General features: G+C 60.4%; 53 protein-coding genes and 1 tRNA gene (2 of these 54 only partly in view). 32 read left to right on the forward strand and 22 right to left on the reverse strand.

Annotated features, from left to right (window positions below):
• On the reverse strand, nt 1-1,210 hold the 5' portion of the coding sequence (locus tag AC245Y_RS21600; protein WP_017995530.1) for an alkaline phosphatase family protein. It extends 350 nt beyond the left edge of the window; only the first 1,210 of its 1,560 coding nucleotides appear in the window; the start codon lies at nt 1,208-1,210; its stop codon lies beyond the left edge, outside the window.
• Nucleotides 1,188-2,171 (reverse strand): UDP-glucose 4-epimerase GalE, encoded by a 984-nt coding sequence (gene galE / locus AC245Y_RS21605; RefSeq protein WP_017995531.1) that lies wholly within the window; start codon nt 2,169-2,171, stop codon nt 1,188-1,190. Before galE ends, AC245Y_RS21600 begins: the two co-directional genes overlap by 23 nt.
• A gap of 268 nt (nt 2,172-2,439) precedes the next feature.
• On the opposite strand from galE, the gene AC245Y_RS21610 reads away from it, so the two are divergent.
• Complete coding sequence (locus AC245Y_RS21610) at nt 2,440-3,084, forward strand: ThuA domain-containing protein (RefSeq protein WP_017995532.1); 645 nt, start codon at nt 2,440-2,442, stop codon at nt 3,082-3,084.
• A gap of 157 nt (nt 3,085-3,241) precedes the next feature.
• Nucleotides 3,242-3,811 carry a GNAT family N-acetyltransferase gene (locus tag AC245Y_RS21615; protein ID WP_017995533.1) on the forward strand — a complete coding sequence of 190 codons (570 nt, stop codon included), beginning with the start codon at nt 3,242-3,244 and terminating at the stop codon, nt 3,809-3,811.
• Between the two features lie 33 nt (nt 3,812-3,844).
• On the opposite strand, the gene AC245Y_RS21620 is transcribed toward AC245Y_RS21615, so the two are convergent.
• Nucleotides 3,845-4,099, reverse strand: coding sequence for a DUF2934 domain-containing protein (locus AC245Y_RS21620; protein WP_026157512.1), 255 nt, complete (start codon nt 4,097-4,099; stop codon nt 3,845-3,847).
• A 201-nt stretch (nt 4,100-4,300) separates the two neighbouring features.
• Between AC245Y_RS21620 and AC245Y_RS21625 the strand changes: the two genes are divergently transcribed.
• The 3 genes from AC245Y_RS21625 (at nt 4,301) to AC245Y_RS21635 (ending at nt 9,090) form a co-directional block, all read left to right on the forward strand.
• Nucleotides 4,301-5,737, forward strand: coding sequence for a DUF6880 family protein (locus AC245Y_RS21625; protein ID WP_017995535.1), 1,437 nt, complete (start codon nt 4,301-4,303; stop codon nt 5,735-5,737).
• Between the two features lie 34 nt (nt 5,738-5,771).
• Nucleotides 5,772-6,377, forward strand: a complete 606-nt coding sequence (locus AC245Y_RS21630) for a DsbA family protein (RefSeq protein WP_017995536.1) — start codon at nt 5,772-5,774, stop codon at nt 6,375-6,377.
• A gap of 256 nt (nt 6,378-6,633) precedes the next feature.
• Entirely contained in the window at nt 6,634-9,090 is a 2,457-nt protein-coding gene (locus AC245Y_RS21635; protein WP_157628346.1) for an SIR2 family protein, read from the forward strand.
• 126 nt (nt 9,091-9,216) lie between these two features.
• Here the strand turns inward: AC245Y_RS21635 and AC245Y_RS21640 are convergent.
• Nucleotides 9,217-9,306, reverse strand: a tRNA-Ser gene (locus AC245Y_RS21640).
• Nucleotides 9,307-9,610: 304 nt separating this feature from the next.
• Between AC245Y_RS21640 and rplU the strand changes: the two genes are divergently transcribed.
• From rplU to AC245Y_RS21660, 4 genes are all read left to right on the forward strand, one after another.
• A complete protein-coding gene (gene rplU / locus AC245Y_RS21645; protein WP_012759478.1) occupies nt 9,611-9,928 on the forward strand; it encodes a 50S ribosomal protein L21 in 318 nt (105 codons plus the stop codon).
• Between the two features lie 33 nt (nt 9,929-9,961).
• Complete coding sequence (gene rpmA / locus AC245Y_RS21650) at nt 9,962-10,231, forward strand: 50S ribosomal protein L27 (protein ID WP_003543909.1); 270 nt, start codon at nt 9,962-9,964, stop codon at nt 10,229-10,231.
• 126 nt (nt 10,232-10,357) lie between these two features.
• Complete coding sequence (locus AC245Y_RS21655) at nt 10,358-11,014, forward strand: GNAT family N-acetyltransferase (protein ID WP_003543911.1); 657 nt, start codon at nt 10,358-10,360, stop codon at nt 11,012-11,014.
• On the forward strand, nt 11,011-11,598 hold the full coding sequence (locus tag AC245Y_RS21660; protein WP_017995538.1) for a GNAT family N-acetyltransferase: 588 nt from the start codon (nt 11,011-11,013) through the stop codon (nt 11,596-11,598). The genes AC245Y_RS21655 and AC245Y_RS21660 overlap by 4 nt, the downstream gene beginning before the upstream one ends.
• A gap of 92 nt (nt 11,599-11,690) precedes the next feature.
• Here AC245Y_RS21660 and AC245Y_RS21665 read toward each other — a convergent pair whose 3' ends face one another.
• On the reverse strand, nt 11,691-12,557 hold the full coding sequence (locus tag AC245Y_RS21665) for an endonuclease/exonuclease/phosphatase family protein (RefSeq protein ID WP_017995539.1): 867 nt from the start codon (nt 12,555-12,557) through the stop codon (nt 11,691-11,693).
• A gap of 83 nt (nt 12,558-12,640) precedes the next feature.
• Between AC245Y_RS21665 and obgE the strand changes: the two genes are divergently transcribed.
• The 7 genes from obgE to modC all read left to right on the forward strand — a co-directional run bounded on the left by obgE (nt 12,641) and on the right by modC (nt 20,178).
• On the forward strand, nt 12,641-13,735 hold the full coding sequence (gene obgE / locus AC245Y_RS21670; protein WP_026157513.1) for a GTPase ObgE: 1,095 nt from the start codon (nt 12,641-12,643) through the stop codon (nt 13,733-13,735).
• Entirely contained in the window at nt 13,722-14,891 is a 1,170-nt protein-coding gene (gene proB / locus AC245Y_RS21675) for a glutamate 5-kinase (protein WP_026157514.1), read from the forward strand. Before obgE ends, proB begins: the two co-directional genes overlap by 14 nt.
• Nucleotides 14,884-16,167 carry a glutamate-5-semialdehyde dehydrogenase gene (locus tag AC245Y_RS21680; RefSeq protein ID WP_017995542.1) on the forward strand — a complete coding sequence of 428 codons (1,284 nt, stop codon included), beginning with the start codon at nt 14,884-14,886 and terminating at the stop codon, nt 16,165-16,167. Before proB ends, AC245Y_RS21680 begins: the two co-directional genes overlap by 8 nt.
• Nucleotides 16,088-16,822: a nicotinate-nucleotide adenylyltransferase gene (locus AC245Y_RS21685; RefSeq protein ID WP_050563532.1), complete on the forward strand. Its 735-nt coding sequence runs from the start codon at nt 16,088-16,090 to the stop codon at nt 16,820-16,822. The genes AC245Y_RS21680 and AC245Y_RS21685 overlap by 80 nt, the downstream gene beginning before the upstream one ends.
• 522 nt (nt 16,823-17,344) lie before the next feature.
• Complete coding sequence (modA, locus tag AC245Y_RS21690) at nt 17,345-18,136, forward strand: molybdate ABC transporter substrate-binding protein (protein WP_017995544.1); 792 nt, start codon at nt 17,345-17,347, stop codon at nt 18,134-18,136.
• 276 nt (nt 18,137-18,412) lie between these two features.
• Complete coding sequence (modB, locus tag AC245Y_RS21695; RefSeq protein ID WP_017995545.1) at nt 18,413-19,114, forward strand: molybdate ABC transporter permease subunit; 702 nt, start codon at nt 18,413-18,415, stop codon at nt 19,112-19,114.
• Nucleotides 19,111-20,178 carry a molybdenum ABC transporter ATP-binding protein gene (gene modC, locus AC245Y_RS21700; protein ID WP_012759487.1) on the forward strand — a complete coding sequence of 356 codons (1,068 nt, stop codon included), beginning with the start codon at nt 19,111-19,113 and terminating at the stop codon, nt 20,176-20,178. The genes modB and modC overlap by 4 nt, the downstream gene beginning before the upstream one ends.
• On the opposite strand, the gene AC245Y_RS21705 is transcribed toward modC, so the two are convergent.
• A complete protein-coding gene (locus tag AC245Y_RS21705; protein ID WP_017995546.1) occupies nt 20,179-20,556 on the reverse strand; it encodes a winged helix-turn-helix domain-containing protein in 378 nt (125 codons plus the stop codon). It lies immediately after the preceding gene.
• Between the two features lie 210 nt (nt 20,557-20,766).
• Between AC245Y_RS21705 and rsfS the strand changes: the two genes are divergently transcribed.
• The 6 genes from rsfS (at nt 20,767) to AC245Y_RS21735 (ending at nt 26,583) form a co-directional block, all read left to right on the forward strand.
• Nucleotides 20,767-21,210, forward strand: a complete 444-nt coding sequence (gene rsfS, locus AC245Y_RS21710) for a ribosome silencing factor (protein WP_003589592.1) — start codon at nt 20,767-20,769, stop codon at nt 21,208-21,210.
• Between the two features lie 118 nt (nt 21,211-21,328).
• Nucleotides 21,329-21,811 carry a 23S rRNA (pseudouridine(1915)-N(3))-methyltransferase RlmH gene (gene rlmH, locus AC245Y_RS21715; RefSeq protein ID WP_017995547.1) on the forward strand — a complete coding sequence of 161 codons (483 nt, stop codon included), beginning with the start codon at nt 21,329-21,331 and terminating at the stop codon, nt 21,809-21,811.
• Between the two features lie 188 nt (nt 21,812-21,999).
• Nucleotides 22,000-23,400: a murein hydrolase activator EnvC family protein gene (locus tag AC245Y_RS21720; protein WP_017995548.1), complete on the forward strand. Its 1,401-nt coding sequence runs from the start codon at nt 22,000-22,002 to the stop codon at nt 23,398-23,400.
• A complete protein-coding gene (locus AC245Y_RS21725; RefSeq protein WP_017995549.1) occupies nt 23,390-24,712 on the forward strand; it encodes a S41 family peptidase in 1,323 nt (440 codons plus the stop codon). The genes AC245Y_RS21720 and AC245Y_RS21725 overlap by 11 nt, the downstream gene beginning before the upstream one ends.
• A 77-nt stretch (nt 24,713-24,789) precedes the next feature.
• Nucleotides 24,790-25,986, forward strand: a complete 1,197-nt coding sequence (locus tag AC245Y_RS21730) for a divergent polysaccharide deacetylase family protein (RefSeq protein ID WP_017995550.1) — start codon at nt 24,790-24,792, stop codon at nt 25,984-25,986.
• A 63-nt stretch (nt 25,987-26,049) separates the two neighbouring features.
• A complete protein-coding gene (locus tag AC245Y_RS21735) occupies nt 26,050-26,583 on the forward strand; it encodes an RNA pyrophosphohydrolase (protein WP_017995551.1) in 534 nt (177 codons plus the stop codon).
• A 166-nt stretch (nt 26,584-26,749) separates the two neighbouring features.
• On the opposite strand, the gene bfr is transcribed toward AC245Y_RS21735, so the two are convergent.
• From bfr to AC245Y_RS21760, 5 genes are all read right to left on the reverse strand, one after another.
• Nucleotides 26,750-27,235, reverse strand: coding sequence for a bacterioferritin (gene bfr / locus AC245Y_RS21740; protein WP_012759495.1), 486 nt, complete (start codon nt 27,233-27,235; stop codon nt 26,750-26,752).
• Entirely contained in the window at nt 27,201-27,632 is a 432-nt protein-coding gene (locus AC245Y_RS21745; protein WP_017995552.1) for a (2Fe-2S)-binding protein, read from the reverse strand. The genes bfr and AC245Y_RS21745 overlap by 35 nt, the downstream gene beginning before the upstream one ends.
• A gap of 90 nt (nt 27,633-27,722) precedes the next feature.
• Nucleotides 27,723-31,187: an error-prone DNA polymerase gene (locus AC245Y_RS21750; RefSeq protein ID WP_017995554.1), complete on the reverse strand. Its 3,465-nt coding sequence runs from the start codon at nt 31,185-31,187 to the stop codon at nt 27,723-27,725.
• Nucleotides 31,184-32,599, reverse strand: a complete 1,416-nt coding sequence (locus AC245Y_RS21755; RefSeq protein ID WP_017995555.1) for a Y-family DNA polymerase — start codon at nt 32,597-32,599, stop codon at nt 31,184-31,186. The genes AC245Y_RS21750 and AC245Y_RS21755 overlap by 4 nt, the downstream gene beginning before the upstream one ends.
• A gap of 40 nt (nt 32,600-32,639) precedes the next feature.
• Complete coding sequence (locus AC245Y_RS21760) at nt 32,640-33,584, reverse strand: ImuA family protein (protein ID WP_017995556.1); 945 nt, start codon at nt 33,582-33,584, stop codon at nt 32,640-32,642.
• Nucleotides 33,585-33,745: 161 nt separating this feature from the next.
• Between AC245Y_RS21760 and AC245Y_RS21765 the strand changes: the two genes are divergently transcribed.
• Nucleotides 33,746-34,183, forward strand: coding sequence for a metallopeptidase family protein (locus AC245Y_RS21765; protein WP_003543974.1), 438 nt, complete (start codon nt 33,746-33,748; stop codon nt 34,181-34,183).
• 104 nt (nt 34,184-34,287) lie between these two features.
• Here AC245Y_RS21765 and AC245Y_RS21770 read toward each other — a convergent pair whose 3' ends face one another.
• A complete protein-coding gene (locus AC245Y_RS21770; RefSeq protein ID WP_012759499.1) occupies nt 34,288-34,494 on the reverse strand; it encodes a DUF1737 domain-containing protein in 207 nt (68 codons plus the stop codon).
• Entirely contained in the window at nt 34,494-35,414 is a 921-nt protein-coding gene (locus AC245Y_RS21775; protein WP_017995557.1) for an HpcH/HpaI aldolase/citrate lyase family protein, read from the reverse strand. Before AC245Y_RS21775 ends, AC245Y_RS21770 begins: the two co-directional genes overlap by 1 nt.
• Before the next feature lie 138 nt (nt 35,415-35,552).
• On the opposite strand from AC245Y_RS21775, the gene AC245Y_RS21780 reads away from it, so the two are divergent.
• The 3 genes from AC245Y_RS21780 (at nt 35,553) to leuD (ending at nt 37,064) form a co-directional block, all read left to right on the forward strand.
• Nucleotides 35,553-35,786 (forward strand): hypothetical protein, encoded by a 234-nt coding sequence (locus AC245Y_RS21780; RefSeq protein ID WP_017995558.1) that lies wholly within the window; start codon nt 35,553-35,555, stop codon nt 35,784-35,786.
• A 112-nt stretch (nt 35,787-35,898) separates the two neighbouring features.
• Nucleotides 35,899-36,321 carry a VOC family protein gene (locus AC245Y_RS21785; RefSeq protein ID WP_017995559.1) on the forward strand — a complete coding sequence of 141 codons (423 nt, stop codon included), beginning with the start codon at nt 35,899-35,901 and terminating at the stop codon, nt 36,319-36,321.
• A 134-nt stretch (nt 36,322-36,455) separates the two neighbouring features.
• Complete coding sequence (leuD, locus tag AC245Y_RS21790; protein ID WP_012759503.1) at nt 36,456-37,064, forward strand: 3-isopropylmalate dehydratase small subunit; 609 nt, start codon at nt 36,456-36,458, stop codon at nt 37,062-37,064.
• 60 nt (nt 37,065-37,124) lie between these two features.
• Here the strand turns inward: leuD and AC245Y_RS21795 are convergent, their stop codons facing one another.
• Nucleotides 37,125-38,057: a pyridoxal-phosphate dependent enzyme gene (locus AC245Y_RS21795; protein ID WP_026157517.1), complete on the reverse strand. Its 933-nt coding sequence runs from the start codon at nt 38,055-38,057 to the stop codon at nt 37,125-37,127.
• A gap of 165 nt (nt 38,058-38,222) precedes the next feature.
• Between AC245Y_RS21795 and leuB the strand changes: the two genes are divergently transcribed.
• Together leuB and lpxE are read left to right on the forward strand one after the other, a co-directional pair.
• Entirely contained in the window at nt 38,223-39,335 is a 1,113-nt protein-coding gene (gene leuB / locus AC245Y_RS21800) for a 3-isopropylmalate dehydrogenase (RefSeq protein WP_017995561.1), read from the forward strand.
• Nucleotides 39,336-39,611: 276 nt separating this feature from the next.
• Nucleotides 39,612-40,346, forward strand: coding sequence for a lipid A 1-phosphatase LpxE (lpxE, locus tag AC245Y_RS21805; RefSeq protein WP_017995562.1), 735 nt, complete (start codon nt 39,612-39,614; stop codon nt 40,344-40,346).
• 118 nt (nt 40,347-40,464) lie between these two features.
• Here lpxE and AC245Y_RS21810 read toward each other — a convergent pair whose 3' ends face one another.
• The 5 genes from AC245Y_RS21810 to AC245Y_RS21830 form a co-directional block, all read right to left on the reverse strand.
• Nucleotides 40,465-42,351: an MFS transporter gene (locus AC245Y_RS21810; RefSeq protein WP_017995563.1), complete on the reverse strand. Its 1,887-nt coding sequence runs from the start codon at nt 42,349-42,351 to the stop codon at nt 40,465-40,467.
• A gap of 246 nt (nt 42,352-42,597) precedes the next feature.
• The gene (locus AC245Y_RS21815) at nt 42,598-43,905 is read right to left on the reverse strand and encodes an ABC transporter permease (protein WP_017995564.1); all 1,308 of its coding nucleotides are present in this window, start codon (nt 43,903-43,905) and stop codon (nt 42,598-42,600) included.
• Nucleotides 43,902-44,594 carry an ABC transporter ATP-binding protein gene (locus AC245Y_RS21820; protein ID WP_012759509.1) on the reverse strand — a complete coding sequence of 231 codons (693 nt, stop codon included), beginning with the start codon at nt 44,592-44,594 and terminating at the stop codon, nt 43,902-43,904. Before AC245Y_RS21820 ends, AC245Y_RS21815 begins: the two co-directional genes overlap by 4 nt.
• Before the next feature lie 6 nt (nt 44,595-44,600).
• A complete protein-coding gene (locus AC245Y_RS21825; RefSeq protein WP_026157518.1) occupies nt 44,601-45,068 on the reverse strand; it encodes a hypothetical protein in 468 nt (155 codons plus the stop codon).
• A 95-nt stretch (nt 45,069-45,163) separates the two neighbouring features.
• Nucleotides 45,164-46,918, reverse strand: coding sequence for an alkaline phosphatase (locus tag AC245Y_RS21830; protein WP_017995566.1), 1,755 nt, complete (start codon nt 46,916-46,918; stop codon nt 45,164-45,166).
• A gap of 68 nt (nt 46,919-46,986) precedes the next feature.
• On the opposite strand from AC245Y_RS21830, the gene AC245Y_RS21835 reads away from it, so the two are divergent.
• From AC245Y_RS21835 to AC245Y_RS21845, 3 genes are all read left to right on the forward strand, one after another.
• Nucleotides 46,987-47,217, forward strand: a complete 231-nt coding sequence (locus AC245Y_RS21835) for a hypothetical protein (protein WP_017995567.1) — start codon at nt 46,987-46,989, stop codon at nt 47,215-47,217.
• 111 nt (nt 47,218-47,328) lie between these two features.
• Nucleotides 47,329-48,363: an aspartate-semialdehyde dehydrogenase gene (locus AC245Y_RS21840; RefSeq protein WP_012759513.1), complete on the forward strand. Its 1,035-nt coding sequence runs from the start codon at nt 47,329-47,331 to the stop codon at nt 48,361-48,363.
• 278 nt (nt 48,364-48,641) lie between these two features.
• The gene (locus tag AC245Y_RS21845) at nt 48,642-49,463 is read left to right on the forward strand and encodes a lytic murein transglycosylase (RefSeq protein WP_026157519.1); all 822 of its coding nucleotides are present in this window, start codon (nt 48,642-48,644) and stop codon (nt 49,461-49,463) included.
• Between the two features lie 45 nt (nt 49,464-49,508).
• On the opposite strand, the gene AC245Y_RS21850 is transcribed toward AC245Y_RS21845, so the two are convergent.
• The 3 genes from AC245Y_RS21850 to pdxY all read right to left on the reverse strand — a co-directional run bounded on the left by AC245Y_RS21850 (nt 49,509) and on the right by pdxY (nt 52,813).
• Entirely contained in the window at nt 49,509-51,128 is a 1,620-nt protein-coding gene (locus AC245Y_RS21850; protein WP_012759515.1) for a GGDEF domain-containing protein, read from the reverse strand.
• Between the two features lie 96 nt (nt 51,129-51,224).
• Entirely contained in the window at nt 51,225-51,866 is a 642-nt protein-coding gene (locus tag AC245Y_RS21855; protein WP_012759516.1) for a carbonic anhydrase, read from the reverse strand.
• A 71-nt stretch (nt 51,867-51,937) separates the two neighbouring features.
• On the reverse strand, nt 51,938-52,813 hold the full coding sequence (pdxY, locus tag AC245Y_RS21860) for a pyridoxal kinase PdxY (RefSeq protein ID WP_012759517.1): 876 nt from the start codon (nt 52,811-52,813) through the stop codon (nt 51,938-51,940).
• A 274-nt stretch (nt 52,814-53,087) separates the two neighbouring features.
• On the opposite strand from pdxY, the gene AC245Y_RS21865 reads away from it, so the two are divergent.
• Nucleotides 53,088-57,240 carry the 5' portion of an NAD-glutamate dehydrogenase gene (locus AC245Y_RS21865; RefSeq protein WP_017995571.1) on the forward strand. The gene runs 623 nt beyond the window's last position, so only the first 4,153 of its 4,776 coding nucleotides appear in the window; its start codon is at nt 53,088-53,090; its stop codon lies off the right edge, out of view.

The raw sequence follows: 57,240 nt of genomic DNA on the forward strand, positions 1-57,240 counted from the left end.
TGACGAACGGCATGAGCGACCGGCCATCGAGCCCGTTCTTCGCGTCGATGCCAAACCTTTGGCAAAGTGTCGGAAAAATATCCGCAGCGCTGGTGAATTTGTCGACGACCCCACCCGCAGCACTGCTTGCGGGATCGCGGATCACCAGAGGAATATGATAGCTGCCGTCGAAGAAACCGCCCTTGCCGAGCATCCAGTGATCGCCCGCCATCTCGGCGTGATCAGAGGTGAAGACAACAATCGTGTCGTCCCAGGCGCCCGCATCCTTGAGGGCCTGCCAGATGCGGCCGAGCTGCGCATCGACCTCTGATATCATGCCATAATAGATCGCCCGGATTGCGGCGAAATCCTCGGCGTTCCAGCCGCTGAGCGGCCCCGTTGCGCCGTGGATAAAGCTGCCCTTGTCAGCGCGCGGCATGGCATAGGCGAGGTAGGGATGGCTGACCTGTTCCGCTTCGCGGTTTGCCGCGCGGGCAAAAGCCGGTCCCTCGCCCGGCTTGAACATTCGGTTGAACGGCTCCGGCACGGAGAACGGCGGATGCGGACGTAAGAAAGAGACATGCGCAAACCACGGCCTGTCCTGTTCGCCCATCCAGCGGATGAACTCGCCGGCCAGAAAAGCCGTCTGGGTCTCGTCGCGCGAATAGGCCGGCGCCGCATCGGAAATGTCTCCGGCTCTAGCACCGACGGGAATATGGATATCGCGGCTGACGGCATCGACATGGCCACGGAACCTCAGCCAGGAGAGCCACTGTCTTTCATGCTCCGGCAGAAGCTGACGGGCGGTAAAACCCGGCAGCACGCCTTCATAACTCGTCAGATGCGGATCGCCAGTATCCATCCCGCGCGGATCGGGCGCCGTATCCGTATAGCCGAACAGCGTCGGGTCGTATCCTGCCCGCCGGGCCGCCAGCGCCAGATTGTCGAAGCGGGCATCGAGCGGCGAACCGTTGCGGCAGACGCGGTGGTTCATCTGATAGAGACCGGTATAGAGTGTGGCACGCGCCGGCGAGCAGGGTGCCGCGCCGGCATAATGCCGCCGGAAGAGCGTGCCTTCGCGCGCCAGCGCATCGACACCCGGCGTCTTTACGCAAGCATGACCGACAGCCGACAGGCAATCGCCGCGCCACTGGTCCGCCGTGATCAGCAGGATGTTCGGCCGGCGCGCTTTCTCAATGCTGGTTGGCTCAATGCTGGTTGGATTTTGCATGCCAGTCCCAGGCGGAGCGGATGATCTCGGACAGATCATACTGCGGAACCCAGCCGAGCACGTCGCGGGCCTTGTCGTTATTGGCGACCAGCGTATGCGAATCGCCTTCGCGACGGCCGATATATTCGACCGGGAAAGGCCGGTTCGACACCTCCTCGATCGCGCCGAGCAATTCCTTCACCGTCGTGCCGGTGCCGGTGCCGAGGTTGAGCGCGACGGAATCGCCGCCCCTCAGCAGATATTCGACGGCGCGCACATGTGCATCGGCAAGATCCAGCACATGGATATAGTCGCGCACACAGGTGCCGTCGCGGGTCTCATAATCGCTGCCGAACACCTTGAAACCCTGGCGGCGGCCGAGTGCCGCGTCGATCGCAAGGGGTATCGCATGCGTTTCCGGCTGATGCCATTCGCCGATCCGGCCCTCGAAATCGGCGCCGGCCGCATTGAAATAGCGCAGCACCACCGAGCGCAGGCTCCTGTACTGATCGTAATCGGCAAGCGCCTGCTCGACGATATATTTCGTCCGCCCGTAAGGATTGATCGGCACCTGCCGGTGCGTCTCGTCGAGCGGCACGCTCTGCGGCAGGCCGTAGGTGGCGCAGGTGGAGGAGAAGACGAAGGCGTTGATGCCGGCCGCCTGTGCAGCTGAAAGCAGCGTCAACGTGCCAATCACATTGTTCTCGTAGAAGGAAACCGGATCCTTGACCGATTCGCCGACCTCGATCAGCGCCGCGAAATGCAGGATCGCCGCCGGCTTGTGTTTGGCCAGCACTTCATCCAGCCGGGCGCGATCGCGAATATCGCCTTCCTCGGCCGGCCCCCATTTGACGAACTCGCGATGGCCGTTCGAAAAATTGTCGAAGACGACAGGCGTATAGCCCTTGTTCGCCAGGTCGAGGCACGTATGCGAGCCGATATAGCCGGCGCCGCCGACGACAAGAACCGTTTCACCTGCCATGCACCACCCTTATTTTTCGTTGAGAGATGGGAGAAACCTAGACGAGATACACGTCAATAAAAAGAAGGAACTGCGATCGGCGTCAACGGACAATACGTCAAATGCCGAAGCCACGCTCGATCAGGTGCGATCCGACACTTGCGCAATTTGTGCCGGATCAGGAAGAAACACAAATTATTCGCGTGATTTGCATGGCGGCCCGATCTAAGGCGCTTGCACCACCATGTGATGATCAACGGTCCGCAGCCATCAGGCAGGGAGAGCGCGAATGAGGAAGGCATTGGTCGTTTGGGGCGGCTGGCAAGGCCATGAGCCGGAGCAATGTGCCGATATCGTCGCCGATCTCTTGCGCGAGGACGATTTTACCGTCGAGGTAACCGGCGATCTCGGCGTGTTCGGATCTCCGACGCTGGCGAAGGCCGATCTGCTGGTGCCGATCATCACCGGCGAAAAGCTTGAGAAGGAGCATGCCGCTGGCCTCGTCGAAGCCGTGCGCGGCGGGCTCGGGCTTGCCGGCCATCACGGCGCGCTCGCCACGTCCTTCAAGGAAAGCGCACCTTTCCGCTATGTCTCCGGCGTCACCTGGGTCGCCCATCCCGGCAACATCATCGACTTCCGCGTCGCTGTCACCCGCCAGGACGATCCCGTCATGGAGGGCATTCCCGATTTCGACTATCGTTCGGAGCAATATTATCTCCATTACGATCCGACCGTCGAAATCCTCGCGACCACCACCTTCACCGGCGCCTACGATCCGGCGGCCCGCAATGTGGTGATGCCCGTCGTCTTCAAGCGCCATTTCGGCGCCGGCCGCATCTTCTATTCCGCCCTCGGCCATGTCGCGGCCGAATTCGACCATCCCTACATGCCCCTCATCCTGCGCCGTGGCCTGAGCTGGGCCGCACGCCAGTAGCGCCAGGACGATGCCCGCGGATGAGGATCGGCGGCGACAGCCGGCGACGTCGGCGGCTGAAGAATGAGCAGCCCAAGCTGGAGGGGCAGCCTCGCCTGATCGTCCGGCATGAGGCCGGCCGCTTGCCGATCGTCGGCCCGCGCCATAACTTGCCCGGATGCCGGATCGCTTCTCTTTCTTCCCCGCCACCGCCGGCCGCCTGGCCGATATAGAAGCGGTCTTCGACGATTGCGCCGACGGCCGGAATTGTCGCTGCGCCTATTGGTATCTTCCGAATGCCGACTACAAGGCAGGATGGGGCGAGGGAAATCGCAACTGGTTCCGAAGCCTACTCACCGAACCGCGCCCGCCCGGCATTCTCGGCTATCATGAGAACGAGCCGGCCGGATGGTGCGGTGTCGCGCCGCGCATCGTTTTCGACCGGCTGCGCCGTTCAAAACCCTTTGCGCCGGTCGATGACAAGCCGGTCTGGTCGATCAATTGCTTCATCGTCCGCAAGCCGTTCCGGCGGCAGGGATTATCGCAACTATTGCTGAAAAATGCGGTCGAATTTGCGACGGCAAACGGCGCCGAATGTCTCGAGGCCTATCCCGTCGACCAGGCAGCCCGTGCTTCGAACCGAGCCGAGCTTTATCCAGGAACGCTATCGATGTTTCTGGATGCCGGTTTCACCGAAGTGGCAAGACGCCTGCCGGCCAGACCTGTGGTCCGTCTGGAATGCCGCTGAATATTTCGGCAACCCAGGGATTGATAATATGGCTTAGCGGGCCGCCTTGATCTGCCGGGCGTTCTCGACGGCGGGAGCCGCCTCGTCATAAATCCGCAGCAGCCGTCCGGCTGCCTTCAGCTTCTCGATGAGGTCGTTTCCATCAGGCGAGGCCTTCGTCAGCTGCAGCTGTTCGAACTCCCTCAGCGCCTGCGCCCAATGGCTTTCCCCACGCCCATCCGGCCTGCCTTCCGATTCCCATAGTGAATAAGCGCGCTGGCTGACCCAGGCGTCTTTATTATGACTCATAATCAACCCCAGCGAGAAATTTGGAAGCAATATTCGACAGACAACAAGGTGCCAAAACCGGCTTTAGGAGTCGTTACGAGGCAGCGTTAGTTTTTAGCTAATCCGAGGTGCCCGAGGGATTATCCCGTGCACACATTCCGGGACCTTGGCCTCGTATCGCCTGCAGGGTAGGGTCAACCGCAGAAACGACAGCGATGACCGATGGCAGCCAAGACGACACTCAATGCGAAGAATCTCGAATCCCTTGGTGCGCAGCGCCTTGCCGAGCTGCTGATCGAGATCAGCATGGGCAGTGCTGCCCACAAGCGGCGGCTTCGAATGGAGCTTGCCGGCAATCACGGCGGCGCCGAGGTGGCGCGTGAGGTGCGAAAGCGACTTGTCAGCATTGCCCGCGCCCGCACCGTCATCAACTGGCGCAAAGTGAAAGCGCTGAAGAGCGATCTGGAAACGCAGCGCAAGACGATCGCAGAGACGGTTGCCGCCGATGATCCCCAGGAAGCTTTCGAACTGATATGGCAGTTCCTCGCATTGGCGAATCCGATCTTTGAAAGATCCAGCGACAGCAGCAGTTCTCTCATCCAAAGTTTTCATCAGGCTTGCGAGGATGCTGCCGCAATCGCCGTGTCCGCCAAGATCGATTCCAATGTCCTGGCCGACAAGGTGTTCAAAGCCGTGCAAGACGATGGTTACGGCCAGTACGACAAGCTGATTGCGGCGATGGCGCCAGCTCTCGGCAAGGATGGTCTCGATTGCTTGAAAACCCTCTTCGTCGAATGGTCCAAGGAGCCGAAAGACAAGCCGGCTAATGACAAGCGCGAGATCATCGGCTGGGGTAGCGCGGGCCCCCTTTACGGAGATGAGATCTACGGCACTCAGCGAGATCTGACCGTGCGCATAGCCTTGCAGGAAATTGCCGACGCCCAGGGCGATGTTGATGCCTACATCGCTCAGCAACCCGAGAAAACGCGCAGGATGCCGATGATTGCGGCCGACATCGCCAATCGCCTGGTCTCGGCCGGCCGGTCGAAGGAGGCAATTGAGGTGCTGAATGAGGTCGATTCGACAGGCCAGGCCGGCATGCCATTCGAATGGCAACTCGCGCGCGTCGAGACGCTCGAGGCCCTGGGGCGGCGAGAGGAGGCCCAAACCTATAGATGGACGTGCTTCGAGCAGTCGCTGCACGATCAGCATCTCCGCGCCTTCCTCAAGCGACTGCCGGACTTCGACGATCTTGAGGCCGAGGAGAAGGCATTCGCTTGTGCCCAGGCTTTCCCGGAGGTCCACCAGGCGCTCACATTTTTCCTGAATTGGCAGGCACCCGCCGAGGCAGCGAAACTCGTGATGAGGCGGAAGGCGGAGCTGGATGGCAATCTCTATGAGCTGATGCCGCCGGCGGCCGAAGCTCTGGCGGAGAAACATCCGCTTGCGGCAACCATCCTCTTGCGCTCCATGATCGATTTCGCGCTCGATAGCGGCCGGTCCAGCCGCTATAAACATGCTGCGAGGCATCTTGCGGACTGCGCATCGCTTGCGCCTCATATCAATGACTTCGGCAACACAAGATCCCATGACATCTATGTCGCGGAACTCAAACGTGGGCACGGCAAGAAGCATGGCTTCTGGAGCCTGGTGACCTAAGTCGCTTCAGATATATCACCTTCGGAGGAATTCCATGACGACCACCGCCTGGCACGCCGATCCACTGACTTGGGGCACTGGACCCCGCATCTTCGAAGCCTTTCTGGAGCCGACTTGCCCCTATTCGGTCAAAACGTTCAACAAGCTCGATGACCTGCTGAGCCAGGCTGGCGAAGACAAGATCACCGTGAAGATCCGCCTGCAGTCGCAACCTTGGCACATGTGTTCGGGCGTCCTCGTCCGCTGCATCATCGCAGCCTCGACGCTGGAAGGTGGCAAGGAAACTGCAAAGAAGGTGATGGCTGCCATCGCCGCCCATCGCGAGGAATTCGAGTTTGAACGCCATGCCGGCGGCGCGAATATGGATGTGACGCCGAACCAGATCATCGAACGCCTGGAAGCCTACAGCGGCGTCAAGCTGAAGGAAGCCTTCGCAATTCCGGATCTCGACCGGGAGATCAAATGGCACTGCAAATATGCCCGGCAGAACGGCATCCATGTCTCGCCGACCTTTATGATCGACGGGCTGGTGCAGCCCGACATGAGCAGCGGCGATGAGGTTGGATCCTGGGTGAAGAAGGCGCTGGGGTGCTCCGCTTTGCCACCTCTGCATGATAGGGAGAGACCGAAGCAACTCTAACAGCACCCTGATCTCAATTGACTTTGGCGAGGGAGCTTGGCCTTTCAACGAAGGCATAACGCGAGTGCCAGTAGCGTTTCGTCACGCGTACAGTTAAGATTTCCGTGACGCTGAGTTACTGCCTTTTGTGTCCGTTCCAAAATTGCTCAATCGACTATCCACAACAACGCGGGACGTGCAAGCCCGTGGACTTTTCCTTTGCTTTAGATCATCAACATGCGAAGGGTTGCATGAGCAACAGATACAAGAGGGCGTAGTGGAAAAATTGCAGCAACTACTGCAAAATGGACGAAACGGTAGTGCTGTTCTGTTCTGCGGTGCCGGCTTCACGGCTGATTGCCTGAACTTCGACCAGGAGCTGCCTCTCGGCGTCACATTTCATTTGCTTGAGATGATAAATTCCGAGCTTAAGAAAAATGGGAAGCAGAGCGGTTACAAAGATATCCGCAACGCCGCGAAACGCGTTAAGACTGACATTGGCAATCACAGGCTGATGGAGCTGCTAAAAGCGCGTTTCCACTTGAGCCGGATATCGTCGTCAATTGAAACTATCGCCGAATACCCATGGTCGTCAGTCTACACCACCAATTACGACAATGGTCTTGAACTCGCATTGCAGGGCATTCGAAAGAAATATACGCCATGCAACAACTTGGATGATCCGAATACACCAGTATCCGGACTGCCGGTGATACACCTTCACGGATTTGCTGAAGTCTGGACTGATGAAACGTTCGAACAAAGTTGCATTTTGGACGCTGATTCTTATCGACATCTAAGCGGGGTCAGGAATTGGCTAGAGCGATTACGCTTCGATATCGAGCGCGCGGAGATTGTAGTTTTCCTTGGCTTCAGCGCAGCAGACTTTCACTTATCGCAAGTTCTTTTCAATGTGACAGGACTTCAGAAAAAAGCATATTTTATCAATCATCCAACAGCTTCTCCTGACCCAGACGAGCGCGCAACTCAGGAGGATTTCGGGGAGGCGCTTTACATCGGTCGAGAAGCGTTCGCTGACCAAATATCGCGAATTCTCCAACTTGAGGCACCTACTGAACCCCGCCTTGCGTCGTTTGAGCGCTTCTTGTTGCCGAACGCTAGCCAATCGGTTCCACCGGTCGCGGACATTGAAGACCTGTTTATATGGGGAAAGATAAACAGCGCTCATGTCAAACGCGATTGGGATCTAGAGAAATCGGACTACCACATTATCCGCAGCGAAGTAGTCAAGGTGGTAGAGCACCTGAATACGCCTGGAAACATTGCTATTTTACATGGGGATATCTGCGATGGAAAAAGCCTTTCCATACTAGGCGCGATGACGCAAATTGCGAGCGGGCGCCCCGTTTTCCAAATGAAACACTTCTACTCGGACCTCCTAAATGAGGTTTCGTCAATTTTGGCGACGTATCCGGATGCAGTTTTAGTAATCGAGAGCTGTTTTACGCTCCGCGAGGACCGTCTCCTAGCCGTCGTCCGCCAGATATCAGCGGGCGCAGGAGGTTTACTGTTATCTACGCGAAGTATCGCGACGGAGGCGGAATCATCGAAATTTCGAGCACTCAAATCAGTTCCTTCAGTGCTGGATATTCGCCTGAGCAAAATCCAAGGACGGGAAGTTGAGGAACTATCGGCGTTAATAGACCAGATCGCTGGCTGGAGAGAGTTCGGGGCGTTAAGCCCTGGTGACAGGCGGCGATTCATTGAGCGCGAGTGCGACGGAATTCTTCCTAGCATTCTGCTGAAATTGCTAAATTCGAAGTATGTGCGAGATAAATATCGTGCAGAATACAATAAAATTTCCGGGATCGATGCTCAAAATAGAAGCATGATAATCGCGGCCTTAATTATAACCGGAATCGGGCTCGATACTCCGGTGTCACTTATTAGCGATATATTTGAAAATGATTTCGTATCGACGATTGATAAGCTTGCGGTCGATAGCAACGGGCTAAGATTGATCAGAGTTGACGGGGACACGGTGAGAACTGTTCCCTCAATTGGTGCAAGAAATATCCTGGCGCACGTAATAGATGACAAAGATATAGTAAATTCCACTATATTTGTACTAGAACAGCTAAATGCAAAATACAGAAAGAGCGAGCTAGAAAACTATATCTTTGTACAACTTATGAGATATTCGATATTAAGCTCGGTGGTGGATGACGATGCCGAAGTAGATCGCTTTTTCGACCATATCTCAAAGGTTTCGTATTTTCGCGAAATGCCGCTTTTCTGGCTGCAATGGCACATGGCGATGGCCGCCCAGTTACGCTGGTTGAAAGCAGAAGAATATCTTGAGATGGGATATACGGCTGCGGACGCCTTCGAAAAGAAGCGAGGCGAAAAATACATTCGAAAACAACTAGAAGACCGGAAAGCGAAATTTCTGACTGCGCGCGCTGCTGCCGGCGGACGCGTGAGCGTCGAGCTTTTCAGAGATATGAAAGAAGCTGTCGAGATAGTCGGCCGCTTAATGCGTGACTCGGAACTAACACACCATCCTTACGAAACGCTTCTCCAAATTGTGAAAGTCGTCGATGCTCGAGGCACCACTATCCCCACCGACCTGATAAGAATTCTAACTGGGCAGCTAAAAGAGATTATTGGCCGGGCAAAAGGCAGGGTCGGCGTCGTCCCAGAAGGCTATCAGCGCATCCACGCGGAGGGATGGATCAGAGAGACTGAGACGCTTGCTGCGGCGTTCATATAGATTTCATCATCTTTGGACGTTGAAGTAGGACGTGCCGACGGTGTGATCCTCAAGCGATCTGGCGGCGTCAGATAGCGATACAACGCTAACCTGCCGTGCCAAAGCCCCAGCCAGCGCAGGTTAAAATGGCGGAGAGGGTGGGATTTGAACCCACGATACCCTTGCAGGTATGCCGCATTTCGAGTGCGGTGCATTCGACCACTCTGCCACCTCTCCGCGGTCTGGTCGGCGCTTGTTCGGCGCGGGCGTTCTCATAACGGGCAAATGACAGGCTGGCAAGCCGAAAAGTCGAAGCATTCCATCCTTTTGCCTTGACACCTTTTTGTCACTCGCGTATCTCGGCTGCGCAATAGGTTTGGAGAAATCCGCGCCTTGGCAATCCCGCGCTTGCGCGGGGCTTCACCGGCAGGAAGAGTTCGAGGATTAGACCTCTGAAATCCCTGCTTAACTTCGACTGATAAAAAGACAGCCACCTGCTCAATTAGCGGGGAGCGCTGGAACGAACATGAAAGGATAAAAAATGTTCGCAGTCATCAAGACCGGCGGTAAACAGTACCGTGTGGCAGCCAACGACGTGCTGACCATCGAAAAGCTGGAAGCCACCGCTGGCGACTCCATTGAATTCACCGAAGTGCTCGTGATCGGCGAAGGCGCCGACGCTGCGATCGGTGCGCCCTTCGTAACCGGCGCCTCTGTCAAGGCAGAAGTCGTCGAACAGAACCGCGGCAGGAAGGTCATCGCCTTCAAGAAGCGCCGCCGTCAGAATTCGAAGCGTTCGCGCGGCCATCGTCAGCATCACACGGTCGTCCGTATCACGGACATCGTGGCTGCCAAGTAAGATCAACGGGACAAGGTTTAAAGGAGAACTCCAATGGCACACAAAAAAGCTGGCGGTTCATCGCGCAACGGTCGCGATTCTCAGTCCAAGCGCCTTGGCGTGAAGAAGTTCGGCGGCGAAGCCGTCATCGCAGGCAACATCATCGTGCGTCAGCGCGGTACTGAGTGGCATCCGGGTTCCAACGTCGGCCTCGGCAAGGATCACACGATTTTTGCGCTTACCGCCGGCAATGTGAACTACCGAACCAAGGCCAACGGTCGCGTCTACGTGTCTGTTATGCCGAAAGCGGAAGCAGCGGAATAAGCCGGTAGCGCTCAAAAACAGCCGGCGTCTCATCGACCCGGCTGGCCGTATCAGGTTCAGTCTAGAAAACAGGGGAGATGGGGCGCCATCTCCCCTTTTTCTTTACCCCTCAAGGAGGACTGAACCATGCAAGGCGAATTGTTAAGGGTAGACCAATCACGGTCTCCCCAGGAAGACCAGCGGTCTTCCACGGAGCGGCTGAGGCCGGAACGGTTAAGGACCGATTGCCCTGTCTTGTTATCGGAAAGGCTCGTCATGCGCGCGCCCCACGAAGAAGACATCGACGCCCTTGCCCATCTCGCCAATAACGCCAAAGTCGCCACCATGGTATCGCGTATGCCGCACCCTTATACCGCCGATGATGCTGCCGACTTCGTGCGTCGCACGAAAAATGGCGAGATTGGCAAGTGCGTCTATGCGATCACCAAAGCCGAAAACGGCGCCTTTATCGGCTGCTGCGGTGTTGAACCGCAAACAGACGGCAAGACCGTCGAGATCGGCTACTGGCTGGGCGAGCCCTATTGGAACAAGGGTTATACGACCGAGGCCTGCCATGCCCTGGTCGATATGGTGTTCAGAACCCGTCAGGACGTCGATCAAATCGACGCCCGTTGCCGGGTCATGAACGTTGCCTCGCGCCGCGTCATCCAGAAGTGCGGCTTCCAGTTCCAGGGATCGGGGCTCGCCGCCTCGCTGGCGCTCGGCAGCAACGTGCCGGTCGAATGGTACAGGCTCGACCGCAAGACCTGGATGTCCCTCCGAAGCTGGGGGAACATCGCATGAGCACGACTGCGATGCAAAGGCCGGAGGTCAAGCCGATGATGCCCGGCCCCGCGCCGGTTATCTCGACCGCCCGGCTGACGCTCCGCCCCCACCGGCTGAGCGATGCGCCTGCGATCGCGGAATCGCTCTCGGATTTCGCGGTCACGCGCATGTTGTCCCGCGTACCCGCGCCGTTCGACCGGCAGGATGCGCTGGACTGGCTGATCCCGGTCACCTCGGGCACCCTGCCCGACTGGCCGCTGGCGATCACCGATAAGGACGACGTCCATATCGGCAACGTCTCGATCGAGCTGCGCCACGGTCGCTGGCACCTCGGCTACTGGCTGAACCGCTATTATTGGCGGCGCGGCTATATGAGTGAGGCGGTGGCGGCGATCATCGAGCGCTTCTCGCGCCGCATGCCGGAGACGCCGGTTCATTCCGGCGTCTTCGCCGACAACCCGGCTTCGCTGCGACTGCAGGAGAAGCTCGGTTTCCACATGACGGGTTGCGGCGAAATCTATTGTTTCGCCCGCAACACGATGGTGTCGCACATCGAAACCGTGCTGCAGCCGGGCATGCTGCAGCCGCGGAAGGTCGCCTGATAGAGCATGATGCCGAAAAGTGTATGCGGTTTTCGGACAACATCATGCTCCAGGTCTAGAAAGCAGACGTCGCCGTAGTGGCGGCGTCTCCATCAAACGCCGATCTCGACCCATAGAGGGAAGTGATCGGAACCGACGGATTGCGTATCGATCCGGGCGGATTTCAACCGGCTCTGCAGGCCGCAACTGACGAAGCAATAATCGAGATGCATGCGTTTGCCGTGATCTTCGGGATCCATCCAGCTGTAGGTCTCCGGAGAGTAAGCCTCCAGCGCCGCAAAAGCGTCGACCGGCGTGCCGATCCTCGCCACGCGGCCGTAATATCCGTGGCCAGCGCCGGCAAGCGCGCAATATTCCGGCGATTCCGGCTCCATGTTGAAATCGCCCATGATGACGTAATCCTCCGGCAGCGGCGGCTCCGGCAGATCAAATTCACCACCCCCGGTCAGCGACCCACCCTCCTGGACGAAGGCATTGATATGCGCGTTCAAAAATTGCAGCTGGCGGATGCGCTCGTCGGCGGAGACATGGTCGAGATGCACGGAGTAGACGCGGATCGCGCCGCCGGGTGCGGCGATCACCGCCTCGGTTGCGCCACGCTGCAGGTTGATCTTGCCGATCGTCCGGCTGCGCGGCAGAAGCAGCGTCCGGGTCGAGACAACAGGCCAGCGCGACAGCACCATGTTGCCGAACTGGAATCGCGTGCCGCGCGCCGGCTGCAGCCCGCCTTCATCAGCTTCGACATGCATGTCGCAAGCCGGCCCATACACCCAGAAATAGTCGGGAAAGAAGGCTGCAACATCGGCTGCCATGTCGGCAAAACCGTTGCGCGAGAAGCCGCGAGTCACCTCCTGCAGCGCGATGACATCGGCTCCCTCGAGACTTCGGGCAATGCGCGCCAGATCGTATCTGCCGTCGAGACCGAAGCCGTACTGTATGTTATAGCTCGCAAAATTCACGATAATCTTTGACCTCCGTCGGAACCGCCTATATCGAATGGGCCAAGACGGCCGTCCAACTGCCACTGAATATTGGAAGTAAAATGAAATTTCTCGACGAAGCAAAGGTCTATATCAAGTCCGGGGACGGCGGCGGCGGCAGCGTTTCCTTCCGACGCGAGAAATTCATCGAGTTCGGCGGCCCTGACGGAGGCGACGGCGGACGCGGCGGTGACGTCTGGGTCGAGACCGTGAACGGCTTGAACACGCTGATCGATTTCCGCTTTCAGCAGCATTTCAAGGCGACGATCGGCACCCATGGCATGGGCAGGAACCGCACCGGCGCCAACGGCAGCGACGTGACGCTGAAAGTTCCGGTCGGCACCCAGATCTTCGAGGAAGACCAGGAAACGCTGATCTGCGACCTGACTGTCGAAGGCCAGCGTTACTGTCTTGCCCATGGCGGCAATGGCGGCTTCGGCAACGCCCATTTCAAAACCTCGACCAACCAGGCGCCGGATTGGGCCAATCCCGGTCTGCCCGGCGAGGAAAAGACCATCTGGCTGCGCCTGAAGCTGATCGCCGATGCCGGCCTCGTCGGCATGCCGAATGCTGGCAAGTCGACCTTCCTGGCATCAGTCACCCGCGCACGGCCGAAGATCGCCAACTATCCCTTCACGACGCTGCATCCCAATCTCGGCGTCGCCACCATCGACGAGCGCGAATTCATCCTTGCCGACATTCCGGGCCTGATTGAAGGCGCCCATGAAGGTGTCGGCATCGGCGACCGTTTCCTCGGCCATGTCGAGCGCACCCGCGTGCTGCTCCACCTCATCTCCGCCCAGGAGGAAAAGGTCGGCAAGGCGTATAAGACGGTCAAGCACGAGCTCGAAGCCTATGGAAACGATCTGACCGACAAGGCTGAAATCGTGGCGCTATCACAGATCGACGTGCTCGATGATGCCGAATTGAAAAAGAAGACCAAGGAATTGGCCAAGGCCTGCGGCAAGACGCCGTTCCAGATTTCGGCCGTCACCGGCAAGGGCATGACCGAGGTGCTGCGTGCGCTGCGCGACATCATCGTCGAAGCCAATACCGAGGAGAAGCCGGCCAAGGTGCCGAAGCTGCGCCATCGCGACATGGTCGTCACCGATGAGGGCGAGGACAAGGGTGGGGACGAGGGCGATGACCAGCCGTAAGCCGCTTGGCCGCTACCGCCGCATTGTCATCAAGATCGGCTCTGCGCTTCTGGTCGACCGCAAGGCCGGGCTGAAGAAAGCCTGGCTCGACGCCATGTGCGCCGATATCGCAGGCCTGAAGGCCAAGGGCATCGACGTGCTCGTCGTCTCCTCGGGCGCAATCGCGCTCGGCCGCTCGGTGCTCGACCTGCCCTCGGGCGCGCTGAAGCTGGAGGAAAGCCAGGCGGCGGCGGCCGTCGGCCAGATTGCGCTGGCGCGTGCCTGGTCGGAAAGCCTGTCACGCGACGAGATCGTCGCCGGCCAGATCCTGCTGACGCTCGGCGATACCGAGGAGCGCCGCCGTTATCTCAATGCACGCGCCACCATCAATCAGCTTTTGAAAATCGGCGCCGTGCCAATCATCAATGAAAACGACACCGTCGCCACCAGCGAGATTCGCTATGGCGACAATGACCGCCTGGCCGCCCGCGTCGCGACGATGACCGGCGCCGATCTGCTCATTCTTCTCTCCGATATCGACGGCCTCTACACCGCGCCGCCGCATCTCGATCCGAACGCGACGTTCCTGGAAACGATTGCTGAAATCACCCCGGAGATTGAGGCAATGGCCGGCGGTGCGGCCTCCGAGCTTTCGCGCGGCGGCATGCGCACCAAGATCGACGCCGGCAAGATTGCGACGGCATCAGGCTGCGCCATGATCATCGCCTCCGGCAAGACCGACAACCCACTGTCGGCAATCGAAAACGGCGCGCGTTCCTCGTGGTTTGCGCCGTCGGGCACACCCGTTACCGCCCGCAAGACCTGGATTGCTGGGCAGCTGCAACCGGCCGGCGAACTGCATGTCGATGACGGCGCCGTCACAGCCCTCGGCGCCGGCAAGAGCCTGCTTCCTGCTGGCGTTCGCAGCGTTTCCGGCCTCTTCAGCCGCGGCGATACGGTGGCGGTCATCGGCCCGGCCGGCCGCGAGATCGCCCGCGGCCTTGTAAGCTACGATGCCGACGACGCCCGTCGGATTGCCGGCCGCAAGTCGGCGGAGATCGAGGCCATTCTCGGTTATGCCGGGCGCGCCGCCATGGTCCATCGCGACGACATGGTGATGACCGCGCAGATCGGTCCGAAATCGGAAAGGCAGAAGAAGGACGCGAGCTATGCTTGATACCGTTGCGCCGGGCCCTGACATTGACGTGCTGATGAACGACATCGGCCGCAAGGCAAAGGCTGCCGCGCGACCGCTGAGCTTTGCGTCCACTGAGGCGAAGAACAGCGCGCTGAATTCCATGGCCGATGCGATCCTAGCGAACAAGGCGCATATTCTTGCCGAGAACGCCAGGGACCTGAAGGATATCGAAGGCACCGAGACGCTCGCTTCCTTCGTCGACCGGCTGACGCTGAACGACAAGCGCGTCGCCGAGATGGCCGAGGGAATCCGCGCCATCGCCGCCCTTGCAGATCCGGTCGGCGAAGTCATCGCTGCCTGGGACCGGCCGAACGGGCTGAAAATCGAGCGCGTCCGCACCCCGCTCGGCGTCATCGGCGTGATCTTCGAAAGCCGCCCGAACGTCACCGCGGATGCCGGCGCCCTCTGCCTCAAGGCGGGCAATGCCGTCATCCTACGCTGCGGCTCGGACTCGCGCCGTTCATCGCTGGCTATCCATGCCTGCCTTGTCGAAGGATTGAAGGCGGCGGAACTTCCAGAGCATGCTATCCAGCTTGTGCCGGTCACCGACCGCGCTGCCGTCGGCGCTATGCTGCGCGGCCTCGACGGGGCGATCGACGTCATCGTGCCCCGCGGCGGCAAGAGCCTGGTTGCCCGCGTGCAGAGCGAGGCCCGCGTGCCTGTATTCGCCCATCTCGAAGGCCTTTGCCATATCTATGTCGATGCCTCGGCCGATATCGAGATGGCGAAGAGGATCATCGTCAATGCCAAGATGCGCCGCACCGGCATCTGCGGCGCAGCCGAAACCCTGCTTGTCGATGGCGCCGCGATCGGTACGCATTTGACGCCGCTGCTCGAGGTTCTCACGGAGGCCGGCTGCGAGATCCGCGCTTCGCCAACAGTGCTGAAGGTCGCACCGGGTTTGAAGCCCGCGACCGAGGAGGACTGGTCGACTGAATATCTCGACGCGATCATTTCGGTTGCCGTCGTCGACGGCATATCGGGCGCTATCGCCCATATCCAGACATATTCCTCGAACCACACCGAGGCCGTCATCGCCGAGGACCCCGACGTCGTGGCGCGTTTCTTCACCGAAGTCGATTCGGCGATCCTGCTCCACAATGCCTCGACACAGTTTGCCGATGGCGGCGAGTTCGGCATGGGTGCGGAAATCGGCATCGCCACCGGCAAGATGCATGCCCGTGGCCCCGTCGGCGTCGAACAGCTCACCTCTTTCAAATATCGGGTGCACGGTGCCGGACAGACGCGGCCCTGACGTGACGACCGAGCCTGACGTAGCGATCGAGAATGTGGACCGGCACTATCTCCGCATGCCGCACAGCGAGCGCGGCATGGTCGTCGGTCTGTTCGGCGGCTCGTTCAATCCGCCGCATCAGGGCCACGCGCTCGTCGCCGAAATCGCTCTCAAGCGGCTCGGCCTCGACCAGCTCTGGTGGATGGTCACCCCGGGCAATCCGCTAAAGAGCCGCAACCAGCTCGCACCACTCGCCGAGCGCCTCGCCGAAAGCGAACGTGTTGCCGCCGATCCCCGCATCAAGGTCACCGCCTTCGAACAGGCGTTCGGCACCAGCTACACCGCCAACACGCTTGCCCGCGTCAAGGCGCGTAATCCACATGTGCATTTCATCTGGATCATGGGCGCAGACAGCCTGCAGACCTTTCACAAATGGCAGAAATGGCAGGAAATTGCCCGCACCTTCCCGATCGCGGTGATCGATCGGCCGGGCGCGACGCTGTCCTTCCTGTCCTCGAAAATGGCCAGGACCTTCGATTTCGCCCGTGTCGACGAGGATGATGCCCGTGTTCTCTGGAAGAAACGTGCACCGGCCTGGACCTTCATCCACGGACCACGCTCCGGCCTGAGCTCGACGGCAATCCGCAACGGCTCGTCGCACGGCGACGTCGAATAGAGCGCCGCCGCCCAGCAAGACGCATGCGCCGGCCTGATTTCAGAAGATCCCGAAAACGAGAAAGCCCGACGGGGGAGGATCCGTCGGGCTTATAAACTCGATCGACAACTGGGAGGAGGAGTGTTGTCGACCCTATCGAACGGCTATGGGAGGAGGAGAAGCCGTTCGATGAGTATGTTGTACCATATTTCGCAGGAAGATGAACATCGATTGGTGCATTGCAGCAATGCATTGTGCGCAAATCTCGAGGCGGATTTGGCTTCATCATTGCCGCTTTTATTAGCAAAAATTAAGGAAACGTCCCCCGCTGCCCGGAGTCCTTGCGGTTGGCAAACTGACTCTGGGTATTTTCGCCATGCTGATCTGACTTTCGCCGGAAGCCATGCACCTCACGAATGCGTGAACATTGCGCCGCTGCGAACGCGAGCACCCGATACGGTTATATTTTCCTGGATATATCCCTAGCCAAGATGCCTCGCCCGTTATATTCGTCGCAATATTTCGAACCCTGGGGAACAAGTCATGCAAAACCGCCGCCAATGGATGAAACTGGCAACCGCTGCGATCGCCGGCCTCTGGCTTGGCGCCACAGCGCTGCCGGCGCCTGCCGCCGCAGCCGAAAAGCTCACCGTCTTTGCGGCGGCGAGCCTCAAGAATGCGCTCGACGCCGCCAATGCCGCCTGGGCAAAGGAAAGCGGCAAGGAAGCCGTCGCCTCCTATGCGGCGAGCGGCGCGCTGGCCAAGCAGATCGAAAGTGCCGCACCCGCCGATATCTTCATCTCGGCCGACCTCGACTGGATGGATTATCTCGCCAAGAAGAACCTAATCAAAGCCGATACCCGTTCCAATCTGCTCGGCAACAAGATCGTGCTCGTTGCCGAAAAGGACAAGGCAAAGCCGGTTGAGATCAAACAGGGCTTCGATCTTGCCGGACTCCTCGGTGACGGCAAGCTTGCCATGGGTGAGCCGAAATCGGTTCCGGCCGGCAAATACGGCATGGCCGCGCTCGAAAAGCTCGGCGTCTGGAAATCGGTCGAAACCAAGGTTGCCGGCGCTGAAAGCGTGCGCGCCGCCCTGGCCCTCGTCTCCCGCGGCGAAGCGCCTTATGGCATCGTCTACCAGACGGATGCCGCAGCCGATAAGGGTGTCGCCATCGTCGGCACTTTCCCCGCCGAGTCCCATCCCCCGATCATCTATCCGATTGCAATCCTCGCCGAGAGCAAGAACTCGGATGCATCAGCCTATCTCGATTTTCTGAAATCGGACAAGGCGGCCGCCTTCTTCACGGCGCAGGGTTTCACCATCCTGAAATGATTGAGAAGTTGAGATGATTGCGGAATCGACAGTGACCGCTTAGCGTGAAGACTCAATAAGGCGAGCCGCAGATAGCAGTCTGGTTCGTGCCGATGTTGCCCCTCACCCTAACCCTCTCCCCGTAAACGGGGCGAGGGGACGTGCCCAGCGAGACGTTAGCGAGGGACGGAGAGGGTGCGGCTATTCCCTTTCGCCCCGCGAGCGGGGAGAAGGTGCCGGCAGGCGGATGAGGGGCAGGCATCGGGTGATGCCGGATTTCCAGGGAGACCATCGCATTTGAACATATTGGGCTTGAGCAATGAGGAATGGACGGCGATCCTGCTCAGCCTGCGCGTCTCGATTGTCGCCATGTTGGCGAGCCTGCCCTTCGGCATCCTCGTCGCCCTGCTGCTTGCCCGCGGCCGCTTCTGGGGCAAGTCGGTGCTGAATGGCGTCGTTCATCTGCCGTTGATCCTGCCCCCGGTCGTCACCGGTTTTCTTCTCCTCATCCTGTTCGGCCGCCGCGGTCCGATCGGCAGCCTGCTCGACCAGTATTTCGGCATCGTCTTGTCTTTCCGCTGGACGGGTGCTGCACTGGCCTGCGCCATCATGGCCTTTCCGCTGATGGTGCGCAGCATCCGCCTGTCGATCGAGGCGGTCGACCGCAAGCTGGAAGAGGCGGCCGGAACGCTCGGCGCCGGCCCTGCCTGGGTTTTCCTGACGATCACCCTGCCGCTGACCCTGCCCGGCATCATCGCCGGCATGATCCTTTCTTTTGCTAAGGCGATGGGCGAATTCGGCGCAACGATCACCTTTGTCTCCAACATTCCCGGCGAAACCCAGACGCTGTCGTCGGCGATCTACACCTTCACCCAGGTGCCGGGCGGCGATGCCGGCGCGCTCCGCCTGACGTTCGTCGCCGTCGTCATTTCCATGGCCGCCCTGCTCGCCTCCGAATTCCTCGCCCATCTCGCAGGCCGGAGGATCGATCCGGAATGACGCTGATCGTCGAGGCAAAACAGCGGCTCGGCGCCTTTTCGCTCGATGCCGCCTTCACCTCCGAACGTGGCGTCACCGCGCTGTTCGGCCGCTCCGGCTCCGGCAAGACCTCGATGATCCGCATCATCGCCGGCCTTGCCCGCCCGGACCAAGGCCGCGTCGTCCTCGACGGCGAGCCCCTGACCGAAACCGCAACCGGCATCTTCGTCCCGAAACATCGCCGCCGCTTCGGGTATGTCTTCCAGGAAGCGCGGCTTTTCCCACATCTCAGCGTTCGCGCCAATCTGTTCTACGGGCGATGGTTCGCGGCGAGAACGGCGCGCGGCGAGAGCTTCGACCACATCGTCGACCTGCTCGGCATCGAGGCGCTGCTGGAGCGCAGCCCCTCGAAACTCTCAGGCGGCGAGAAGCAGCGCGTCGCCATCGGCCGCGCGCTTCTCTCCTCGCCGCGCCTGCTGTTGATGGACGAGCCGCTCGCCGCCCTCGATGAGCTGCGTAAGGCCGAGATCCTGCCTCATCTCGAGCGGTTGCGCGACGAGACCGACATCCCGATCGTCTATGTCAGCCACTCGATCGCCGAGGTGGCGCGGCTGGCAAACCAGGTCGTCGTCATGCGTGACGGCAAGGTGGAAGCGACAGGCCCCGCCGTCGACATATTGAGCCGCCCCTCCACCATCTCCGACCGGCGCGAGGCCGGCGCACTGCTGGAAGGCACAGTGGAAAGCTTCGATGTGAGTCATCGTCTATCGACGGTGGCGCTGAAATCCTGTCAGCTCCATATTCCGGGCGCTGCCCTTGCGCCCGGCAAATCGGTCCGCATCCGCATTCCCTCCCGCGATGTCATGCTGGCGACCGCAAGACCCGAGGGGCTCAGCGCGCTGAATATCCTGGAAGCAAGGATAGAGGGGATCTCGTCGACCGAGGACGGAACGGTGGAAATCCGGCTCGATTGCGGCGGCGATATCATTCTTTCCCGGATCACGACGCTGTCCTGCGAGCGTCTGGATCTTCGACCGGGAAGGGCGGTCTTCGCCGTCATCAAGACAGTTGCCCTGGAGGCCTGATCAGTTGCGCTCGCCCTGCTGCAGGTTGCGCTTGGCCTCGAGCCAGGCGAGGTCCTCAGCAAGGCTGGTCCGCACCGTCTTTTCCATCCGACGGAAACGCTCGAGCAGTTCCTCGCCGAACGGCGTCAGCACCGCACCGCCGCCCTTCTGCCCGCCGCGCTGCGATTCCACCACCTGTTCGTTAAACATCCGGTTCATCTCGCTGACCAGCAGCCATGCCCGCCGATAGGACATGTCCATCGCCCGCCCGGCCGCCGAGATCGATCCGGTCTGGCGGATATGCTCCAGCAGTTCCATCTTGCCATGGCCGAGACGATCCTCATCCGGGAAGCTGATTCGCAGGACGGGCACGAGTGTTTTTGCGGCTGAGTCGGTCATTGAATCTGGAGATCGTGGAATTTGCCGCACTTTACGCTGCGGCATGGAAACTGTACACCGCCCGCACGAGGCCGCCCCGAGCAGTCAAATACTTCAATTCGAACGGCAGATCGGATTTTCGGCCGTTCTGTACCTTAGCATGTCTTGAAACATTAATGGTTTGATGCCTATCTTAACCATGATCCGGTCGCGATCGGATCTGTGTTGTGCATAGTTTGTCATTCCAGGAAAGGGAAAGCACTGACAACAGTACACGCCAAGGGAAAAACGTTCGCCGTTATCCCGAAGAGTGCGGAACGTGGCGCCGATGCCGCCGCCCGTGCCCTAGAAACCGTCCTCGCCAGCCTCGAGGACTCCAAAGCTGAAGATATCGTCACCATCGACATTGCCGGAAAATCGGCGCTGGGAGACTACATGATCGTCGTCTCCGGCCGCTCGAATAGGCATGTCATGGCGATCTCGGATCACCTGCTCACCGACCTCAAGGACGACGGCCTCGGTACGGCCCGCGTCGAAGGTCAGGAAGGCGGCGATTGGGTCCTGATCGACACCGGTGACATTATCGTGCATGTGTTCCGTCCCGAAATCCGCGAGTTCTACAACATCGAAAAGATGTGGGCGGCTCCGGATATGGATGAAGAAACACGGCACTGACAGGCGGGCCGGCATTTTGTCCGGCGCCTGAGACGTGGCATTGGCTGGCCGGCAAACATCACAAGCCGGCCGGTGGCGTAACGTGCGCCCGATGTGCTGCATGAGCGGGAGCGGATGAATGCGAATAGGTCTTCTTGCGGTGGGACGGCTGAAGTCCGGCCCAGAAAAGGATCTTGCCGCCCGTTATTTCGACCGTTTCGCCAAGGCCGGCCCTGCCGTCGGCCTCGAATTGACCCGCGTTGCCGAAGTTGCCGAAAGCCGGGCCTCCAATGCGGAGACCCGCAAGCGCGAAGAGGCGGCGATGCTTCTGAAATCGCTTGCCGATGGCAGCATCCTCATTCTTCTCGATGAACGCGGCAAAGCGCTCGACAGCGAATCCTTTGCAAACCTGCTCGGCTCCTATCGCGACCAGGGCAAACGCGAGCTGACCATCGCGATCGGCGGCGCCGACGGCCTCGATCCCTCGCTTTACGACCGTGCCGACGCGACGCTGTGCCTGGGTAAGATGACTTGGCCGCACCAACTCGTGCGCACGCTGATCGCCGAGCAGCTCTATCGTGCCGTCACCATCCTGTCCGGTCACCCCTATCACCGCGTCTGATGCCGCATCGGCCTGATGCGTCGGCCCGATACCCCGGCAATGCGTCGCAATGTCACGCAGCCGTGTTTGCTTGGCCACCCGTTCTCCTGCAAACCTTATGGCAAAGTGCACCAAATCAGCTTAGTCTCCGCGCGATTTGAGAAAGTGCCCCAACACGCATGTCGAGAGCATCCACCAGGCGACACCGCATGATCCTGCCGGCTATCGCGGCCGGCGTCGGTGTGGCGGTGATTGTCGTGTCGGCAAATCCGTTCATCGTCCGGGCGCAGGATGCCGCGCCCGAGGCGGCACAATCCGCACCGCAGCCGGCAGCCGAGCCGCCGCCGCCCGATCCGGCGGCCGAACTTGCCGCCAAGCGTGATCAGACCCGTGCCGAACTCGAAACCCTGTCGAAGACGATCAGCCTCTCCACCGACAAGGTGAGCGCGCTTCAGCAGAGCATCGCCGATCTGGAAAAGAGCACGGAAAGCGTCCGCCAGGCACTGATCGATTCCGCTGCCCGCCGCAAGGCGCTCGAAAAGCAGATCCTCGAAAGCGAGAAGAAGCTTGCCGATCTCGGCGTCAAGGAGGATGGCATCCGCCGTTCCCTGCACGAGCGCCGCGGCCTGCTGGCCGAGGTGCTGGCAGCACTCCAGCGGATGGGCCGCAACCCGCCACCCGCTTTGCTCGTCACCCCCGATGACGCGCTCGGCTCCGTGCGCAGCGCCATTCTGCTCGGCGCCGTCGTGCCCGGTATCCGCAAGGAGACCGATAAGCTTGCCGCAGACCTCGCAAGCCTTGCCGCATTGCAGACCGCAAGTGCTGCCGAGAAGGCCTCGCTGACCGGGACGATGACCAACGATATCGAGGAAGAGCGGCGCATGGACCTGCTGCTTGCCGAAAACGACAAGCTCAGCCGCAGCAACGCCACCGAACTCGGGGCCGAAAGGAAACGTTCCGAGGAGCTGGCAGGCAAGGCGACCAGCCTTGAAGGTCTGGTCGCCTCAATGGAATCCGAGATCGCTTCGGTGCGGGATGCCGCCGCTGCCGCCCGCCTGGCGGAGGAGAACCGCAAGCTTATGACGGACGAGCAGCGCGCCCAGGCCAAGGCGCTTGCCGACAGCGGCGTGCCCGATAAAAACCGCATTGCGCCCGCATATCCCTTCGGAGAATTGAAGGCGAAATTGGAGGTGCCCGTTACGGGTGATATCCTGCGCCAGTTCGGCGATGCCGACGGCACCGGGCACGAGGCCATGGGAATGACGGTCGCCACCAATCCAGAGACAGTGGTGACGGCGCCTGCGGATGGTCTGGTGGTTTTCGCCGGCGCATTCCGCAGTTACGGCCAGATGATCATCCTCGACACGGGTGATGGATACCACCTGGTTCTCTCGGGAATGGATACGATCAATACCCGTCAGGGAAAATTCGTTTTCTCCGGCGAGCCGCTTGCCGTGATGGGCGCGAAAAGAGTGGCAAGCGCAACTGCATTGGCGCTGGAAACGAACCGGCCAACGCTTTACATTGAATTTCGAAAGGACGGTAAACCGGTCGATTCCCGGCCGTGGTGGACCGCCAAAGACACTGGAAAGGCACGCAATGATTCGTAGGGCTTCTCTTGTTCTGGTCGGCGCATTGATGGGTGCGACCGCAATGAGCGTCATTTACTCGGCGGGTGTGCCGGCAGAAGCGGCCGGATCCTCGACCTACAAGGAACTTTCGGTTTTCGGAGATGTCTTCGAGCGTGTGCGTGCGCAATATGTGACACCGCCTGCGGAAGACAAGCTGATCGAGAACGCCATCAACGGTATGCTCTCCTCGCTCGATCCGCATTCGAGCTACATGAATGCGAAGGACGCCGAGGACATGCGCACCCAGACCAAGGGTGAGTTCGGCGGCCTCGGCATCGAAGTCACGATGGAAGACGAACTCGTCAAGGTCATTACCCCGATTGACGATACGCCCGCCGCCAAGGCCGGTGTTCTCGCCGGTGACTACATCTCCGAGATTGACGGCCAATCCGTGCGCGGCCTGAAGCTGGAAGACGCAGTCGAGAAGATGCGCGGCGCCGTCAACACGCCGATCAAGCTGACGCTGATCCGCAAGGGTGCCGACAAGCCGATCGAGCTGACGATCGTCCGTGACGTCGTCGCCGTCCAGGCAGTCAAGTCGCGTGTCGAGGACGATGTCGGTTATCTCCGCATCATCTCCTTCACCGAGAAGACCTATCCTGACATGGAAAAGGCGATCAAGAAGATCAAGGACACCGTTCCGGCCGACAAGCTGAAGGGTTATGTTCTCGACCTGCGCCTCAATCCGGGCGGTCTGCTCGACCAGGCGATCAACGTCTCCGATGCCCTGCTGCAGCGCGGCGAAGTCGTTTCGACCCGCGGCCGCAATCCGGATGAAACCCGCCGCTTCAATGCCGGCCCGGGCGACCTGACGGATGGCAAGCCGGTGATCGTGCTGATCAACGGCGGTTCGGCTTCCGCATCGGAAATCGTCGCCGGCGCTCTTCAGGATCTGCGCCGTGCCACCGTTCTCGGTACGCGCTCCTTCGGCAAGGGCTCCGTCCAGACGATCATCCCGCTCGGCGAAAACGGCGCGCTGCGCCTGACCACAGCGCTCTACTACACGCCGTCGGGCCGCTCGATCCAGGGCACCGGCATCACCCCCGACATCAAGGTCGAGGAGCCGCTGCCGCAGGAACTGCAGGGCAAGATGGTGACCGAAGGCGAATCCAGCCTGCGCGGCCACATCAAGGGCCAAAGCGAGACCGACGAAGGTTCGGGCTCCGTTGCCTACGTCCCGCCGGACCCGAAGGACGACGTTCAGCTGAATTACGCGCTCGACCTTCTGCGCGGCAAGAAGACTGATCCGGCCTTCCCGCCGAATCCTGACAAGGCCGTCGTCGCCAAGTAATCGATCACGTCAAGGCCGGGCACCTCGCCCGGCCTTGACCCTTTCTGCTGTTTCCCGGTTTTGGAGCGGGCGAAAAATTGGGAACGGACCTGCATACGCCTCTGGGCCGCAACCGCAAAACCGGCCGCAAGCGTCCGGGTTTTCTGCGCCTTGGCCGCATCGCCGCCAGTCTTTGCCTTTTCGCCATAGGCGGCTTTTCCCTCTATACGGCGTTTCGCGGTGATGGGCTCGAACGCACCAAACCGCCGGCGGCCGAACAAGCCGCAACCCCCCCTGCCAATACGCCTCAGCCGCCGACGGCCACCACGGGCCAAACTGCTGACGGCATGCCCCGCGCCGACCCGCGCTCGGGCGCCAATGTCGAGCAGATGGTCACCGGCGACGGCTCGGTCGTCACCAAATACAGTCCCCGCCCGCGTGACGGCGGCGGGCCGGTGCTGGTCGACGCCATGCAGATCGGCCAGGATCCGCGCATGGCAGCCCAACCCAATGATGCGCTGCTCGAAGAGACGCCTTTTGGCAGGCTGCCTATCGTCGGCCCGGATGGCCGGCGGCCGATGGATCAATATGCGCGTCCTTCGTCCGGCGCGCGCGGCGTCCGCATCGCCATCGTCGTCAGCGGCCTCGGGCTCAGCCAGACCGGAACGCAGCGCGCCATCGCGGAGCTTCCGGAGGAGATCACCTTCGCTTTTGCTGCAAGCGGCAACAGCCTGCAGCGCTGGATGCAGGAAGCCCGCCGCGGCGGTCACGAAATCCTCCTCCAGGTGCCGCTCGAACCCTTTGATTACCCGGCGAACGATCCGGGCCCCGAAACGCTGCTGACCACGAAACCTGCCGCCCGCAACATCGAGAACCTGCACAAGGCGATGGGCGAGATCACCAACTATACCGGCGTCATGAATTATCTCGGCGGCCGTTTCCTGTCCGATCCCGCCGCCATGGAACCTGTCATGCGCGACATCGGCAAGCGCGGGTTGCTGTTTCTCGACGACGGCACTTCGGCGCAGTCGAAGACGGCGGCGATCGCCAAGGGAACCGAACTGCCCTATGCCTTCGCCGACCTGCAGCTCGACGGCCAGCTTGATATCAATGCTGTCCTGAAGAAGCTCGACGAGCTTGAGCGCATCGCCCGCAAGAACGGCCAGGCAATCGGCGTCGCCTCGGCTTTCGATGAGAGCGTTGACGCCATCGCCAAATGGAGCGAGGAGGCCGCGATGCGCGGCATCGAGATCGTCGGCGTTGCCGCCCTTTCCAACGACCCCCGGAATCCTTGAAAGTATCCTTGAGATGGATCCTTGAGAGATATCCCTGAGAAGAATTCCTGAACGGAGAAGATGATGAGCCAGGCGACTGTGAAAGCCGAGGATCTGCCCTACCGCCCCTGCGTTGGCGTGATGATCCTGAACCGCGATGGCCTCGTCTGGGCAGGACGGCGCATCTCCGTCGGCAATTCCGAATATGACGGCTCGCCGCAGCTCTGGCAGATGCCGCAGGGGGGCATCGACAAGGGCGAGGATCCATTGGACGCTGCCTACCGCGAGCTTTACGAGGAGACCGGTATGAAGACGGTGACCCTGCTTGCCGAAGCGAGAGACTGGATCAACTATGATTTGCCGCCGGCACTGATCGGCATCGGGCTCAGGGGGAAATTTCGCGGCCAGACGCAGCGCTGGTTCGCCTTCCGCTTCGACGGCGACGACAGCGAGATCGCCATCAATCCGCCGCCTGGCGGCCATGAGCCTGAATTCGATGCCTGGGAATGGAAGCCGATGCAGCAACTGCCGGGGCTGATCGTGCCCTTCAAGCGCGCCGTCTATGACCAGGTGGTGGCCGAGTTCCAGCATCTGGCAGCACTACAATCGGAAGACTGATCGATACTGTATGATCGCGATTGATCAGGTCCGTTTTGATTTCAGCAGATGGAAATGAGGGACACCGGTTTCGATCCGGTTTGATGCAGCCGATCGCGGTGGACGGCAGCTGATAATTCGATAGCTAACACCGGCCGCCATCGGCGGCCGGCATCTCGTTCGAATATTATTCGGCTTCGTTGGCGGAATCGGCGTTGAGCTGGCCGTATTTGCTCTCGCCGATTTTCCCGAGCAGGTCGATCTGTGTTTCGAGGAAGTCGATATGACCTTCCTCGTCCGCCAGCAGCTCCTCGAAAAGTTTCATGGAAACGTAGTCGCCGGCGTCATGACAGATATCGCGCGACTTTTTGTAGGCCGCGCGAGCGTCGTACTCGCCGGCAAGATCGGCTTCCAGAACTTCCTTGACGTTCTGGCCGATGCGCAGAGGTGCAAGGGTCTGCAGATTGGGATGGCCTTCGAGGAAGATGATGCGTGCAACAAGCCGGTCGGCATGGTGCATCTCTTCGATGGATTCGGCGCGCTCCTTCTTGGCGAGCTTGGTATAGCCCCAGTCCTCAAGAAGACGATAATGAACCCAGTATTGGTTGACCGCACCGAGTTCGAGGAACAATGCCTCGTTAAGCCGCTCGATGACCTTTTTGTCGCCTTTCAATGTCCGCTCTCCTGTTTTCCTCATGGAATTGTTTCAAGCGGGACATGAAATCAAATATTTCGGTCTCCGTCGAGTGGCGACGGGCGTGATATTCCTCGGTTGTCTGGATAATGATGTCGACGACGTTGGGGAAACAGCCGCAGCAGCGGCCGCGTTTTTCCATGGCGTGGTAGACCTTCGCAGGCACGATAAGCTGCCAACAGTCTTCATCGAGAAGGTTGGTGATAACCTCCCGGATTTGCTTATCGGTTATATAATTGCAGCTGCAGACAAGCACGTCTTCATTCCAAACATGACACTGACTATCGTGTTTTCTGCTAAAGAAGATGGTGGCTGTCAAGAAAAAATTCGAGTCCCACAGCGTCAAACAGCGATGTATGGTGAGGCCTCCATGCATGTCGTTCGGGATTATGCAGCGGTTTCAGGATGATGACGCCATAAGCCAAATGAAGGTGCGCCGCATGGTCTCGATCGGTGCGATGCATTTTTAATGAAAGTTGCGTCCGCGCGGCATCACCTCAGCGGTTTCCGCCGCGCCCGCATGGCGGCCTGTGGCAACCATGCGTTTTTCCGGGTCCGCCCTCTCCTGCGCATTTACAAGCTTTTTCTGCCGCTGATCGGCACCCGGCCTCAGCACCTCGTCTGCTCGCTCGCAAACTCCGAAACGCCGGGCCTCGCGTTGCAGGATACCGAGTGCCGGCGTCATGTCCTCGATATGCTCGACGACGGTATGGATCACCCCGCTCTGGCATTGCAGCCTGCCGCGGATTTTCACCAGCCGAGCGCCCATCACGACCGAGCGGTATTTGTCGAACATTTTCGACCAGACGATCGCATTGGCCACGCCGGTCTCGTCTTCCAGCGTCATGAAGATCACGCCTTTGGCCGAACCAGGCCGTTGGCGCACCAGCACGAGGCCCGCGATCGTCACCCTCTTTCCGTTCGCGACCTTCAACAGATCGACATTGCGTGTGATGCCGGCCTTGCGCAATTCCTCACGCAGGAAGGAGACGGGGTGCGCCTTCAGCGACAGTGAGAGATAACGATAGTCCTCGATAACCTGCTCTCCGGGCAGCATTTCCGGCAACTTTGCCGCAGGCTCGGCCTGGAGGTCGACATGACGAACCTGCTCGAAAAGCGGCAGCTCCTCGGTCGCACTCCTCACATCCAGCGCCCGCACTGCCCAGAGCGCGTCGCGTCGTGACAGTTTGAGGGATCGGAACGCATCGGCATCCGCCAGTCGCTCGATGACCGATTTCTGCAGACCGGACCGCAGCCAGAGATCACGCACCGAGCTGTAGCCTTCGCCGCGATGGCTGACGAGCCGTTCCATATCGTCTGTCGAAAGGCCCTTGATCTGCCGGAAGCCGAGCCGCACCGCATGCCGGGTCTTGATGATCTCGCGCATCTCATGATGCCGAAAATCGATAGCATTCCGATCGAAAGCGGCCTCTTCCAGACCGCAATCCCAGTTCGAGTCATTGATATCGACCGGCAGGATCGCTACCCCGTGCTCGCGTGCATCCCGCACCAGCTGCGCCGGCGCATAAAAGCCCATCGGCTGGGAATTCAGCATCGCCGTGCAGAAGACGTCGGGATAATAGGCCTTGAGCCATGAGGAGGCATAGACGAGCAGTGCGAAGGAGGCGGCATGGCTTTCCGGGAAACCGTATTCGCCGAAGCCTTTGATCTGGTTGAAACATTGCTTCGCGAACTCCGGATCATAGTCCTTTGAGACCATTCCTTCGATGAACCGCTTTTCGAAGTTGCCGATCGTACCCGTTCTCTTGAATGTCGCCATCGCTCTGCGAAGCTTGTCGGCTTCCGCCGGTTTGAAGCCTGCGGCGGTAATGGCGATCTGCATGGCCTGTTCCTGGAACAAGGGCACGCCGAGGGTTCTTTCCAGAACCGTTTCCAGCTCCTTGCTCGGATATTTGATCGGAATGTTCTTGGCCCGCTGCTCCCGGCGCTTCAGATAGGGATGCACCATGTCGCCCTGGATCGGCCCTGGCCGCACGATCGCCACCTCGATGACGAGATCGTAGAACACCTTCGGCTTAAGACGCGGCAGCATGCTCATCTGCGCCCGGCTTTCGATCTGGAAGACGCCGAGCGTATCGGCCCGGCCCATCATCTCGTAAACCGGCTCGCCTTCATCCCCATGCTCCTTGTTACCAAGGTCTGCGAGCGTCTTCTTCACGTCGTAATGCAATTCAAGCAGCGAGAAGGCCTTCCGCAGGCAGGTCAGCATGCCGAGCGCCAGCACATCCACCTTGAGGATCTTGACGTTATCGAGGTCGTCCTTGTCCCACTCAATCATGTAGCGATCCGGCATCGCCGTCTTCATGATCGGTACCACCTCGTCGAGCCTATCGCGCGTGATGACGAAGCCGCCGACATGCTGGGTGAGGTGGCGCGGGAAGCCGAGAAGTTCGGACGCATACTGAAGAACGTTTCGGGTCACCGGATCCTTGATGTCGAGACCCGCCGCCTTCGCGTCCCGCTCCGAGAGATTATCCTCCGACCAGCCCCAGACGAGGCTGCTGATCGCCGACTGGACATCCTCCGACAGCCCAAAGGCCTTGGAGACCTCGCGGCCCGCCGAGCGCGTACGGTAGGTGGTCACCCCCGCCGTCAGCCCAGCATGTTCTATGCCGTATCTTTTATAGATGAACTGGATGACCTCTTCACGCCGGTCATGCTCGAAATCGACATCGATATCCGGCGGCTCGTCCCGGTCCATCGAAATGAAGCGATCGAAGAGAAGCGTACTCTTTTCAGGATTGACTTCCGTTATCTCGAGGCAATAGCAGATGACCGAATTTGCCGCCGATCCGCGCCCCTGGCACAAGACCTTAAGTTCATAGCGGGCGTGCTGGATAATCCTGTGAACCGTCAGGAAATAAGAGGCATATTTCTTTTTTTTAATGAGATCGAGTTCATACTCGATCTGTGGCGCCACCTTGGGCGGGATACCCTTGGGATAGCGTCTTGCGGCTCCCGCTCTCGTCAGCCTTTCGAGAGTCTCCTGCGGCGTTTCACCAGGATCGTTTTCCGGCGGATAATTGTGCTCCAGTTCCTTCAGCGAAAAGGTCAGCCTGTCGAAGAATGTCTGAGTATTCTCGATCGCATTAGGATACTCCCGGAAGATCCGGGCCATTTCACGTGAATCCTTGAGGTAACGTTCAGCATTCGGCGCCAGCAGGAACCCGGCTTGCGATATCTGCACATGCTCCCGGATCGCGATCACGACATCCGAAAGCGGCCGGCGTTCAGGATGATGGTAAAGCGGCTGGTTGGTTGCAATCAGCGGCACACGGTTTCGAGCGGCAAGCATGGCAAGCACCGCAAAGACCTGCCTGTCGCGGCCATCATAGGCTGGCGCCAGCGCCATATAAAAAGCCTTGCGGAAGCGCCTGCGAAACCGTTCCAGGTAATCTTCCAGCGTCGGCTGACCCGCCTGATGACCGACAAGGGTGCGATCGGGAACGAGAGCAAGCATCATCTCGTCCCCCCATTCCATGAGTTCCGCTTCCGTCAGAATGCAGCTTCCCTTGACCGCTTCCTCCTTCAGATTGCCGGCGCTCAGAAGACGGCAAAGGTTCGCCCAGCCTCGCCGGCTCCGGGGATAGGCGAGGATATCAGGCGTTCCATCGGAAAAGACGAGACGGGCGCCCGGCTGAATCCGGATAGGATCGAGGATCTCCTCCTTTTTTCCTTCCTTCTTCGCTTGGGCCAGAATCGCATCCTTGTTCTTGTATCTCTCCTCAAGCTGCTCCGCCTGCGCATGCGCCCGCACCACGCCGGCAACCGAATTCCGGTCCGCAATCCCGAGACCGCCGAGCCGTAGACGAGCAGCCTGCACGACCATCTCCTCCGGGCCAGAGGCGCCTTCAAGAAACGAGAAATTCGTCCTTGTGCCGATCTCGAAGAATGCGCGCGCGATTGTCATGCGAACACGCCATGCATGAACCAGCGAGGATCAAGCGCCTGACCATAAAAGCCCCGCCGATAGATCCAGAAGCGATGTCCGGTCTCATCCTCGATGCGGAAATAGTCGCGCGACTCGGCGTCATTCCCATCGATCCACCATTCCATGGCGATCCGTTCCGGCCCTTCGCTTCTTGCCACCTGATGCTGAATGCGCCGCCAGCGGAAGATCTGCGGCGGACCATCGGGCACTTCGGCAAGGATGGTCTCGACGGGCTCTGGCGTTGCAAAGAGCCGCAGCGGGCGCTCTTCGCGGAAAGGAAGCTGGATGTCCTGCGCTGCCTTCCGCCTGGGAAGGCTCTCCATCACAGGAACCGTGATGACGGCGCGTTCCGGAACATGGCTCTCGCGGAGCTGGAAGCTTTGCAGGCAATCCGCACCAAGTCGGGCCGAGACCCGGTCGACGAAGGCCGAAAGCGAGACCTCTCCCTGACGGTCGCCCTCGAAATCACCCTGCGCCTCGTTGAAGGGATCGTGCCGCAACACATTCAACCGCAGGATCTCGAAACCATAGCCGGCATCGAGATCGTCATAGACCGCCTGCAATCGCTCGGAAAAAAGTCCGGCGATGAACTTTGGTTCGCGAAGCGGCTGCGAAGCGCCGACGGAGATACGGAAGACCCTGCCGTCGACGCGGAACAAGACCAGTTCGAACACCCGCCCACCGGCTCCCCGCGCCTCAAGCGACGGCTGCAGCGACATGGCCACCTGCCTGGTGACGGCAAGGATCTGTTCTTCCGTCCCGATGGGCTCGATCAGCCGGCTTTCGGCCGAGAGGCTGGCAACAGGACGCCGGGGCGAGACCGGCTCCTCTTCACGTCCCAGCGCCTGGTCGAGACGCAGAAGCAGCTCCGGGCCGAACCGGCGGGTCAATGGCGCTCGCGGCGCATCGATGACGTCGCCGATATATTTCAGACCGAGCTTCTTCAGAGCATCGACGGTCCGTCCTTCCAGCCGCAAGGCTGCAACCGGCAAGGACACCAGCACATGTTCCGTCTCTTCCTCCTCGATCACGCCGCCTTGCCCGAAGCGGGACGCGGCCCAGGAAAGGCCGGGTGACGATGAGATCGCGCCGCGGGCATCGAACCCCATATGAAAAAGCCGCGACAGCACATCCCGAAGAAGCGCCTTTTCACCGCCGAAAAGATGGGCGCAGCCGCTAATGTCGAGAAACAGGCCGTCCTTGCCGTCGAACGCCACCAGCGGCGTATAACGGTCGCACCAGTCGGCAATTGCCTCCAGCAACCGGCGGTCGGCCGCCGGATCCTCTTCCGCGACCTCGAGCATGGGGTACATGGCGCGCGCTTCGGCAACGCCCAGCTCCTTCCTCAACCCCAGCCTCTCGGCCAACTCGTCCAGTGCCGTCAGCCGCATGGCATTGTTGAGCTTGCCGGAACAGACGATAGGCGGCGTCTCAGGACGCCCTTTCGAACGCCAGGAGAGCCCCCATCGCTTGCGGGCGATGCGATCCGTTGGCAGATGCGGGAAGCTGAGCGCCAGAATGCGCTGACTGTTCGCCTGGAGGACGAACGAGGTTTGGTTCGGCGACAGGGAGAAATTCGCGTTCATGGGGATTCCACTCCAAAAGAAAGGAGAGCGGGGCCGGATTTCGGCTCTTCTCCAGCGTCAGACGGAAAATCGGATTGCCGATGCTGCCGGAAAGTTTCGATCCATCCGGCAACGACCGCAGAGCGGACGGGGCCGGTTCGACATGCAGACGCAAGGCCGCACTGCTTGCCTCCTCCGCCCCGGCCTGACGGACAAGAAAGAGCGGACGGCGGGCAGCATGCGCCCTGAGACTAAGCCTGCGGCTTTCGGTCAGGCCGAAATGGGCGGGATTGCCCCGGACTTCGAAGATGACGGCCGAGAAGGCAGCACTTTCCACCGCCACCTCCGCCAGCCAGAGCGCCTCGTCCAGCCTGCGCGGCGCGGCATGGAAAAACCGCTCCGGGTTCAGCCCGAAATCCCGAAGTCCGGGAGCATAGGGACGGCCGGCCTCCAGCGTGCCGACGGCATCGCCGATCCAGAGCAACGGCAGAAGACGGCCGGCATCCGCTTCCTGTTTTTGCAGCCGCGCGGCAACAGCCATCGCCAGCCCGCTTGCAGCGCCGGCATCGCGAGACAGAGCGGAACGGAATTCGGTGATCGCATCGAGCGGCAAGCCGCCTTCCAGCGCCCCGTCGAGAAATTCCACCCCAAACGGCAGGGGCGGCAGCGTGCGCCCCTGGCGGGTCTTACGTCCTTCCGCCAGGGCTTCCCGTTCCGCTGCGGCAAGCGCCGGCGCGGGCCTTCCCTCCAGTCTGGCGATGGTTTCGCGGAGCGCAAAAAGCCGCTCGCGCGCCAGGGCGTGCTGCGCCATGGCGTTCTCCAATCCGTCTTGTTCCTGTTATGTTCTTATAGATTCCAGAGAGCTAATGAAGAGTCAACGGCCATTTTCTATGAAAATATTCCTGCCTTTGATTCCGCACTCGAAAATCGGCGATAAAGGTTCTATATGGGCCCGCAAAGGAAGGAATATTCATGGCCCGCATAGACCAGAGCGATGATTGGCGGGACCGCCATGCGCCGACGATCAGCGCCTTCGAGTCGCTGGCGATGGAGGCCTATAGCCATCTGCCGGATGAATTCCGCCAGCTGACGACCAACCTCACGATCGAGATCGAAGATTTCCCCGATGACGACGTTTTCGAGGACATGGCGCTGGAAACCCCTTTCGATCTGCTTGGCCTTTTCGAGGGCAGGGGCATTTCCGAACGTTTCACGGTGGAAACCGGCGAGATGCCGAACCGCATCCGCCTCTACCGCCGCCCCATCCTCGATTACTGGGCTGAGAACGACGAGACGCTCGGCGATATCATCACCCACGTCCTGATCCACGAAATCGGCCACCATTTCGGGCTGAGCGACGATGACATGGAGCGGATCGAGGCAAGCGCCGAGGAAGCAGCCGAGCGATAGAGCGCCGCGCGTCCAAGGACGCGCTAAGGACGCTCTATCACTTTCAATCACGCATAATCCTTTCCGAAAATCGATTACGATTTTCGGGGTTATGCGCTAAAACCTCACTGTTCGGAGAGTTTCATCTCAGGATCGTAATCCTTGCCTTCGACATGCTTGACGACGGCCTGGCCGCACTGCATCGCGCCGATTGCGGCATTGAAGGCATAGGTCGGGGAGCCCTCCAGCGACCAGCCCTTGTTGAGGGCGGCGGTGACCTTATGGCAGAAGGAAGCATCGTCAGGACCGGTCAGGAAGCGGTAGAGTTTCATCACATCGTCTTTCGTGCTGCAGCCTGGCGGGCTGCGATCAGGCGGGCTTTATGGACCAGACTTTCCGCCTGGACAAGATGCAGCCGCTCGACCATCCGCCCGCCTGCATTGATGACGTTCAGCCCATCGGAAGCGGGGTCGGCAAAGGCTGACATGATCGCCTCCGCTTCCGCAATCGCTGCCGGATCCGGACCGAAATGGCGGTTGGCGGGCTCGATCTGCGCCGGATGGATCAGCATCTTGCCGGCAAAGCCCATGGCCCGGCCCTGCAGACATTCGGCATCAAAACCCTGTTCGTCCCTGAAATCGTTGAAGACGCTGTCGATCGCATCGAGCCCGTAGGCGCTGACAGCAAGGACGACCTGCATCATCCACGGCACGAGATAGTTCCTCCCTGGCTGTGGAAGCACGCCGGTTTCCTTGCGCAGGTCGTTGAGCCCGACGACCAGGCAATCGAGCCGCGAGCCCGGCGTGCGCCCGGCTTCGGTGATAACAGCCGCATTGAGGATGCCGCGCGGCGTCTCGATCATCGCCCAGATGCGCAGATCTTCCGGCGCATCCGCCTCGGAGAGAAAGTCACTGAGCGCCATGACATCCTGCGGTTCGTCGACCTTCGGCAGCAGCACGGCATCAGGAGCAAGCGCCGTCACCAGCTCCATGTCCGCCAGGCCGAAATCGGTGGACAGGCTGTTGATACGGATGATCCGCTCCTTGCCTTCGAGCGGTCGAGCCGAAAAGAAATTCCTCAGGTTTTCCCGCGCTTCCGCCTTCTTTTCCGGCGCCACGGAATCCTCGAGATCGAAGATCACCGCATCGCAATCGACCGCATGGGTTTTTTCGAGGGCGCGGGGATTGATGGCAGGCACGCTCAGCACCGAACGGCGCAGGCGCATGGAGCGGGTCGTGGGGTTTCGGCTCATGGCGAATTAGTGCCAAGCTTTGAAAGCCGAAGCAAGCAGCCCACCCCAGAACATCTAGCAGAACAACAAAAAGCCATGCTTGCCTTGCAGAGAGGAAGGAGAAGGACCACATTCCTTTCCGAAGAAAGGTCTCTAACCATGCAGAACAGTCGCTCCATCTTCCTCATGCTTGCCGGCGCCACCGTTTTCGTGGCCATGCTGCTTTTCACCTTTTCGGTGACGCTCGCCGTCGGCGGCATCCTGACCGTGCTCATGGTCGGACGTGCGCTTTCGATGAAGATGAAGCCCGTTCCGGTCCGCGCCAAGGCAAACAACGGTAAGCGTGAGATGCGCGTGTGGAACGACGGCCGCGGCACGATCATCGATCTCTGATCACCGGATTTTCCAAAAATTTTGACCGACACTGTCGGCTCCAGATTCCATCATGCGTCCTTGAAACAGCCAGGCATTCCGCCGGCTCGTGAAAAACGTATGGAGGACGAGCATGGATACGACGACAGAGAGCAACTCGACCAAGATGCCGCCGGTCAAGAATGGCCTGCTGCCTTATCTGACGGTCGATGGCGCGGTGAAAGCTGCGGAATTCTACAAGAAGGCTTTCGTCGCCGAAGAGGCATATCTCGTGCCGGTCGACGAGAGCGGCAGAACGATGCATGTGCATCTCTACATCAACGGCAGTTCCCTGATGTTGTCGGACGCCTATCCCGAATACGGCCATGCCTTCAAAGGCCATGAAGGCTTTGCCATCCAACTGGTGATCGATGATATCGATTTCTGGTGGGATCGCGCGGTTGCCGCCGGCGCCGAAGTCGTCATGCCGGTCGAACTGATGTTCTGGGGCGATCGCTATGGCCAGCTTCGTGATCCGTTCGGCGTCCTCTGGGGGTTGAACGCACCGTCCAAATAAGGGACAGGCCGCAATCGGCGGACCGCGCGAAACGTCGCGTGGCCGCCATCTGTGAAAGATTCTCCTTCATTTCGGCGAAAAACTGGACTAGATGCAAATTCAGAAAGTAGATTTGCTGAAATGGAGCATAGGTCATGGATAAATTCGTGAAGCTCACGGGCGTTGCAGCGCCGCTGCCGGTTGTCAACGTCGACACCGACATGATCATTCCGAAGGATTATCTGAAGACGATCAAGCGCACCGGCCTCGGCACCGGCCTCTTCGCGGAGGCTCGTTATAACGAAGACGGCTCAGAAAACCCGGATTTCGTGCTGAACAAGCCGGCCTATCGTGATGCCAAGATCCTCGTTGCCGGCGACAATTTCGGCTGCGGCTCCTCGCGCGAGCACGCGCCCTGGGCGCTTCTCGATTTCGGCATCCGCTGCGTCATCTCGACCAGCTTTGCCGATATTTTCTACAACAACTGTTTCAAGAACGGCATCCTGCCGATCAAGGTCAGCCAGGAAGATCTCGACAAGCTGATGGACGACGCCTCGCGCGGCTCCAACGCCGTCCTGACCGTCGATCTTGAGAATCTTGAGATCACCGGCCCCGATGGTGGTTTGATCAAGTTCGATCTCGACGAGTTCAAGCGTCACTGCCTGCTGAACGGCCTCGATGACATCGGCCTGACGCTGGAAAAGGGCAAGGCGATCGACAGCTTCGAAAAGAAGAACGCTGCTTCGCACCCCTGGGCAGCCTGAACCTATCCAATCGGTTACCGATCAAGCCGGGCCTTTCGCCCGGCTTTTTCTTTGGTTGGGTCAAAGAAATTTTTCTTTCCAGCCCCTGAGTTTTTCGAGCGACATGCCGATGCCGCCGCAGACTTCGATAAGCGGATTATCGAAGCGCTGAAGCAGCCCGGCATGTACATCGGCAACCGCAAGGGCCGCACCGCAAGCCGGCTCGACCAGAATGCGCTGCGCATCAGCAAATTTCAGGCAGGCGGCAACGGCATCGGCGTCGCTGACGACAACACTTTCGATCGGATGCTGCTTCGGCAAGTCGAAGACATGCTGCGCCACCTGCCGCGCCCCGAGCGAATTGGCAATCGAAGTAATGGCGGGAAGGGTGATACGCTCATTCGCCTTGAGGCTGGCGTTCAGCGAGGCCGCCCCCTCCGTTTCGACGGCGATAACAGGCACATCGGAAAGCCCGTTGCGCTTCAATCCCTCGACAATGCCGGCAAGCAGCCCGCCGCCACCGACGCTGGTAATGACGCAATCGAATTTTGCCCCCTTCGCCACCACCTCGTCGATCAGCGTGGCATGGCCATCCCACAGAAGCGGATGGTCGAAGGGGTGAACATAGGTTGCCTTGCGGCTCCGGGCGAGTTCGACTGCATGAGCATTGGCCTCATCGAAAACCGAACCATGAACGAGGACATTCGCACCCGTTGCGGCAATCGTCTGCCGGACATCGGCCGCCGTCGTCTCCGGCACGACGATCGTGACCGGCACACCGAGCGCCCGGCCGGCATAAGCCGCGGCAATGCCGGCATTGCCGCCGGAAGCGCAGAAGATCTCGCGCGCCCCATTTTCCACCTCGTGCTGGCAAAGCCGGCCGACGCCGCGCAGCTTGAAGCTGCCGGAAGGCTGCAGAGCATCGAGCTTCAGCCAGAGAGGTTTGCCGCTGGCGCTATAGCCAGGTGCCGTCTGAACCAAGGGCGTTTCGAGATGGAGAGGTACGAAAGGCATGGGAACCATCCAGGATAAAGATAGGGTAACCGTTTAATCCGTTTGCGGACGCAGGAGCAACCGTCACTGCTCAGAGCGAAGCGTACCGATTCACCGCTTCTGTCGCTTGAAATGCCCAATTCCGGGGTCTAAGAAACCGCAACTTGTTTTTCCCAGGAGGGTTTCATGACAGCGCGCAATCTTTTCCTGCTGCCGGGTGACGGCATCGGTCCCGAGGCCATGGGCGAGGTCCGCAAGATCATCGCCTATATGAACGAGGCGATGAATGCCGGTTTTGTCACCGACGAAGGCCTTGTCGGCGGTTGCGCCTATGATGCGCATGGCGCTGCGATCTCGGAAGCCGACATGCAGAAGGCGATTGCCGCCGATGCCGTTCTGTTCGGCGCCGTCGGCGGTCCGAAATGGGATAGCGTGCCTTATGAAGTACGCCCGGAAGCCGGCCTGCTACGCCTGCGCAAGGATCTCCAGCTCTTCGCTAACCTGCGCCCCGCCATCTGCTATCCGGCCCTTGCTGCGGCCTCGTCGCTGAAGCCGGAGCTGGTCGAAGGCCTCGATATCCTCATCATCCGCGAGCTGACGGGCGGCGTCTATTTCGGCGAACCGAAGGAGATCATCGACCTCGGCAACGGCCAGAAGCGCGGCATCGACACGCAGGTCTATGATACCTACGAGATCGAGCGCATCGCCGGAGTCGCCTTCGAAATGGCCCGCACGCGGCAGAATCGCGTTTGCTCCATGGAAAAGCGCAACGTCATGAAGTCGGGCGTGCTCTGGAACCAGGTGGTGACCGAAACGCATAAGTCGAAATACTCCGACGTCCAGCTCGAGCACATGCTGGCCGATGCCGGCGGCATGCAGCTGGTGCGCCAGCCCAAACAGTTCGACGTGATCGTCACCGACAATCTCTTCGGCGACATGCTCTCCGACGTCGCCGCCATGCTGACCGGCTCGCTCGGCATGTTGCCATCGGCCTCGCTCGGCGCGCCTGACGGCAAGACCGGCAAGCGCAAGGCGCTTTACGAGCCGGTGCACGGCTCGGCCCCTGACATCGCCGGCAAGGGTATCGCCAATCCGATCGCCATGATCGCCTCCTTCGCCATGTGCCTGCGCTACTCCTTCAATCTGGTGAAGGAAGCCGACGATCTGGAAAAGGCGATCGCCAACGTGCTCGACAAGGGCATCCGCACCGGTGACATCATGGCCGATGGTGCAAGGCAGGTCGGCACCATCGAGATGGGCGATGCGATCCTCGCCGAGTTCAAGACGCTTTCCGCCTGATATTTCACGTGAAACAGTTCCGGCCCTTCGCAGGATTCTTGCGGAGGGCTTTTTTCTCAAGACCGCGAGCCCTATCGGCTCGGTCGAATTATCCCAAGCAGACTATCCTCGGCCACAATCTCGTGTATTTTTGCGCCGGATTTTAACCAGTGCATAGCCTCGAAATCGGAATCGATGTTCGGAAAGCATTGTGCGCCAATTCAAAGTGATAGAGCGTCCTTAGTGCATCCTGTTGGACGCGCGGCGCTCTAGAGCAAAATTCGAACGGACGACGGAATGCGGTCATTTTGGGCTTCCCTCAACCGGCGCTGGCACCGGAGCAATGCCGGCATGCCGCCTTTGCGCTGGCAGACCTGCCTTTTCATCACGCTGAATGCCGTGATCCTTTCCATGCTGCTCTTCGATGCACCGATCGGCGCCAGCAAGGCTCCTGCACCGGTGAAGCACCTCGGCGAAATGCTGACCGGTTTCGGCGATTCCGCCTGGCTGATCTACACCAGCATCCTGCTGTTCTTTCAGGGCCGGGCAGGCTACAAGCTTGTGAAGACGGCGCGCTCCAAGGCTCAGGCGCTCTATGTCAGCTGGATCGGCGCGTATCTCTTCATCACGGTCGTCTTCTCCGGGCTTCTCGCCAATCTGCTGAAGCGGGCGATCGGCAGGGCACGTCCCGATCATTTCCATGACTACGGTATGTTTTCCTTCACGCCCTTTTCGGGCCATTCCGCTTTCGAAAGTTTCCCGTCCGGCCATTCCACCACGGTCGGCGCCTTCTTCGCCGCCTTCGCCCTGCTGTTTCCACGCTACCGTGTTGCCTTCATAGCCTGCGCCATCTGGCTCGCCATGACGCGTGTCATGGTCGGCGCCCATTATCCGAGCGACGTCATCGCCGGCCTTGCCTTCGGCGCCTGGTTCTCACTGCTGACGGCGATCGTCTTTGCCCGCTGCGGCTTGCTCTTCAAGCTGGCGCCGGATGGCTGGCCGCTCTCGAAGCGGCTGTTTCGCACTGCATGATTCAAAATGTTACAGCGTCCTTTGCGTCCGAAAAGACGCGCGGCGCTGTAATATGCAAAAGCCCGGCGCCTTGTGAGCGCCGGGCCTTTTCTAAGCAAGGATTGGCTCAATCCGCCGCTCAATCCATGGCGTGGATATCCCTGTTCTTCGTTTCCGGCAGGAAGATCAAGCCGATCACCAGCGTGATCGTCGCAAAGACGATCGGGTACCAGAGACCGTAGTAGATATCGCCCGCGGCAGCGCTCATCGCGAAGGCCGTCGCCGGAAGCAGGCCGCCGAACCAGCCGTTGCCAATGTGATAGGGCAGCGACATACCGGTATAGCGGATGCGGGTCGGGAAAAGCTCGACCAGCAGAGCGGCGATCGGGCCGTAGACCATCGTCACATAGAAGACAAGGACGAACAGCACGGCGATCGTGCCGATCCAGTTAACGCGAGCCGGATCGGCGACCATGGCGAAGGTGCCGCCATTGGCGATACTGTAGACCGTCATGTCGGTGACGCCATTGGCCTCATCCGCGGTCAGCAGCTTGGTCTCGACCAGCTTGGCCGCAGGCACGGTTTCCTTCTCGCCGGCGCGCACGGCATCGGCGTTGAGCGACAGTTCGGGATTGGCTGCGATGAAGGCGTCGAGCTTGGCATCCGGCACCTTGACGGCGCCGCGGTTCAGCGGATAGCCGGCATCGTGGAGCGCGATGTTGACGCTCTTTTCGAAGGCGGCGGTCATCCCCTTCGCCTTGTCGCCGGCAGCGACGACGTCGAAGCTTGGGATCGTCGCGTTGCCGACCTTCACCGTTGCCGGCTGTCCGGCGGTTCCGGGCACAACGTCGTAAGGCACCGAGTTCCTGGTCAGGAACGCCGTTGCCACGTCGCAGGAACTGGTGAACTTCGTCGTCCCGGTCGGGTTGAACTGGAACCTGCAATCAGCCGGATCGGCCGTCACCGTTGCCCGAATCGAAGCCTGCGCTTCGGCAAGCGCCGGGTTCGCCGTCCAGGTCATCGCCTTGAACAGCGGATTATAGGTCACCGCCGCAATGAAAAGGCCTGCCATGATGATCGGCTTGCGGCCAATCTTGTCGGAGAGACCGCCGAAGATGACGAAGAAGGGCGTGCCGAGGAGAAGTGCGATGGCCACCATGACATTGGCCGAAAACAGGTCCACCTTCAGCACGTTCTGCAGGAAGAACAGCGCATAGAACTGGCCGCCGTACCAGACGACCGCCTGGCCCATGGTGGCGCCGAGCAGCGCGATGATCGCGATCTTGGCATTTTTCCACGTCCCGAAGGCCTCGGTCAGCGGCGCCTTGGAGCCTTTGCCTTCTGCCTTCATCCGCTGGAACGCCGGCGATTCGTTCATCCTCAGGCGGATCCAGACGGAAATGCCGAGCAGGACGACCGAGACCAGGAACGGAATGCGCCAGCCCCAGGCGGCAAACTGAGCCGCACCCATCAGATATTGAACCAGGACGATGACGATCAGCGACAGGAACAGGCCGAGCGTTGCCGTCGTCTGGATCCACGAGGTGAAGTAGCCGCGGCGCCCGTTCGGCGCATGTTCGGCGACATAGGTTGCCGCGCCGCCATATTCACCGCCCAGCGCCAGACCCTGGAGCAGACGGAGCGCGATCAGGATGATCGGGGCTGCGATACCGATCGTGGCGGCACCCGGCAGGATGCCGACGAGGAAGGTCGACAGACCCATGATCATGATCGTCATCAGGAAGGTGTATTTACGGCCGACGAGATCGCCGAGACGGCCGAATACCAGCGCGCCGAAGGGGCGCACCAGGAAGCCGGCGGCAAAGGCGAGCAACGTGAAGATGTTACGCGTTGCCTCGGGATATTGGGTGAAATAGGTCGCGCCGATATAGGTGGCGAGCGAACCATAGAGATAGAAATCGTACCATTCGAAAACGGTGCCGAGCGAAGAGGCGAAGATGACCTTCTTCTCCTCACCGGTCATCGGACCGGCCTTTGCGCCGTCGATGCTTGCGACATTTGCCATTGTCTGTCCTCCACAGAGTGATGATCACGCGCGCGACCTACTCTCCTCAAAGCATACCCCTGGCCGCGACACGCCTGACGGGAGTGTGCCAGAAACGACAGATCAAAAAGAGAGAGGCTTTCGGATTATGACTTTAGTCTAAGAATGACGCGCGGTTCTCATGCGTATCAGGCCCGCCGCCGCCCGCGAGGATTGCGCTGCCGGAGCTTTCGAAGCAGGTTTCACGCGGTTTGTGATGTGGACCCGTTACGCTCTCAGCGCCTGCGCCGGCGATTGCCGATAGGCGAGCACTGCCGGCAGCGCAGCGAGAATTGTGGCAAAGGCAAGCAGCACTGCCGCAAGCCAGGCGTCTTCACGGGCGAAGCCGACCGGCATCGCGACCCCGCTCGTTTGCGAAAACATGCCGGACAAGATGAGAGCCGCGGCATAACCGAGTACGAATCCGAGGGCGATGCCGACCGCCATCAGGAAGAAGAATTCTAGCCAGACGATGCCGAAAATCGCCCCGCGCGGGGCGCCGAAGGCCCTCAGCGCGCCGATCTGCCGACGGCGCTGGCCGATATGGATGACCGTTACCAGCACCAGCGAGGCTGCGACGAGAGCCTGCGCGCCGGAGGCGACCGCGACGAGGATCTGTTTGGCGTCGCCGAGCGTGGCGTAGAGATTGGTCAGCACCTCGCCGGGAAAAACGGCGACGGTATTGCCGCTACGATAGTCCTGCCGCAGCTTGTAGGCATCGGCAATCGTCTTCGGCTTGACCAGAATGGCGGGAAGGCCTGGAGCGCCCGCAGTCCAGCTCTCATCGAGCGCGGCATCCGGATCGGCCTCGCCGTGATGCTCATGCCCATCGTGGTCAGCGCCGGCTTTCTCAGGCGCATGAGCAGGTTCAGCGTTATCCGTTCCGGACGCCGCTTCATGCTCGTGCTCACCGTCTTCCGCATGTTCCTCCGCCTCCATGCCATGGATGTGCCAGACGGCCTGGATGGGAACGAGAATCGCCCGGTCCCAGGCGGTGCCGGTCGGCCGCAAGCGGCCGGCGATATGATAGACAAGCTCTGTATGGGTCTCTCCGCCCTCTTCCAGCGACCCGTGCATCGGCTTGATCTCGCCGCCGAGCGACAGCTTGACGGCCGCGCCGATCACGGCTTCGCCCTCGTGTGAGAAAATCTCGCCTTCGGCCAAGCCGCCGGACAGGTTCTGCGCCAGCATGGTCGTCGTGCCGACGATCGGATAGCCGGAGAAGGAATCGCCAAAGCCGATCGGAGCTGCCCAATCGACCCGTGGATCCGCGGCAAGCTTGCCCAGCACCTCGCCTGGCATCAGCGGCAAAGGCGAGGGCTGCAGGAAGACGGAGGACAGCACGAGCTGCGTCTCGCTGCCGCCGGCGCCGATGACAAGATCGAACTTGTCGGCAGCGCGTGCGCTGCCGAGACGAAGCGCCCGCTCCTGCAGGACGACAGAAACGCCAAGCGCGGTCGCAAGCGCCACCAGCAGCACGACCACCAGCGATCCCACCCAGAGGCGACGAAGATCGGAAAGGATGAAGCGGATCATGCAGCTTCTCCCGCCGTTGCCGCGGAATCTTCGCGGATCCGGCCGGAACCGAAGGTGATGCGCCGGTCGAGGCGGCTGGCCAAGCGGTGGTCGTGTGAAATGACGATCAGCGTGCTGCCTTCGGCAATGGCCAGATCGAGGATGAGATCGCCGACCGCCTCGCCGCTTTGGGCATCGAGGCTTGCGGTCGGCTCGTCGGCGATGATGACGCCGGGCTTGCGCAGCAGTGCTCGGCCGATCGCCACGCGCTGCATCTCGCCGCGCGACATGGTTTCGATTTTCTGGCCGGGGCGGGAAAGACCGACCGTGCTCAAAAGCGCATGCGCCCGCTCGATGACATCAGCCGTGGCAGCGCCGGCAAGCCGCGCCGGCAGGAGTACGTTCTCCAGCGCCGACAGGCCGGCAAAGAGATGAAACTCCTGCATGACCAGGCCGATATTGGCGGCACGGAACCGGTCGCGCCGGCTTTCTGAAAAACCCGCGATATCCTCGCCGTTCCAGCGGATGCGGCCTTGCCGTGTCCGCTCCAGCCCGGCAACAATATTGACGAAGGTGCTCTTTCCGGAGCCGGACGCGCCTGTAATGGCGACCCTGCTGCCGGCATCGATCGACAGGCGGCCGATCGCCAGTGCCGGCGAGGACAGGCCCGGGAAGGCAACGGTCAGGTTTTCGATATCGAGAGCGAGCATATCGGTTTAGACGACGGAATATTCGGCCTGGCGGATCCGCAGCAGGCTGACGAAGCCTGTCTCCGGATCCGTCCACGAACCGTATTCAAGCGTCCCACGCACTTCGATCGTCTGGCGCGACTGCACGAAGGTCTGCTTCTCGCCGAGATAGACGACGACGATATTGTCCGGCCAGTCCGCATCCGAGGAACAGAAGGGGCAGAGCGACATCGGCACCTCGGTGAGCACGAAGAACTGGGCCTCGGCTTTCAATGGCGGCGCCATGAAACCTTTCATGCTGATCCCTTCGCCGGCAAGGCGCTTCACCTTGTCGGAGAATTCGAGGCCGAGCACGCCGAACTTGCCGTAAAGTTCATCGAAGCTGATCAAGGAATCCGCAGCAGAACTCGGGCGCGCAACAGCGGCCAAGGCCAGCGTGCCGATGGTGCCGATCAGGCCGCGGCGGCTGAGATACAGCGAAGGGAGCTTTTCCATGGCGATCTCCAAGAATGAAATCCCGGCCGCTGAACGGCCGGGACTTGATCGATAAAAGAGGCCAGGCCGGCAACAGGCCTGGCCGGATCGGCAGATCAGTTCGTCTGCTCGGCGCCGAGAGCGAAGGTGTCGGCGAGCACGCGATAGACGTCGCTCTGTTCCATGTAACCATGGAAGCCTTCGGCGCCCGGACCAGCCGATTGCAGAACGACGTCATCGACGGCGTGGACGCCACTATCGCCGCTCTTCGGAATATTGCCCTGAACGAAGACCGCGCCGGGAACATCCTTATACTGCTCGTTGGCGACATATTCCTTCTTTTCGTTCTGGACAGCCGGAACGAACGGACCATCGAGCTTCGGACGGAAGGTCTCGTAGTGATCGGGGCCATTGTTGGCACTCAGGAACAGGCGGCGGCTGACGTCGACCTTATCGGGATAGCCGTCGCCGTTTTCGTCCTTGTAGTTCGGGAAGCCGGCTTCGGCATAGGTCCCGACCTTTTCGCGCATGTCCGTGCCCGGCTTTTCATCATCGACAGTACCGATGATGGATACGCCGTGCGTATGGTCGCCGGTGACGACGATCAGCGTCTCCGGATGGGCCTTCTGGAATTCGCGGGCAACGCCGATGGCCTGGTCGAATTCGATGGTTTCGTAGACGGCACGATCCCAATCGAGCGGATGGGACATTTTGTCGATCGAGGAGCCTTCGACCATCAAGAAGAAGCCATCAGGATTCTTCGAGAGGCGGTCGAGCGCAACCTTGGTCATGGCGACGAGGCCCGGCTGGTTCGGGAACTTGTCGACGGTGCCCTTCTTCAGGAACTCGCGATCAAGCGTGACGTCCATATTGCCGGTGTGGAAGAGACCGAGGAGATTGCCTTCAGCCGATGCATTGGCTGCGAGCTCGTTCTTGTCGGTGGCAAGCTTATAGCCGGCATCCTGAAACTGCTTGATGTAGTCCTGATTGTCCTTGCGCTTGGAACCGGCGACTTCCTTGCCGAGGAAATAGGCCGAGCCGCCGCCAAGGAGGACTTCCGGCTTGACGTCAAGCAGCATGCCGACGACGTCGGCCTTGTCGTTGCGGTTGCGGGTGTGAGCAACGACCGCAGCCGGCGTGGCGTCTTCGACCTCGGCCGTTGCAACGATACCGATCGACTTCTTGGTCAGGCGGCGAACGGCTTCTGCGAAGGTTTCAACACGCGGATCATCGAGGGAGGCCGGCGTACGGTCCGCGTAAACGCCGATCGCGTTGACGGCCGTCTTGTGACCCGTCATGTAGGCCGACATGGTGTTGGCTGAGTCCGTATCGACGGCATTCGTCGCCGACGTGCCGATAAAAGCCATACGCTCGAGATCGTCCATATTCAGGCGGCCATTCGCCTTACCTTCGGTCATGCCCTTGGACATGATGCGGGCAGCGGTGCGATGCGCAACGGAAAGCCCGTCACCCAGCAGGAAGATGATGTTCTTGGCCTTCGGCTGGGCGGCTGTTTCGTAAACTTTCCAGGTGACGGACTTCGTTTCGTCGCCGGCAGCGACTTCGATCTTGTAGTCGCCCGGAGCCGAAATCTTCAGGCCGCGCAGCAGGATAGCGGAGCCGAGAGCCTTGTCGTCCTTGCCCTTTTCCAGTTCGACGAACTGCGCCTCGCCCCCAAGCACGGTCTTGTAGTCCTGGCCATTGACCGTGATCTTCACGTCTTCGGGCTTGACCTGCTTGTTGAGCTCGACCTTGAAATCGAACGGCGAACCGGCAAGGATCGTCGCGCGATCAAGCGGATAGACCGTCGTCGCCTGAGCGGCGCCCGCAAGGATGATGGTGGCCGCAAAGACGGCAAGAAGCGTACGCATGGAAAACCCCCGTTTTCGTTGCAGACATTAACAACCGCGCCGGGATACCCCCCGAGGATGACAGCGGCATGACAAAACGTCGCAGCATTGCGGCCGCCGCTTCGCCTGCCGGCTCTGAGCGCAAAAACCTTGACTCCTGTGGAAAACCTTCTAAGAGCAACTTCGGAAAAGGAATCTCCATGGTTCGCGACGAACACGCCATTGCCGAATGCAATGACCGGGCACGGGTTGCCGGGGTGGACATTGCCGTTCCGGTTTCTGCCAAAACCAAGGCCAAAACGACGACGAAAACCGTCTGACGTCTCTGGCCTGCCGCTCTCTCCCCGGCTCGGCTGGGGACAGGAAGACGCGATTAATCGCGCCTTTCCCCTCACCGGACAAGAGGAGAGAAGAGAAAGAGAGCTTGAGAAATGGGTTTCAAAGTAGCAGTTGCGGGAGCGACCGGAAATGTTGGCCGGGAGATGCTCAATATCCTCTCCGAGCGAGGCTTCCCCGCCGATGAGGTCGTGGCACTCGCCTCCTCGCGTTCGCAGGGCACCGAGGTTTCCTACGGTGACCGGACGCTGAAGGTTTCCAATCTGGAGAATTACGATTTCTCCGATACCGACATCTGCCTGATGTCGGCCGGCGGCGAGGTCTCCAAGAAGTTCTCGCCGAAGATCGGCCAGCAGGGCTGCATCGTCATCGACAATTCCTCGGCCTGGCGCTACGACGCCGACGTGCCGCTGATCGTGCCGGAAGTGAACCCGGATGCTATCAGCCAGTTCACCAAGCGCAACATCATCGCCAATCCGAATTGCTCGACCGCCCAGCTGGTGGTGGCGTTGAAGCCGCTGCACGACTTTGCCAAGATCAAGCGCGTCGTCATCTCGACCTACCAGTCGGTCTCCGGCGCCGGCAAGGACGGTATGGACGAGCTCTTCAATCAGACGCGCGCCGTCTTCGTCGCCGATCCGATCGAGAACAAGAAGTTCACCAAGCGTATTGCCTTTAATGTCATCCCGCACATCGACGTCTTCATGGAGGACGGCTACACCAAGGAAGAGTGGAAGGTGCTGGCCGAGACGAAGAAGATGCTCGACCCGAAGATCAAGGTGACCTGCACCGCGGTGCGCGTGCCGGTTTTCATCGGTCATTCGGAATCGGTCAACATCGAATTCGAAAACGAGATCACCGCCGACCAGGCCCGCGACATCCTGCGCGATGCACCGGGCTGCCTCGTCATCGACAAGCGCGAGGATGGCGGCTACATCACGCCTTATGAATCGGCTGGCGAGGATGCGACCTACATCTCGCGCATCCGTGAGGATGCGACGGTCGAAAACGGCCTCAACATCTGGGTGGTCTCCGACAATCTGCGCAAGGGCGCTGCGTTGAACGCCATCCAGATCGCCGAGCTGCTCGTCAATCGTGGTCTCGTCAAGCCGCGCAAGCAGGCTGCCTGATACCATTTGTAAACCATAATATGCTAAAGCCCTGCTGATGATGAAGGCCGGGCTTTTTGCCGAATTATGGACGCTTCTTGTCCATAAGCGCTTGCTGAAAAAGGTGACCGTGACAAGATCGCCTTCGGCTGGCATTCTGCCCGGCATCAAGCCAAAGCATGCCGTCCAAAACCGTGCAGCGGTTCGGGACAGCGACATGAACAGAATGAAGACTTTGAGCGCGTCGCATGGCCCCGATCGGCCGCGGCGCGCTTCAGCAGACCGGAGCGGGGTTTCTCATGCGCATGACAACATTTTTTCTGGCGGCGTTTACGGCGGCGGGCGTCCTCCACGCGTTGCCGGCAGCGGCCCAGGGCGCTCAATGCGGCAATAATAGCAGCGGTTTCGGTGCATGGGTCGCCGACTTCAAGCAGGAAGCGGCGGCAAACGGCGTCAGCCGCTCGGTCCTCGACCGCGCCTTCGCCAACGTCAATTACAACAAACCGACGATCGCCGCCGACCGCGGCCAGAAGAGCTTCAAGCTCTCCTTCGACGCTTTCATGCAGAAGCGCGGCGGTGCCACGGTCATCTCCCGCGGCCGCAGCATGAAGGCAGCCAATAAGGCGCTTTTTGCCTCGATCGAGCGCCGTTTCGGCGTTCCGGCCGGCCCGCTGGTTGCCATCTGGGGCATGGAGACCGGTTTCGGCAGCTATATGGGCAACCAGCATACGCTATCGGCTGTTTCGACCCTTGCCTATGACTGCCGTCGCTCGGACTATTTCACCGACCAGCTCTATGCAGCACTCCAGCTCGTCTCCGAGGGTTATCTGAGCCCACAGGCCAAGGGCGCTGCCCATGGTGAAATCGGCCAGACGCAGTTTCTGCCGCGTAATGTCGTGCGCTTCGGCGCCGACGGCGACGGCGACGGCCGCGTCGACATGGTCGGTTCCCGCGCCGATGCACTGGCCTCAACGGCGAATTTCCTCAAGGGCCACGGCTGGCGCGCCGGCGCCGGCTATCAGCCGGGAGAGCCGAATTTCGTCGCCATCCAGGGCTGGAACGCCGCCAGCGTCTACCAGCAGGCGATCGCCTATATCGGTCAGCAGATCGACGGCAAATAAGCTCGACTGAATACGCCAAAACGCCGCTGCGATATGCGGCGTTTTTCATATGCGGGAATCAAAGCCACCGCCCGACACCGCCTTGCGTCGCTCCTCCTGGGCCGGGGCCGGCAGGGTCGGTCCCGAGACGACGCAGTTGCGGCCGGAGGCCTTGGCGGCGTAAAGCGCCAGGTCGGCGCGTTTGACCAGATCCTCGAAGTTCCGGTTGGTGGCTTCATTTGCCCGTCCGGCGCATCCGAAACTTGCCGTCACCTTGAGAACATCGCCGCTCGGCAGGGGGATTTCCGCCGCCTCGATCGCCAGCCGCACACGCTCGGCAACGATTGCAGCATCGTCAGGCGTCGAATCCGGCAGAAGCGCCAGGAACTCCTCGCCGCCATGGCGCACCAGCAGATCGAAGGAACGAAAATTCTTACGCGCGACGCCCGCGACATGCCGGAGCACAGCATCGCCGGCGTCATGCCCGTGAACGTCGTTGATCTTCTTGAAATGATCGAGGTCGAAGAGCACGACGGAAATCCAGCGTGATCCGTGCTCGGCCTGTGTGAGAAGTGCGGATGCGGCGACCTCGAAGCCGCGCCTGTTGTAAAGCCCGGTCAGAAGATCGGTCTGGGCGGCGCTGCGCAGCTCGCCGACCAGCGTCTCCCGATCCTGGGTCAGTCGGTCGATCAGGCGAAGGCCCTTTGCCGCCAGCAGCAGCACCAATGTGGCGAGAATCAGCAGGCCGGCACACAGCGCCAGGATCCGCGTCAGGTGTATGTGCGAGCGCGTCGACAGGTTTTCGCCGGTCTCGTGAATATCCTGTGCGGCCTCGATCATCCTCTGCTGCAGGAAGCTCATGCGCTCGCTCTGCGCGGCGGCCCAGACGTCATGCACCGCGCGTGTCGGCCGCGCTCCGGCGAGAATGGCATCGGTGATCGCATTCGCCTTTACCTGGCTGGCGCTGCCAAGATAAGCGACGATGTTGCGCACGACCGGCGCGGAGGAATGGAAAACCATGTGATCCATGCCCTCGCCGAGCATGACCTTGCCCTGCACGAAGAGCTCGACCGGCAATCTGGCGGAAACCCCCTGGTTGAGATAACGGGTGCCGATCCCGGTGATCAGCCTTTCGCCGTAATAGGTCAGCAGGATGCCCATCAGCTGGTTGGATTTCTCAAGCAGCACCGGATCGCTGATCAGCGGTGAAAGCGCATCGACGACGGCAAGCTGCTTGAGAGCCGCATACCAGTAAATGGAACCGGGATCGCTGCCGGCATAACGGCCCTGGTCGACGGCGCTGCGCGCCGCGACGATACGGCTGTAGGCAAGGCTGAGAATCGATAATTCGCCGACGAGCCCCTCGTCGAGCGCCTCGCGGGAGGGCAGGCTGGCATAAAAAGCGCGGCGTTCGCGATCGAGCGTCACCCGGCTTTGCTGCATGTCGATAGCAGTCATGTCGCTGGGATCTGCGAGGTAGCGGCGGGTGGCGCCAATTTCAGTCAGAATCTCCGTGGCGGCGATCGACCCGCCACGGGCAAGCACATCGGCGAACTGCCGGTCCTTTTCGAGGTTCCAGTAATGATTGACCGAAGAACGTATGACGACGACGCCTTCAATGAGCATGAAGACGAAGGGCAGCATGATGGCGGCCAGGATAACCTTTTTAATGGTTTCGAACTTCATCGCCAATCGCCACGGTGATCAAAACGTCGGTCGTGCGCGACCAATTGACGGCGAGCTTAACAACAATCCTTAAAAAACTGATAAACCGGCATGTCCCTAGATTTCGGGACGAATGAAGTCGCGTGTCTCGGCGTCCATGACCCAGAGTTCACCAGTCGAAATGTCGAACCAGGCGCCGTGGAGATGCAGGTTTCCCGCTTCCTCGAGCGCCTTGATGTCGGGAAAGCTTCTGAGATTGTTGATCGAATTGCGGATGGAGACACGCTCCAGCGCCGTCTGCCGCTCGGCGGCCGTCATCACGTCGTTGCTCTGGATCTGCTCGGCGGCAGGTTTGACCAGCGACATCCAGCGGCCGATGAAATCGCCGGGCGACAATGGCTCGGCATTCGGATCGAGCGCTGAACGGATGCCGCCGCAGCGGCCGTGACCCATCACGACGATATCCGAGACCTTCAGCACCTGCACGGCAAATTCGAGTGCGGCCGACGTCGAATGAAAATGGCCATCCGGCTCGTAGGGCGGGACCATGTTGGCAACGTTGCGAATGACGAAGAGCTCGCCCGGGCCGGCATCGAAGATCAGCTCCGGTGCCGCGCGAGAATCCGAACAGGCAATGACAAGCGTATGGGGACTTTGACCATTTTCGGCAAGCTGCCGATACCTGTCGCGGGCGTCGGAATAGCGCCCGTTCATGAAGTTGCGATAGCCGTCCAGAAGAGGGTTTGGAAAACGCTGCATGCTTCTGGATTAGCGCGCGCGGACGACAAGATCAACTGCTGCACCGCAAAATGAACATATTGGCAGATGGGTCACTTTTTCCGTCGCTGCGCCGGGTGCACGAGCCGGCGCATCTGCACCATGGCCATCGGCGTCGAAAGGCTGGAAGCATCGCTCGCCAGCATCAACTCGTTGCTGCCGCGCTTGACGGCCCGCGCAAGCACCTCGAAGACGCTGGCCGTGGCAAGTTGCAGCGCCTTTTCGTCCTCGAGCCCGGAAAGCAGGCGCGACAGGAAGACGGCGGCAAGTAGGTCGCCTAGACCATTCGGCGGGTTTTCGACGACACGGTGCTCGGCAAGAAGCGCGTGGCGACCGGAAAGATAAAGATTGCCGGTACCGCCTGCCATCATCGGAACGGCTGAAGTGACGAGCATGCGCGATGGTCCGAGCGCGAGCGCCGCCTCCATGATCGTGCTGTTGTCTTCCAGCGCCGCCCCCGAAAGCCATGCGAGCTCGTACCGGTTCGGCGTCGCGAGCGAGGCAAGCGGAATAAGATGATCGCGAATGGCCTCTGCAGTCGCTTCCGGCACATAAAGGCCGCCGAGATCGCCCATGACGGGATCGCAGACATACAGCAGCTCGGGATTGTTTTGCCGGAGCGCACCGATCAGCCGGGCGACGGAGCGCGCCTGGGCAGCATTGCCGAAATAGCCCGAAAGCACCGCCTTGACTTCGCCGATCCAGGGTGCGCGGATCAGGTCGTCGATCGCCGCGTCGAAATCCGCTTCCGCAAAAGTCAGTCGCGTCGAGCGGCCGTGGCCGGGATGCCAGGGAAGCACGATGGTCGGCATGGCCCAGACCGGATGACCGAGCGTCTCCAAAGCAAAGACGGCTGCCCGGTTTCCGACCGAGCCACGCACAACATGGCTGGAAATGACGATGACTGCGCCCGCTGCATTTTCCGACATGATACTCGATATCCGAATGACGATCGCCGTTGATGATCTTTTTGACGCCACGCTGTCAACCATTCTTCATGCGAGCATGGAAATGTGCGGCAGAACGAAAAGAACCACAGACGGGCTTCCCTTTCGAATGGCGACGAGAGCGGAAAATCTCTAAAAATCTCTCGTTTCAAGCATCAAAAATCACCAAAACATCTCTTCGGACCGCTCTTTTAGAGATTTTTTCGAGGAATCTTCTGCTAGCTTGCGAAAAATCAGACATTGAGGGAGGCGATCCATGGCTGCCAGAAACAATCCGAAACGGGAAAAGCAGGTCGAAAGCGCGCGCAAGATCGCCAAAGCGACGGGTGAGGCGCATCTCGATCCGGAAATTCTCTTCGGCCGGGCAAGCAATGACGATCTCGAGCTCTACACGCCGGAAATGCTGGCACTCTCCGCCGTGCATTCGGCAAAGGAACTCGACGCCTGGAACGGCAAGGCGCCTCGCGTCAGCATCGACACCATTGCCGATGTAACGCCCGGTGGCATCGCGGTTTCGGTGCTTTCAGTCACCGACCAGAACATGCCTTTTCTGTTTGAATCGGTCATGGGCGAAGTCACGAGCACCTATCGCGACCTGTTCATGGCCGTGCATCCCATCCTGATCATGGAAAAGGGCAAGGCGCCGGCGCACTATTCCGCCGATCACCCAAGCGATCCGGTCAACCGCGTCAGCCATATCCAGCTTCATGTCGCGCCGCTCAATTCCGCCCAGGCCGCCGATCTCGTGAAACGTATCGAAAAAGTCCTCGAACAGGTCCGCCTGTCGGTTTCCGACTGGAAGCCGATGCTTTCCAAGATCGACGGAGTGATTGCAGAGCTTGCGGCCAATGGCGCCAGCCGGAAGAAGGCCGATCGCGACGAAGCCGTCGCTTTCCTGACCTGGCTGCGCGATGAGAATTTCACGTTCCTCGGCATGCGTGAATACGTCTATTCCGGCAAGGGGACCGATGCCAGGGTCGAACGCGACAAGGGTGCTGGCCTCGGCATCCTCTCCAATCCCGATGTTCTGGTGCTGCGCACCGGCAAGGACGCCGTGACGACGACACCTGAAATCCTTGCCTTCCTCGACGGCCCGGACTTCCTGATCGTCACCAAGGCGAACGTGAAATCGATCGTCCATCGCCGGGCCTATATGGATTATGTCGGCGTCAAGCGCTTCGACGCGGAGGGCAACGTCACCGGCGAACTGCGCATCGTCGGCCTTTTCACCTCGACCGCCTATACCTCGCTCGCCTCGGAAATCCCGCTGCTGCGCTCCAAGATCGAGAAGGTGAAAGAACATTTCGGCTTCGACCCGATGAGCCATTCCGGCCGCATGCTCGACAACACGCTGGAATCCTATCCGCGCGACGACCTTTTCCAGATCGACACGACGCTGCTTGCAAGTTTCGCCGAACAGATCAACGACTTGGCCGATCGGCCGCGCGTCCGCGTCCTGCCGCGCATCGACCATTTCGACCGCTTCGTCTCGGTGATCATCTACGTGCCGCGCGAGGAGTATGACTCGATCGTCCGCGAACGGATCGGCACCTATCTGAAGACTGTCTATGACGGCCGTGTCTCGGCCTATTATCCGGCTTTCCCGGAAGGCGGCGTGGCGCGCGTGCATTTCATCATCGGCCGCTCGGGCGGCAAGACGCCACGCATTCCGCAGGCAAAGCTCGAGCAGGTGATCCGCGAAATCACCGCCCGCTGGGACGACCGTTTCGAGGCGCTGGCAGGCGCCAAGGCGCCGAAGATATCCGTCGACCAAGCCTTCCAGGATTCCTTCACTCCGGAGGAAACCGTGGCTGACCTCGCCGATATCGGTGCCTGCGCCGCCGGCGAACCACTGCGCATCCAGTTCTACCATCGGCAGGAAGAACAGGGCCGCACCCTTTCCTTGAAGATCTTCCACGCCGGCGGTCAGCTGGCGCTGTCGCGCCGCGTGCCGCTTCTCGAGAATCTCGGCTTCAACGTCGTCAGTGAACGCACTTTCGACATCGGGGTGCCGGCCGCCGATGGAGAAAAGAAACTCGTCGTGCTGCACGACATGGAGCTCGAGGCCCGCAATGGCGGTGAGATCGATCTGCAGCGTTACGGCGCCGCCCTCGAGGAAGGCTTCGTCGCCGCCTTCGCCGGCACGATCGACAATGACAGCTTCAACCGGCTGATCCTTTCGGCCGGGCTCTCGGCGCGCGAGACGAACGTGCTGCGCGCCTACGCGCGTTATCTCCGCCAGGCCGGCATCGCCTATTCGCAGGATTATATCGCGACGACGCTCGACAAATATCCCGGTGTCGCCGCCACTATCTTTCGTCTCTTCCATGACACGCTCGACACCAGGCTTTCGGAGAAGATCCGCGTCAAGAAGCTTGCCGAACTGCACCAGGCGATCGAGGCCGAGCTTGCCGACGTGCCGAGCCTCGACGACGACCGTATCCTGCGCCGCTACGTCAACATCGTCGATGCGACGCTGCGCACCAATTATTTCCAGAAGAACCCGGATGGTTTGCCGAAAGCGATGCTGGCCTTCAAGCTTGATCCGCATCTGGTCGACGGGCTGCCGCAGCCGAAACCCTTCCGCGAGATGTTCGTCTATGGCGTCGAGGTGGAAGGCGTGCACCTGCGCTTCGGCAAGGTGGCGCGCGGTGGCCTGCGCTGGTCGGATCGCGCCGAGGATTACCGCACTGAGGTGCTCGGCCTCGTCAAGGCGCAGCAGGTCAAGAACGCGGTCATCGTGCCGGTCGGCGCCAAGGGTGGCTTCTATCCGAAGAAGCTCCCCATCGGCGGCAGCCGCGACGAGATCTTCAATGCCGGCCGCGAGGCCTACAAGACCTATATCCGCACGCTGCTTTCGATCACCGACAATATAGTAGGCGCCGATATCGTGCCGCCGAAGGATACGGTCAGGCTCGACGGTGACGATCCCTATTTCGTTGTCGCCGCCGACAAGGGCACCGCGACCTTCTCCGATACCGCCAATGCACTGGCGCAGGAAGCTGGCTTCTGGCTGGACGACGCCTTTGCCTCCGGCGGCTCAGCCGGTTACGACCACAAGAAGATGGGCATCACCGCCCGCGGCGCCTGGGAAACCGCAAAACGCCATTTCCGCGAGATGGACATCGACATCCAGACGACGCCTTTCACCGTCGCCGGCGTCGGCGACATGTCGGGCGACGTCTTCGGCAACGGCATGCTGCTCTCTGCGAAGATCCGACTCATTGCCGCCTTCGATCACCGCGACATCATCATCGATCCCGACCCCGATATGGAAAAGACGCTGGCTGAGCGCCAGCGGCTCTTCGACCTGCCGCGTTCAAGCTGGCAGGATTTCGACAAGAGCGTACTGTCGAAGGGTGCAATGATCATTTCGCGCGCAGCGAAATCGGTGACGCTGACGCCGGAAGCGGTTGCCGCTATCGGCATCGACAAGGCCGTGGCCACGCCCTTCGAGATCATGACGGCGATCCTGAAGAGCCCGGTCGACCTGCTCTGGTTCGGCGGCATCGGCACCTATGTGAAAGCGCCGTCGGAAACCGATGCCGAAGTCGGCGACCGCGCCAACGACCCGATTCGCGTCGCGGCGACAGAGGTGCGCGCCAAGGTGATCGGCGAGGGCGCAAACCTCGGTGTTACTCAGAAAGGCCGAATCGCCTACGGTCTGAAAGGTGGGCGCTGCAACTCCGACGCCATCGACAACTCGGCCGGCGTCAACACCTCGGACGTCGAGGTCAACATCAAGATCGCGTTGGCAGCCGCCATGCATGACGGGCGCCTGACACGCGCAAAACGCGACCAGCTTCTTTCTTCGATGACCGGCGAAGTGGCGACCTTGGTGCTGCGCAACAACTACCTGCAGTCGCTGGCGATCTCACTGACAGAACGCAAGGGCACAGCAAACGGTCTGCAGCTTGGCCGCTTCATGACTGTGCTTGAGGGCGCCGGCCAGCTGAACCGCAAAGTCGAGACGCTGCCGGACGACCAGACCCTGGCCGAACGCTATACAGCCGGCAAGCCGCTGACGCGGCCGGAAATCGGCGTGCTGGTATCCTATGCCAAGATCGTACTCTTCGACGCGCTGGCCGCAAGCGATCTGCCGGACGATCCCTACTTCATCGCCACGCTTTTGAATTATTTCCCTGTGAAGATGCAGAAGTCGAATGCCGGCGATATCACCAGCCACCGCCTGAAGCGCGAAATCGTCGCGACCGTGCTTGCCAACGAAGCGATCAACCGTGGCGGACCAAGCTTCACCGTCGCCATGATGGACGCGACGGCAGCTTCGGCACCGGAAGTGGTGCGCGCCGCAATCGTTGCCCGCGACGGTTTCGACCTGCCCCGCCTCTGGGCCGAGACGGACGCCCTGGACGGCAAGATAGCAGGCGAGATGCAGAACCGCATCTACG

The organism is Rhizobium sp. SRDI943, from assembly GCF_057653695.1.

Excerpts from the sequence above, each read along its gene's own strand:
- AC245Y_RS21820 (WP_012759509.1), bottom strand. The coding sequence starts at position 44,594 with ATGCTCGCTCTCGATATCGAAAACCTGACCGTTGCCTTCCCGGGCCTG.
- AC245Y_RS21770 (WP_012759499.1), bottom strand. The coding sequence starts at position 34,494 with ATGAAACTCTACCGCTTCCTGACCGGTCCTGACGATGCTTCCTTCTGC.
- AC245Y_RS21750 (WP_017995554.1), bottom strand. The coding sequence starts at position 31,187 with ATGACAATCGCGCGCGCATTCTTCGAGATCGGCACAAGGACGAATTTC.
- AC245Y_RS21625 (WP_017995535.1), top strand. The coding sequence starts at position 4,301 with ATGGCAGCCAAGACGACACTCAATGCGAAGAATCTCGAATCCCTTGGT.
- AC245Y_RS21745 (WP_017995552.1), bottom strand. The coding sequence starts at position 27,632 with ATGCATGGAGGCCTCACCATACATCGCTGTTTGACGCTGTGGGACTCG.
- rplU (WP_012759478.1), top strand. The coding sequence starts at position 9,611 with ATGTTCGCAGTCATCAAGACCGGCGGTAAACAGTACCGTGTGGCAGCC.
- AC245Y_RS21810 (WP_017995563.1), bottom strand. The coding sequence starts at position 42,351 with ATGGCAAATGTCGCAAGCATCGACGGCGCAAAGGCCGGTCCGATGACC.
- AC245Y_RS21755 (WP_017995555.1), bottom strand. The coding sequence starts at position 32,599 with ATGCGGCTGACGGCACTGGACGAGTTGGCCGAGAGGCTGGGGTTGAGG.
- AC245Y_RS21835 (WP_017995567.1), top strand. The coding sequence starts at position 46,987 with ATGACAAAACGTCGCAGCATTGCGGCCGCCGCTTCGCCTGCCGGCTCT.
- obgE (WP_026157513.1), top strand. The coding sequence starts at position 12,641 with ATGAAATTTCTCGACGAAGCAAAGGTCTATATCAAGTCCGGGGACGGC.
- AC245Y_RS21615 (WP_017995533.1), top strand. The coding sequence starts at position 3,242 with ATGCCGGATCGCTTCTCTTTCTTCCCCGCCACCGCCGGCCGCCTGGCC.
- AC245Y_RS21825 (WP_026157518.1), bottom strand. The coding sequence starts at position 45,068 with ATGGAAAAGCTCCCTTCGCTGTATCTCAGCCGCCGCGGCCTGATCGGC.
- AC245Y_RS21735 (WP_017995551.1), top strand. The coding sequence starts at position 26,050 with ATGAGCCAGGCGACTGTGAAAGCCGAGGATCTGCCCTACCGCCCCTGC.
- AC245Y_RS21610 (WP_017995532.1), top strand. The coding sequence starts at position 2,440 with ATGAGGAAGGCATTGGTCGTTTGGGGCGGCTGGCAAGGCCATGAGCCG.
- modC (WP_012759487.1), top strand. The coding sequence starts at position 19,111 with ATGACGCTGATCGTCGAGGCAAAACAGCGGCTCGGCGCCTTTTCGCTC.
- galE (WP_017995531.1), bottom strand. The coding sequence starts at position 2,171 with ATGGCAGGTGAAACGGTTCTTGTCGTCGGCGGCGCCGGCTATATCGGC.
- AC245Y_RS21630 (WP_017995536.1), top strand. The coding sequence starts at position 5,772 with ATGACGACCACCGCCTGGCACGCCGATCCACTGACTTGGGGCACTGGA.
- AC245Y_RS21720 (WP_017995548.1), top strand. The coding sequence starts at position 22,000 with ATGATCCTGCCGGCTATCGCGGCCGGCGTCGGTGTGGCGGTGATTGTC.
- AC245Y_RS21660 (WP_017995538.1), top strand. The coding sequence starts at position 11,011 with ATGAGCACGACTGCGATGCAAAGGCCGGAGGTCAAGCCGATGATGCCC.
- AC245Y_RS21830 (WP_017995566.1), bottom strand. The coding sequence starts at position 46,918 with ATGCGTACGCTTCTTGCCGTCTTTGCGGCCACCATCATCCTTGCGGGC.
- rpmA (WP_003543909.1), top strand. The coding sequence starts at position 9,962 with ATGGCACACAAAAAAGCTGGCGGTTCATCGCGCAACGGTCGCGATTCT.
- AC245Y_RS21785 (WP_017995559.1), top strand. The coding sequence starts at position 35,899 with ATGGATACGACGACAGAGAGCAACTCGACCAAGATGCCGCCGGTCAAG.
- AC245Y_RS21795 (WP_026157517.1), bottom strand. The coding sequence starts at position 38,057 with ATGCCTTTCGTACCTCTCCATCTCGAAACGCCCTTGGTTCAGACGGCA.
- pdxY (WP_012759517.1), bottom strand. The coding sequence starts at position 52,813 with ATGTCGGAAAATGCAGCGGGCGCAGTCATCGTCATTTCCAGCCATGTT.
- rlmH (WP_017995547.1), top strand. The coding sequence starts at position 21,329 with ATGCGAATAGGTCTTCTTGCGGTGGGACGGCTGAAGTCCGGCCCAGAA.
- AC245Y_RS21655 (WP_003543911.1), top strand. The coding sequence starts at position 10,358 with ATGCAAGGCGAATTGTTAAGGGTAGACCAATCACGGTCTCCCCAGGAA.
- modA (WP_017995544.1), top strand. The coding sequence starts at position 17,345 with ATGCAAAACCGCCGCCAATGGATGAAACTGGCAACCGCTGCGATCGCC.
- lpxE (WP_017995562.1), top strand. The coding sequence starts at position 39,612 with ATGCGGTCATTTTGGGCTTCCCTCAACCGGCGCTGGCACCGGAGCAAT.
- AC245Y_RS21680 (WP_017995542.1), top strand. The coding sequence starts at position 14,884 with ATGCTTGATACCGTTGCGCCGGGCCCTGACATTGACGTGCTGATGAAC.
- AC245Y_RS21725 (WP_017995549.1), top strand. The coding sequence starts at position 23,390 with ATGATTCGTAGGGCTTCTCTTGTTCTGGTCGGCGCATTGATGGGTGCG.
- AC245Y_RS21855 (WP_012759516.1), bottom strand. The coding sequence starts at position 51,866 with ATGCAGCGTTTTCCAAACCCTCTTCTGGACGGCTATCGCAACTTCATG.
- AC245Y_RS21705 (WP_017995546.1), bottom strand. The coding sequence starts at position 20,556 with ATGACCGACTCAGCCGCAAAAACACTCGTGCCCGTCCTGCGAATCAGC.
- AC245Y_RS21840 (WP_012759513.1), top strand. The coding sequence starts at position 47,329 with ATGGGTTTCAAAGTAGCAGTTGCGGGAGCGACCGGAAATGTTGGCCGG.
- AC245Y_RS21815 (WP_017995564.1), bottom strand. The coding sequence starts at position 43,905 with ATGATCCGCTTCATCCTTTCCGATCTTCGTCGCCTCTGGGTGGGATCG.
- AC245Y_RS21765 (WP_003543974.1), top strand. The coding sequence starts at position 33,746 with ATGGCCCGCATAGACCAGAGCGATGATTGGCGGGACCGCCATGCGCCG.
- leuB (WP_017995561.1), top strand. The coding sequence starts at position 38,223 with ATGACAGCGCGCAATCTTTTCCTGCTGCCGGGTGACGGCATCGGTCCC.
- AC245Y_RS21850 (WP_012759515.1), bottom strand. The coding sequence starts at position 51,128 with ATGAAGTTCGAAACCATTAAAAAGGTTATCCTGGCCGCCATCATGCTG.
- leuD (WP_012759503.1), top strand. The coding sequence starts at position 36,456 with ATGGATAAATTCGTGAAGCTCACGGGCGTTGCAGCGCCGCTGCCGGTT.
- AC245Y_RS21685 (WP_050563532.1), top strand. The coding sequence starts at position 16,088 with ATGCCCGTGGCCCCGTCGGCGTCGAACAGCTCACCTCTTTCAAATATC.
- AC245Y_RS21775 (WP_017995557.1), bottom strand. The coding sequence starts at position 35,414 with ATGAGCCGAAACCCCACGACCCGCTCCATGCGCCTGCGCCGTTCGGTG.
- proB (WP_026157514.1), top strand. The coding sequence starts at position 13,722 with ATGACCAGCCGTAAGCCGCTTGGCCGCTACCGCCGCATTGTCATCAAG.
- AC245Y_RS21845 (WP_026157519.1), top strand. The coding sequence starts at position 48,642 with ATGCGCATGACAACATTTTTTCTGGCGGCGTTTACGGCGGCGGGCGTC.
- AC245Y_RS21620 (WP_026157512.1), bottom strand. The coding sequence starts at position 4,099 with ATGAGTCATAATAAAGACGCCTGGGTCAGCCAGCGCGCTTATTCACTA.
- AC245Y_RS21780 (WP_017995558.1), top strand. The coding sequence starts at position 35,553 with ATGCAGAACAGTCGCTCCATCTTCCTCATGCTTGCCGGCGCCACCGTT.
- AC245Y_RS21760 (WP_017995556.1), bottom strand. The coding sequence starts at position 33,584 with ATGGCGCAGCACGCCCTGGCGCGCGAGCGGCTTTTTGCGCTCCGCGAA.